Genomic DNA, 55,648 nt, shown 5'->3' on the forward strand with positions numbered 1-55,648 from the left:
CCGAACCTCGCCAACGTGCAGAACCTCTCCGCCGGCATCGGCAACTTCGCCGGCCAGGGCGCCCTGGTCCGCCAGCGCTGAGCACCGGGTCACGTCTCTCCCTCCCTTGACCTTGGCCCCGACCGGTTCGTCCGGCCGGGGCCTTCCTTCTTTGCGGGAGCCGTCCGTGCCGATGACGAGCATGAGGCCGTTGCCGTCGCTGTATCGTCCCGGCTCCTTGGCGTTCCGCACCTGGGCTGCAGTTAGGCGGACAGCCATCTTTCGTTCTCCGAACGGTCGGATGCAAACCGGTCAACCACTTGCCCGCCGCTTTGCTGTAGACTGTGGGACGCTGACCGGCGCTTCCGTCCCACAGTCTCGCTTTGAGCTGGGGAGGTGAGGTTCGGCGGGTTCCGTCCCACACTTCCTCACGGCTTACGGCGACCGTCGACGAACCGGCATGAACCAGAACGTCAGAATTTCCAATGGTTGCAGAAGGGAGGGGGAGCCGGAGCGAACCGCGGCGAACCGGATTTCGGCAGCCCCCCGCTTCGCCACCTCCTCCAGCCAAGCCGATGTCGTCGGACGTCCTGCCGACGGGCTGGGGAGACCCGCATGACCGACACCTCCAAGATCCTGCTGATCGTCGCCCACGCGCCGTCCGACAACACGCGGCGGCTGCGCGACGCGGTTCTGCGTGGCGCGCAGGCGAATCTCGGCGAGGGGATGGCCGTGCGCGTCCTGGCGCCGCTGGACGCCGGGCCGGCGGACGTGCTCGCCGCACGGGCGGTGATTCTCGGCACGCCGGAGAATCTCGGGTACATGAGCGGGGCGCTGAAGGACTTCTTCGACCGCATCTACTATCCATGCCTGGAGCGCACCCAGGGAATGCCCTACGCTCTGTACGTCCGCGCCGGGCATGACGGCACCGGTACCCGGCGCGCGGTCGAGAGCATCGCCACCGGCCTGCGCTGGCGGGCGGTGCAGGAGCCGCTGATCTGCCGCGGCCCGTTCCAGGATGACTTTACGATTCGCTGCGGGGAGCTGGGCGCGCTGATGGCCGCCGGGCTGGACATGGGGATTTTCTGATGCCCGATTCTCTGTTCGACGGCTCCAACGGCGGGCTGATGATGACCGCGGCCACGGTGATCGCCGTCACCGTCTACATGTGGTGGCGCGGAGCCCTGACCCTGGCGTCCATGCTGGCGACCGTCGCCTTCGCCGCCATGCTGGCCGGCGTCATGGTGACATATCTCTGACAAGAAGGCGCTCCGGCCACGGACGGCCGGAGCGTGAGGTCGGGGAGGACGGAGGGAAAGCGGATCAGCGCTGGCGGACCAGGGCACCCTGGCCGGCGAAGTTGCCGATGCCGGCGGAGAGGTTCGACACGTTGGCGAAGTTCGGGCCGCCGAAGGGCACGCGACCGCCGGAGCGCTGCAGGACGGTGGCGCCCTGCGCGGCGGTGTTGCCGATGCCCGCCGCGGTGTTCGCCACGTTGGCGACATTCGGGCCGGCGAACAGGCCGCCGCCACGCTGCATGGTGGTGACGCTCTGGGTGGCAGTGTTGCCGATGCCGGCGGCGGTGTTCGAGATGTTCGACACGTTCTGCGCCATGGCGGGAGCGGCGAACAGCGCGAGCGAGGCGAAGCCGGCGAGCAGGGAAGTGCGGATCATGGGGTCGTCTCCTTGGGTTGCTGGGGCTCTGTCCGCCCCGGTGTGTCTCGATGACCGGACCCTACCCGCACCTGCCCGGCGCCGGTGTGAGACGCACCACAGAAGCCGTCGTTTCATGACCGCACACACCGGGGTGTGACGGCCGTCACTGCGCCCTACCCCTTTTTCGCCGACAGTGCGTCTGCGAGGCGCAAAACGCGCATCGTATTGGTGTTGACGAGGAGGTCGCCGCTGCCTTCGGGTGGCGGCGGCTTTGTCGCGTTCGCGGCCGCCGTTTGACGGGGTCATTTGACGGAGGTCAAGGGCGCGGCCTCGCCGCCATGGCTGTTGCAAGCGAACGCGCGGACGGCGACCATGGCCGCCGCGCAGCCGCCGCGAGGAGATGCCATGGCTACCGACTGTTCCCGCCCCGCTTCCGGTTCCGGCCCGATGCCGCTCGACGAGGCGTTGGCCCGCGTGGTCCAGGGCTTCGGCCCGGTCACCGGCGTGGAGACGGTGCCGTTGCCCGACTCGCTGGGCCGCATCCTGGCCGAGCCGGTGACCGCCCCGGTCGACGTGCCGCCCGCCGCGGTGTCGGCGATGGACGGCTACGCCTACGCCACCCCCGCCAATCCCGACTCGCCGCTGCGCCTGCCGGTGGTCGGCCGCGTACCGGCCGGCGCACGATTCGAGGGAATGGTGCGGCCGGGCGAGGCGGTGCGCATCTTCACCGGCGCGCCGGTGCCGGCCGGCGTCGACACCGTCGCCATGCAGGAGGACTGCCGGGCCGAGGAGGGCGCGGTCGTCGTGCTCGACCCGCCCGCGCGCGGCGCCAACATCCGCCCGGCCGGTGAGGACATGACAGCCGGATCCGTGGTGCTGGAGGCCGGCCGGCGCCTGCGCGCGCAGGAGGTCGGGCTGGCCGCGGCGGTCGGGCGCAATTCGCTGTCGGTGCGCCGGCGGCTGCGGGTCGTGCTGTTCTCCACCGGCGACGAACTGCGCGAACCGGGCGGCGCCAAGCCGGACCACGCCATCTACGACGCCAACCGCTACACCATCGGCGCGCAGCTGGCGGCGCTGGGGGCGGAGGTGCGCGACCTCGGCATCCTCGCCGACAAGGCGGCGGCGGTGCGCGCCGCGCTGGAGGACGCAGCCGGCACGGCGGACCTGATCGTCACCTCCGGCGGCGTCTCGGTGGGCGAGGAGGACCACGTCAAGGCGGCGGTCAGCGCGCTCGGCTCGGTGGACCTGTGGAAGCTGTCGATCAAGCCGGGCAAGCCGCTGGCGCTGGGGCAGGTGCGCGGCACGGCGTTCCTCGGCCTGCCGGGCAACCCGGTGTCGGCGATGGTGACCTTCATGCTGGTCGGCCGTCCGCTGGTGCTGCGGCTGATGGGCGCGGAATCGGTGCAGGCGCCGCGCTGCCTGGTGGTCGCCGGGTTCGCGTTCGCCAAGAAGCCCGGCCGGCGCGAGTTCCTGCGCGCCCGGCTGGAGATCGGCGCCGACGGCCGTCCGGTGGCGCGGAAGTTTCCGATCGACAGCTCCGGCGTGCTGACGTCGATGGTCGAGGCCGACGGGCTGGTGGACATGCCCGCAGGAGAGACCGCCATCCGCGAGGGCGACATGGTGGCGTTTTTGCCGTTCACCGGGCTGTTCGGGTAGGCATTGTTGCCCTCCCCACGCTCCGCGGGGGGAGGGAGGGGACCCGCGAAGCGGGGAGGGTGGGGGCAGCGGCTTTGCGGGACCAACTTGCCCCCACCCAACCCTCCCCCATCGGAGCTGGGGGCGGAGCTGGGGGAGGGCCTTGAAGACCTACTTCCTGTTATGCCCGCTGATCTCAGCGTGCAGCGGCTTGGTGTCCTCGAAGGTCTGCATCTGCTCGGGCGAGGCTTCCTTCTGGTGCTGCGCCTTCCACTCCTTGAAGGGCATGCCGTAGATCACCTCGCGCGCCTCGTCCTCGCTCATCTCGACGCCGCGTTCGACGGCCGCGGCGCGGTACCATTTGGACAGGCAGTTGCGGCAGAAGCCGGCGAGGTTCATCAGGTCGATGTTCTGCACGTCGGTGCGCTTCCGCAGGTGCGCGACGAGGCCGCGGAAGGCGGCGGCCTCCAGTTCGGTGCGGGTGCGGTCGTCCATCTCTCTCCCTTTCTTGCTTCTATCCGCGGCTCAGCGTCACGAAGCGGCCGTGGCAATGGAACTGCTTGGACGAGGCGCCGCCGAGGATCGCCTCGACCAGGGCTGGCACGTTCTCGGCGACGAAGCCGGACAGCGTCTCGATGCCGTAGTCGAACAGCCGTGGCGTCAGCGGCGTCCCCGGCCCGACCAGCGTCACCCGGGCACCGCGGCTCGCCGACAGCAGGCGCGGCAGCGTCCGGTTGGCCAGCGCCGAGGCGGTGGTCACCACGGCCTCGGCACCGGGCAGCAGCCAGTCGCAGGCCGGTTCCGGGTACTCGCCGGGGCGCGGGTCGATCTCGATGACCTGGGCGCGCGGCAGGCGCTCCCTGATCTGCGGGAAGCCGCCGACCACCACGACGCGGCCCTCGGCCTCGGCGTGCTGGTCCAGGCCGTTGACGGCCGGCCCGGTCTGGCCGACGTGGTTGTAGTGGGCGTTGAGCGCGGCGACGCCGATGGCGATCCCCAGCGCGTCCCAGCCGCGCGCGGCCGGTTCGGCGAGCGCCTTCAGGCTCCACCCGGCCCACGACTCCGGAGCCGGCACCGCAGCGCCGGCGCTGCCCGACGGGCGCGCGGCGAGACCGATGGACCCCGCCGTGGTCTCGACCAGAATCCACTTGGCCCCGATGACGACGCGCCTGACCTCGGCGTCCTCGACGCCCAGCAACAGGTCCTCGTACAGCCGGTGCGGCCCCCACCAGCGCCACAGCGACTCCGCGTCCGGCGTCAGCAGGTCGGCGTAGCCGCCGGCGAAGCTCTGCCACTCGTTGATGTAGCGGCTGCCGACGCTGGTCAGCAGCGGGATGCCCTCGCTGATGGCGCTGAGCATCTCGTCGGACAGCCCCTCGCCATGCGCCTCCAGCCCAGCGAACTTGTTCACCACGATGAGGTCGGCGCGCTCCGCCACGGCGCGGCGCAGCGCCTGGCTGGCCTCGGCGACCCCGCGGGGATCAACGCGGCAGGCCTGCGACTCCCGCCCCAGGTGCTGTGAGATGCCGAAGGCGCGGCCGGTCGCCACGTCCACCAGATCCATCTGATCGGCGCAGTCGTCGCCGCTGCCGTAGTTGCGCTGCACCAGGCCGCCGACGCGGAAGCCGCGCCGCTTCAACTCGGCGGTGAAGCGGTCGAGCAGGGCGTCGATGTGCTCGGATCCGGGACCGTGCACCACGGCGCCGGGGCGCAGCGGCGGCGGGGAAGCGGGGGCGAGTGCAACCATGCTTGAAGCCTTCTCAGAGGTGCCGGCGGATGTGGTAGACGAACACCTCGTCCTCGCGCTGGTCGTACGACAGCAGCTCGTTGGCGGTGATGTTGCAGAAGTGCCGGAAGTCGATCACCGACGCCGGGTCGGTGACGTAGACGAGGACCTCCTCGCCCTCCGCCATGCTGTCGAGGAGCTTGCGAGTCCGCAGGATCGGCAACGGACAGAACAGCCCCCGCACATCCAGTTCCCTAGCCGCCACGCGTCTGCTCCCTGCTCTGCCGTCCGGGGGACTGTAGCGCCTTGGCGCCGCCGTTTCCAAGCCCTGCGCAACCGCCCGGCGCCTGCGGTGTTGTCAGGTTGAGAGGAAACGGCGGAGGCGGGGCGGGCCATGGCGCGCATATCGAACAAGGTGGTGGTGGTGACCGGGGCGTCGAGCGGGATCGGGCGGGCGACGGCGCTGGCCTTCGCGCGCCAGGGCGCCACGGTGGTTCTGGCGGCCCGGCGCGACGCGGCGCTGCACACCGCGGCGGAGGAGTGCCTGGACGTCGGCGGCCGCGCCATGGTGGTGCCCACCGACGTCACCGACCAGGAGCAGGTCAACCACCTCGTCCGCCGCGCCATCGAGGCGTTCGGCGGCATCGACGTGTGGGTCAACAACGCCGGCGTCATCGCCTTCGGCCGCTTCGAGGAGACCCCTGCCGAAATGTTCGAGCAGGTGGTGCGCACCAACCTGATGGGCACGGCGAACGGCTGTCGGGCGGTGTTGCCGCACTTCCTCGACCGGGCGGAGGGGGTGATCGTCAACAACGCCTCGGTGGTCTCCACGGTGGGGCAGCGCTACGCCAGCGCCTACGTGGCCAGCAAGTTCGCGGTGCGCGGCTTCTCCGAAACGCTGCGGCAGGAACTGGTGGAGGAGCCGGGCATCCAGGTCTGCACGGTCATGCCGGGCTCCATCGACACGCCCTTGTGGCAGCACGCCGCCAACTACACGGGGCGCGCCGTGCGCCCGCCGGGGCCGGTGACTCCGCCCGAGGCGGTCGCCGACGCCATCGTGCAACTGGCGGTCAAGCCACAGCGCGAGGTGTTCGTCGGCGGTGCCGGGCGCTTCGCCGAGTTGCAGCACGCCATGGCGCCCGGCATGGCCGAGGCCGCGGCGGCGCGCCTGATCGAGCGGGAGATGTTCGAGAACCGCCCGGCGCCGGAGACCGACGGCGCGCTGCTGCACCCCATCGACGACCGCCACGACGCGAGCGGTGGGTGGATGGAACCGGAGGCGCGGCGGCGCGGCGTGTCGTGGACCAACGTGGCGCTGTTCCTGCTGCCCATCGCGCTGATGAGCCGGCCGTTGCACGGGGTGCGATAACCCTCTCCCGCCCCGGGAGAGGGAGGGGGGCGCGCGGAGCGCGGGAGGGTGAGGGTAAGTTCAAGGATCCTTGTGCAACCCTCACCCGGCCGCTGCGCGGCCACCCTCTCCCGGGGCGGGAGAGGGATGCTTTCATCCCCCGCCGATCCCCTCGATGAACTTCTCCCCTGTCTTCGGGTCGATGTTCTCGCCGGTGCCGGGGGTGCCGGGGCGGGCTTCGTCGCGCTTGCCCATGGCGGGGTCTTCGGGCTTCATGCCCTTCCACTTGTCCTGCGCGTTTTCCGGGGATTTCTTCGTGTCGTCCATGGTCATCCTCTCCGGTTCGGAATCCCTTCTGGCAACAGGCGGCCGTCCCGATCCTCTCGGCCGTCCTTCCCGTGGCTGACCTCGACCCTGCGCTGATCCACGCCCTGGCCGCCGCGCACCCCGAGGTGACCACGGCCGCCGCCGCCGGCTACGCCCGCGTCGAGCAGGCGGAGGCCGCGGGGCTGGTGCCGCTCGGCCTGCCGCTGCCGAAGGGCAGGCGCGACCTGCTGGTGCCGGCCGAGCGGCGCGCGGCGATCCTGCTGGAGATCGAGGGCGCCGCCGACCGCGCCCGGCGCCGCGACGCGCTGCTGGCGCAGGGGCGCCGCGCCTTGGCCGGCGGACGCGCGGCGCTGCACCCGGCCGAGGACCGCACCCGCGTGCGCGCCACCTTGACCGACGAGCTGCGCTGGCCGGAGATGCCCGCCCCCGTGCGCCTCCAGGTGGCGCGGACGCTGGACGCGCTGGAACTCGCCGACCTGACCGACGAGGAACTGGCCGGACGGCTGGAGGGCGACCCGCCGCTGACCGCGGCGTTGGACGACGCGCTGTCGCGCACCGCCGCCCGCCTGCGCGCCTGCGCTGAGGACGCCGGGGAGGCCGCCGACGCCTGGACCTTCGCCGACCTCGCCGACCGGCTGTCGCGGGCCGCCCGCAATCGCGAGGGGGTGGACGAACTGCTGGCCCGCTGGGACCGCGAGTTCGACGCGTGGCGGCGCGAGCGCGCCGAGGCGCGGGGCCGGGCGTACGTCGACCGGCATTTCGACTTCGCCCGCTTCGAGAACCTGTTCCCGGTGGCGCGGGGGATGGGGCGGAGGCTGGTGCTGGTCACCGGCCCGACCAACTCCGGCAAGACGCACCGCGCCATCGCGGCGCTGAAGGACGCCCGCGACGGCGTCTATCTGGCACCGCTGCGGCTGCTGGCGCTGGAGGTGATGGAGCGGCTGAACGCTCTGGGGACGCCCACCGCGCTGCTGACCGGCGAGGAGGAGATGCGCGTGCCGGGCGCCCGCCACACCGCCTCCACCATCGAGATGCTGGACCCCGACCGGCCGGTCGAAGTGGCGGTGATCGACGAGATCCAGATGCTTGCCGATCCCGAGCGCGGCTGGGCCTGGACGGCGGCGCTGATCGGCGCGCCGGCCGACACCGTCTATATCCTCGGCGCGCCCGAGGCGCGTCCGCTGGTCGAGCGCGTCGCCGCGCACCTGGGCGAGCCGTTGGAGGTGGTCGAACTGGAGCGCAAGACGCCTTTGACCCTGCTGGAACGCCGGCTGGAATGGCCGGACGTCGAGCCGGGCGACGCGCTGATCGCCTTCTCCCGCCGCGAGGTGCTGAGCGTGCGCGACACGCTGCTGGCGCGCGGGCTGTCGGTGGCGACGGTCTACGGCGCGCTTGCCCCGGCGGTGCGGCGGCGGGAGGCGGCGCGCTTCGTCTCGGGCGAGGCCGACGTGGTGGTGGCGACCGACGCCATCGGCATGGGGCTCAACCTGCCGTGCCGGCGCGTGCTGTTCACCGCGCTGGAGAAGTTCGACGGCAGCGCCGTGCGCCCGCTCACCTCGACCGAGGTCAAGCAGATCGCCGGCCGTGCCGGCCGTTTCGGCCGGCACGAGGAGGGGGCGTTCGGCGTCGTCGCGCGCGGCACGCCCGGGGCCTTGAAGCGGCTGCTGGAGGCGGCGGACACAAGGCTGCGCCCGGACGCGCCGCTGGCGGTGCGGCCGACGCGCGGCATGCTGCGGCGCCTCGCCGGGTATCTGGGAACCGGGGAAACGGTGCTGCTGGTGGACTGCTTCGCGGCGGCGCGGACGGCGGGGTCGCCCTACCGGGTGGGCGCGCTGGCGGCGGTGCGGCGGGTGGCGGTGCTGCTCGACGCGCGGCGGCTGGATCTTGCGGCGCGGCTCGATCTGCTGCTGGTGCCGGCCGACCTGGACGAGGTGGCGGATGCACGGGTGCTGACGGCGATCCTCGACGCGGTGGAGGCGGGCGAACCGCTGCCGCTCGGCCGCGTGGTGCCGGCGCGGATCGACGGGCTGGACACGGACGCGCTGGAGGGGCTGTCGCGGGCCTGCGACCTGTACCACTGGGCGGCGCGCAAGTTCCCAACGCTGCTGCCCGACCGCGAGCGGGTGCGGGTGATGCGGGACGCGATCGGCAAGCGCCTGTCGGAGATGCTGGCCTCAAAGGCGCGGCGGCGGGAGGCGCCGCCGCCGGCGGGGTTCCGGGGCGCGCCAAGGAAGAGGTTCGGGCCGAGGAGGCGCTGATCTCCCTCCCCCAGCTCCGCTGGGGGAGGGAGGGGGCCCGCGAAGCGGGAAGGGTGGGGACAGCGGCTTCGCAGGGAGGGCGTTGCCCCCACCCAACCCTCCCCCAGCGGGGCTGGGGGGGCTCCGGAAAGCTACGCCCCTACCAGCCCCCGATGCTTCAGCAGCGGTTCGATCCGCGGCTGGCTGCCGCGGAACGCCGTGTACAGCTCCATCGGGTCGCGGGTGTCGCCGGCCGAATAGATCGCCTTGAGGCCCGCGGCGAGAGTCGGGTCGAACAGGTCGCCGGCCTCCTGGAACGCCTCGAAGCCGTCGGCGTCCAGCACCTCGGCCCACAGGTAGGCGTAATAGCCGGCGGCGTAGCCGCCCCCGGCGAACAGGTGCTGGAAGTGCGGCGGGCGGTGGCGCACCGCGATCTCGGCGGGCAGGCCGATGCGCTCCGTCACTTCGCGCTCGAAGGCCGGCACGTCGAGGCCGGTCGGGTCGGGCAGGGTGTGGAACGCCATGTCGAGCAGCGCCGCCGCGGTGTACTCCACCGTGGCGAAGCCCTGGTTGAAGGTGCGCGCGGCCAGCAGGCGGTTCAGCAGCGATTCCGGGATCGGCTCGCCGGTCTGGTGATGGAGCGCGTACGTCCGCAGCGTCTCCGGCGCCGACATCCAGTGCTCGTAGACCTGCGAGGGGAACTCGACGAAGTCGCGCCGCACCGAGGTGCCGGACTGCGACGGGTAGCGCACCTTGCTCAACAGACCGTGCAGGCCGTGGCCGAACTCGTGAAACAGCGTCTCCGCCTCGTCGAAGCTCAGCAGCGTCGGCTCGCCGCGGGCGAAGTTGTTGTTGTTGAGGATGATCGGCGACACCGTGCCGTCGAAGCTCTCCTGGTCGCGGAAGCTGCTCATCCAGGCGCCGGAGCGCTTGTCGGCGCGGGCGAAGTTGTCGTGCAGGAAGACGCCGACGTGCGCGCCGGCCGAATCCAGCACCTCGTAGACGCGGACGTCCGGGTGGTAGACCGGGGAGCCGGGGCGTTCCTCGAAGCGCAGGCCGAACAGCCGGCCGGCGGTGTCGAAGGCGGCGCGCACCATGTTGTCGAGCACGAAGTACGGCTTCACCTCCGCCTCGTCGAGGTCGTACTTGGCCTGCCGCACCTTCTCCGCGTAGTAGCGCCAGTCCCACGGCGCGATGGAGTCGTTCAGCCCCTCGGCGCGGGCCTGCGCCTGCAGTTCCTGGCACTCCTCCGCCGCCTTGCGCTTGGCCGGCTCCCAGACCTGCAGCAGCAGGCGCTCCACCGCCGGCGTGTCCTTGGCCATGGTGTCGTCGAGGCGGTAGTCGGCGTAAGTGGCGTAGCCGAGCAGCTTCGCCTGCTCGGCGCGCAGGGCCAGGATCTCGCCGATCAGCGGGGTGTTGTCGTGCTCGCCGGGCTGGCCGCCGCGCTCCGTCCAGGCGGTGTAGAGCCGCTGGCGCAGGTCGCGGCGGGTGGAGAAGGTGAGGAACGGCTCGACCGAGGAGCGGGCGAGGGTGACGACGTACTGGCCCTCCAGCCCGCGCTCCTTCGCCGCCTGCGCGGCGGCGGCGCGGGCGAAGGCGGGCAGGCCGGCGAGGTCGCCCTCCTCCAGCACCAGCTGCCAGTCCTTCTCGGCGTGCAGGACGTTCTGGTTGAACAGCGTGTGCAGGGTGGCCAGCCGCTCCGACAGCGCGGTCATGCGGGCCTTGGCTTCCGCGCCCAGCGCGGCGCCGCTGCGGATGAAGCCGAGGTGCAGCCGCTCCAGCAGCCGCAGCTGGTCGGTGGCGAGGCCCAGCGTGTCGCGCTTGCCGTACAGGTCCTCGACGCGGGCGAACAGCGTGGGGTCCAGCCAGACGCGCATGTGGTGCTGCGCCAGCTTCGGCGCCACGTCGCGGGCGATGGCCTCCAGCGCGTCGGAGGTGTTGCTGGAGGTCAGGTTGTAGAACACCGAGCTGACGCGGTTCAGCAGGCGGCTGGAGCGCTCCAGCGCCTCCACGGTGTTGGCGAAGGTCGCCGGTTCGGTCTGGCCGGCGATGGCCTCGATCTCCGCGACGTTCTCGGCCATGGCGCGCTCGAAGGCGGGCGGGAAATGCTCGGGCCGGATGCGGTCGAAGGGCGGCAGGCCGAACGGAGTCGTCCAGGCCTCGAAAAAGGGATTGTCGGTCATGCGGCCTCCAGTGGCGTCGCCCATGGATCTAGGCGGGCCATGGTGCGCTGCCAACCGGAATCACGGGCGCTGGGGCTTCGTGTTGTCCGTGCAGGTGTCGGCGTGGCGGCACCAGCCCTGGAAAACGCCGGCGACCTGGGCCGAACTGCAGGCGGAGAGCACCAGCAACGCGGCGAGAAGTGCGAATCGGAACGTCGTCATGGCAACCCCGCGTAGCAGTCGTGAGCAGGTCACCCCTCGTCGGTCACCAGGGGATCCGGGCCGTCCATGCCGTCGGGGTCTTCCTCCGCGTTGGCAAGGTAGGAGATCGGCGGCTGCTCGCGCTCGTACTCGCTTTTGCGCAGGGCCTCGGCGTGCGCCGTGATGGTCTCGACGATGATGTCGCGCATGGCCTGGGCGGCCTGCCGCGGCGTCATCTCCTCGACGAAGGCGACGGAGCAGACCGAGGCGATGGCCGCCGCGCGCCGCATCCCGCTGATTTCCTCGTTGCCCATCACCGCTCCCTTTCTGCTTCGGCCGGCCGGATCCGTGATAGCGGTGTGGGCGCCGGGGGGCAAGATGCGGCGCCCGGCGCGCGGCGCCTATTTTTGTGGAACCCCCGCCGGGACGCGCCTATACGAAGCCGGTGATCCCATCCCTCCGGACGACGCCCGCCGCCGCCATGTCATCCGTAGCCCAAGCCATCCTGCTGGCCCTCGGCCATCACCGCGCCGGACGATTCGACGACGCGCGCCGCGTGTGCCGTGTGTGCCTCGCCTTCGATCCGGCCAACCCCGACGCGCTTCAGGTCCTCGCCCTCACCGCCGGGGGCCTCGGCCGGTGGGAGGAGGCGGGCGCGATGCTGCGGCGGGCCATCGCCGTCAACGGCGCGCTGGCGCCGCTCCACAACTCGCTGGGCAACGCGTTGCAACGGCTTCGCCGCTTCCCCGACGCCGAGGCCTGCTACCGCCGCGCCGTCGCCCTGGACCCGGGCTTTGCCGAAGCGCTCTACAACCGCGGCATCACGCTGTGGGAGCAGGGGCGGCTCGCCGCGGCGGTGCGCGACTACCGCCGCGCCCTGACCGCCCGGCCGGACTACACGAAGGCGTACAACAACCTCGGCAACGCGCTCTCCAACCTGGAGCGGGGCGCGGAGGCACAGACCGCCTACCGGGCGGCGTTGGCGCTGGTGCCGGGGTCGGAGGAGGTCCTACTCAACCTCGGCGCGCTCGCGGCGCGTGGCGGGCGCGACGACGAGGCGGAAGCGCTCTTCCGCCGGGCCCTGGCCGCCAACCCGGGATTCGCGGAGGCGCACACCGAACTCGGCATGCTTCGCCTTGCCAAGGGGAGCTTCCGCGACGGCTTCGCGGAATTCGAGTGGCGCCGCCGCGAGGCGGTGTGGCGCAGCCAAGCGCCGCAATTGCCCGGCAAGCCGTGGGCCGGGGAGCCGCTGGACGGCCGCACCATCCTGCTCCACGCCGAGCAGGGCTTCGGCGACACCATCCAGTTCTGCCGCTTCGCCCCGCGGCTGCGGCAGCTTGGCGCGCGGGTGCTGCTGCTGTGCCCGAAGCCGTTGCGGCGCCTGCTCGACTCCCTGCCCGGCATCGACGGCGTGGTCGCGGCCGGGGAGCCGCTGCCGGCGTTCGACGTCCATCTGCCGCTGCTCAGTCTGCCGGCGGCGCTCGGCACGACGCTGGAGACGATCCCGGCGGGCATCCCGTACCTCCAGCCCGATCCCGCGGCGGCGGCGGCATGGCGGCAGCGTCTGGGCGCCCACGAGGGGCTCAAGGTCGGGCTGGTCTGGGCCGGCGCGGCGCGGCGGCACGACATCGCCGCCAGCCTCGTGGACCGCCGGCGCAGCCTGGACCTTGCGCAACTGCGCCCGCTGGCCGGCGTCAAGGGCGTCCGCTTCGTCAGCCTGCAGGTGGGCGAGGCGGCGGCCCAGGCCGGCGGGTGGCCGGCGGACTCGGCGCTGATCGATCCGACGGCGGGGGTCGGCGATTTCGCCGACACTGCGGCGGTCGTCGCCAACCTCGACCTGGTCATCAGCGTGGACACGGCGGTCGCGCATCTGGCGGGCGCGCTGGGCCGGCCGGTGTGGCTGCTGTCGCGCTTCGACGGCTGCTGGCGATGGCTGCGCGGCCGCGCCGACAGCCCGTGGTACCCGACGCTGCGCGTCTTCCGCCAGCCGAGCCCCGGCGACTGGCCGGCAGTCGTCCGGCGGGTCGCGGCCGAGTTGGAAAGCCGCACGGCGGGCGGAATCCGGCCATAGGGAAGGGGCACGCGTCCGCGGCTTGCTTTCAATTTGAGATGCATTGAGGCACACTTCCTCGCGTACGCCCACGCTGGAGGATTTACCGAAATGCGTGCCCTGACGATCGCCCTGGCCACGGCCGCCGCCGTCTCGCTCTCGACCGCCGCCTTCGCCGATGAATTTCTGGCGCTGTGCGACGCCGCCCAGAACCCGCAGAATGCCAAGGTGTGCAAGTGCGCGGCGGGCAAGCTCGCCGGCGCTGATCGCGCCGCCGCGTTCGAGGCGGCCAAGGCCATGAAGGCCGCCATGGCCAGCGGCAAGCCCGAGGACGCCAACGCCGTCACCACCAAGCACGCCAAGGGCCTGGAGATCCTGCGGACGGCGCAGGCCACCTGCCTGTGATCCGTCACAGATCCAGGCGCTGTTCCACAGCGTAGCGGATCAGTTCGCGGGTGTTGTTGAGGGCGAGCTTTTCCTTCATCTGCGTGCAGGTGTTCGCTACCGTCTTGTAGCTGATGCCGAGCTGGTCGGCGATGTCGCCCAGCGCCAGCCCCTGGCCGAGCCGGCGCAGCACCTCGCGCTCGCGCGGCGTCAGGTCCTGGCGCAGCCGCTTGCCCGGCGCGTGGTTCAGCACCGCCAGCTCGCGCGCCATGGCGTGGCTGAGATAGATCCGGCCGTCCAGCACCGCATCCACCGCGACGATCAGCTCCTCCGGCGCGTCGTTCTTGGTCAGGTAACCCTTGGCGCCGGCCTGGAGCGCGCGCGCCACGAAGATCGGGTCGTCATACATGCTGAAGACCAGCGCCCGGCACCCGGGATCCATGTCGATGAGCCGGCGCAGCACCTCCAGCCCGCCGGTGCCCGGCAGCCCGAGGTCGAGGACGACCATATCCGGCCGCCGCGCGGCGTAGGCGGCCAGCGCCTCCTCGGCGTTGGTCGCATCGCTCACCGCGTAGCCGGCACCGCTTTCCGTCAGCAGGCGCCGGCAACCGGCGATGACGATGCGGTGGTCGTCGACGATCAGAACGGACGCCATGCGCTCACGCCTCCACCCGCGCCGACACTGGAGCGCCGGCAGGGATGACCGCGTGCACCAGCGTGCCGCCGTCCGGCGACGGCCGGACCGTCAGCGTCCCGGCCAGCGCGTGCACCCGCTCGCTCATGCCCGAAATGCCGAATCCGCCGTTGGCCGGGGCGGCAGGTGCGCCGAGGCCGTCGTCGCGCACCGACACCACGACGTGGTCGCCGCCGTTTCCGGCACGCCGTTCCACGGAGACGGCCACCTCCGTCGCCCCGGCGTGGCGGGCGGCGTTCATCACCGACTCCTGGACGACGCGGTAGACCGTCAGGCGGATCGGGTCGCTGAGGTCGTCCAGCGACCCGTCGAGATCCAGGTGCCAGCGCGTGCCCGACGCCTGCCGGCGCCAGCGCGCGATCTCGTCGTGCAGCACCTCGCTCAGGGGCAGGTGGTCCAGCACCGCCGGGCGCAGGCGGCCGAGCACGCGCCGGCTCAGCTGGTGGATGGCTTCGATGGCGGTCATCGCCGCCTCGGCGCGCGCGTCGATCTGGCCGGGCTTCGCCACCGCCGGGTCGTGCGCCAGCCGGTGCAGCTCGCGCACGTCGATCTTCAGCGAGAACAGCGAGGGGCCGAGCTCGTCGTGGATGTCGCGCGCCAGCTCCCGCCGCTCGCGGTCCTCGACCTCGACCAACTGGGCCGCAAGGCGGCGGTTCTCCGACTGGGTGCGTGCCAGACTGTCGCCCAACGCCTGGATGCCCGCGGCGATCGGCACCAGCTCGGGCACGCCGGGGCGGTCGAGGCGGACGCCGAAGTCGCCGCGCTCCATCCGCGCCAGCTCGCGCTCGAACAGGCGCAGCGGCCGCAGCGCGCGGTCGGCCGCCAGCGCCAGCATCAGCAGCATGCCGGCCGACAGCGCGGCCATGCAGGCGGCCAACGCCTTCACCGTCTCCCACACCTCGGCCACCTCGTCCCACGGTTCGGCCATGATGGCGTAGGCCGCCGCGGCGCCGCCGGCCGCCGGCAGGATCTCGACCCGGCGGACGACCGGTTGCACGCCGACCAGCGCGGTGAACCAGCCCGGCACCTCGTCGCTGGCGCCGGAGGTCCGCGTCTCGCTGATCGCCAGGCCGTTGCGGTCGAGCAGGCGGATCTGCACGTGGCGCAGCTTGCGCGCCGCGACCAGCGGCTGGAGCGCCGCCACGTGCTCGGCCGGCGCGCGGGCGCGGGTGTCGACGGCGAGCGACTTCTCGATCAGCAGGCTGGCGAGTTCGAGGACCGAATCCATCTCGGCCCGCACGCTCTGCCGCGCGTCGATGATGATCACACCGCCGCCCGCCGCCGTGAACAGCAGCAGGAACAGCGCGAACAAGGCGATCAGCCGCCGCTTCAGAGACATGGTTCCAGCCATTCGCACACGCATTCCCCGGATAGTAGAGGGAAGATCAGGGGCGCGCCATTGGCGGAAGGACTGATGACTCCTTGCCGAATTTTCCCGGTTCAGGGCCGGGAATGTTTCCCGTTGCGGCCGGAAATGCTTCTTGCGTCCATGGTCGAATTGCCTGATTCGCCGGCTTCTTGATCAAATCACCGCATCTTTTGACGATTGGGTGAAGCCATGCGACGCAGCGTCCTGGGAGCGTGCGTGATCGGGTCGGGCACGGTTGGAATGGCGCTGGCGGCGGATCCGGCGCCGGTCACGCTGGCGCCGGTGGAGGTGACGGCGACCACGCCGTTGGCCGGGGCGGGCATCGAGGCCGACAAGGTGCCGGTCAACGTCCGCCGGCTGACCGAGACCGACCTGTCGGAGCGTGGCGCGCCTGACCTGCTGGGCACGCTGGAGACGCGGCTGCCCAGCGTCAACGCCAACGCGGCGCAGAACAACCCCTTCCAGCCCGACCTGCAGTTCCGCGGCTTCACCGCCTCGCCGCTGATCGGCAACGCGCAGGGGCTGGCGGTCTACCAGAACGGCGTGCGCGTCAACGAGGTGTTCGGCGACACCGTCAACTTCGACCTGATCCCGGACATCGCCATCCAGGACATGGACGTGGTGCCTGCCACGCCGGCCTTCGGCCTGAACGCGCTGGGGGGTGCGCTCAACATCCGCATGAAGGACGGCTTCACCAGCCCGGGCGGCCAGCTGATCCTGCAGGGGGGCTCCTTCGGGCGGGTGCAGGGCGCCCTGGAGTACGGCATGCAGGCCGGCGACTACGCCGGTTACATCGCCGGGCAGGCGCTGCATGAGCGCGGCTGGCGCGAGCACTCGCCCTCCACGCTGCGGCAGATGTACGGCGACGTCGGCGTGCGCGGCGCGCACGGGCAGGTCAACCTCTCCCTGACCGCCGCCAACAACAGCCTGACCGGCAACGGCCCGGCCCCGGTCGAGCTGGTCTCGGCCGCGCGCTCGCACGTCTTCACCTATCCGGACCGCACCGAGAACAAGCTGGTCATGCCGGCGGTCCGCGCCGACCTCAAGGCGTCGGACACGCTGTCGTTCCAGGCCACCGGTTATGTCCGGCACTACGAGCGGCAAACGGTGAACGGCGACACGGTGGACGCGGAGGCCTGCGAATCCACCGACCGCAACCGCGATGGCCGCGACGACCGGACGGGCCAGCTGGTGTCGCTGCGCGACGACCGGCTGTGCCTGAACGACAGCGGCCCCGTGCTGGTCGACAGCCAGGGCCGGCCGATCGACGATTTCCTGAACGGCACGCGCGGCGGCGTGCTGAACCGCACCAGCACCACCTCCACCTCGGTCGGCGGCACGCTGCAGGCGACCAGCCAGGCGCCGATGTTCGGCCAGCCCAACACGCTGGTCGGCGGCGTCAGCCTGGACCATGGCGTAACGCGCTTCTCGGCGAGTTCGGAGATCGGCACGCTGACCGCCGATCGCACGGTGGCCCCCGTCGGCCTGATCATCCAGCAGCCGGACGGCGAGATCGCGCCGGTCTCGGTCCGCTCCACCACCACCTACGCCGGCGTTTATCTGTCGGACACGCTGGACGTCACCGACGCGCTGGCGCTGACCGCCGGCGGGCGGCTCAACGTCGCGCGGATCATCCTTGACGACCGGCTGGGGACCGCGCTGAACGGCAGCCACCGCTTCACCCGCTTCAATCCCGCGGCCGGCGCCACCTACAAGGTCACGCCGGGATTGACCGCGTACGCCGGCTACGCGGAGAGCAACCGGGTGCCGACGGCGGCGGAGCTGTCCTGCGCCGATCCGGCGCGGCCCTGCACGCTGACCAACTTCTTCCTGTCCGACCCGCCGCTCAAGCAGGTGGTCGGCCGCACCTGGGAGGGGGGCTTGCGCGGATCCAACGTCCGGCCGTTCGAGGGCGCGCGCCTGGACTGGAGCCTCGGGCTGTTCCGCAGCGGCCTCCAGGACGACATCCTGAACGTCGCCTCGGGCGTGCGCGGGCGCGGCTACTTCATCAACGCCGGGCGGACCCGCCGTCAGGGCGTCGAGACGGGCGTGCGTCTGTCTGGCGCAGGGTGGAGCGTCCACGCCGACTACGCCTACGTCGAGGGGACGTACGAGAGCACGCTGGTGCTCAACAGCCCGGACAATCCGAACCGCGACCGCACCACGGGCACGGTGGTGGCCCGCCCCGGCGACCGGCTGCCGGGCATCCCCGCCCATCGCATCAAGCTGGGCGGCTCGCTGAAGGTGACGGACGCCTGGACCGTCGGCGGCACGCTGAACGCCTTCTCCGGCCAGACCTACGTGGGCGATCCCTCCGGGTCGGTCGGCAAGGTCAAGGGCTACGTCACGCTCGATGCGACGACGAGCTACCAGATCACCGAGATGGTGCAGGTCTTCGGGCTGGTGAAGAACGTCACCAACGCGCACTACTCCACCTTCGGGACCTTTGGCGGCGTGCGCGAGGTCCCCCTCGCCGAGGCGCCCGGCGCGCGGGATCCGCGCTTCGTCAGCCCGGCGCCGCCGCGGGCGTTCTACGGCGGCGTGCGCGTCGTCTTCTGAACGGGGAGGGCGCGGCGGTGGCCTTCGCGCACGACGGCTCCACTGGCAGTCCTCTCGGTGGCCTGGAGCGGGCCGTCCCGTTCCGGGCCGACGGGCGGCAGGGCCGGTGCGACGCGATCGCCGGGATGCTGTCGGCCCTTCTGCACGTCGCCGTCGTGACCGGCGTGCTCCTGGTCCCTCCCGGTGAAAGGGGCCTACCGGAGGTGCCGTCCGCTGTGGCCGTCGATCTCATTCTGGAGCTGGCCGCACCCGAAGAGGCGCCGGCGTCCGAGGAGCCCCCGGTTTCGGCGGATCCGCCGGCGCCGGCCCCGGCCGAGGCCACCCCAGCCCCGCTTGCCGAGTCCGCCGCAGAGCCAGCATCGGCCGTCGAACAGCCATCCGCCGCGTCAGCGGAAGTTCCGATGGAGCCTGTCTCGGTCGAGGCGATCGTGTCGCCATCGGATGCAGCCCCACCTCCAGCAGTGCTGCCTGCCGAGGCCTTGCCGGCCGCCGCCCTTCTTCGTCCGCCGCGAAAGCCGCGGGTGGCGCCGCCGACGGCACCGCAGGCGAGCCCACGTCCGTCTCCGACGGTGTCGGCCATGCCCGCGGAGCCGTCCCGTCCCTCGCCGGAGCACCCCGCCGCTTCCGTGATCGTTTCCGTCGATTACGCGGCATCCGTCAGCAGCCGCCTGGAACGGCTCAAGACCTATCCGCGGCAGGCGCGCCTGCAACGTCAGGAGGGAACCGTCCTGGTCCGCTTCAGAGTGGACGCCGAGGGCCAAGTCGTGTCGTGCGCGATTGCCGGCGGTTCCGGCTATGCCCTGCTGGACGAAGAGGCGTGCGCCCTGGTCCGCCGCGCGTCGCCGCTGCCTTCGCCGCCCGGCACGAGTGGGCAAGGCTCGCTGGAACTGACCGTTCCGGTGCGCTTCTTCCTGAACTAGGGCGGTTCGGGATTCGCAAATGGCGGATGGGGTGGGATTCGAACCCACGGTGGAGTTACCCCCACGCCAGTTTTCAAGACTGGAGCCTTAAACCGCTCGGCCACCCATCCACGGCGCCCAGATGGGATATGGGAAGGCGGCGCGCGGGTCAACCCCCAGGTGCTGGCTCCGGTGCGTGGGTATCAGGTGCGGATGGGCCGGCCCAGCGTGCGCAGGCGCCGCACCGGCTTCGGCGCCGCGGGCGCGTCGGAGAAGTCGGGCAGGCTGGGCGCGCGGGCGATGATCTTGCCGATCATTCCCACCGTCTCCTCCAGTTCGGCCAGGACCGTGTCCGGCACCTGGCCCTGGAAGCGCGGCTGCGCCAGCTTGGCGCGGGTCTCCTCAAGGTTGCGCAGTTCGGGCTCGAACAGCTCGCGCGCGCCGATCGGCAGCACCTGGTCGTCCTTCATGGTGGCGAAGTAGTTGCGCGTCGCCTTCACCAGCATGACGGTCAGCAGCAGATCCATCCGCTCGAACTCGGTGCGCAGGTCGTCCAGCTTCTCGCCGACGTAAGCGCGCAGCCGGTCTTCGGTCAGGGCCACCAACGCCCGGACCTCCTCCACCTTGCGGCGGAAGTCGCCGTAGGAGGCGAAGCGGTCGTCGTCCATGTCGCGTTGGGCACGCTCGGCCAGCCCCACCGCCTCGCGCGCCTGCCGTTCGAGCGCGAGCAGCAGGCCCTCGACCTCCTGACGGACGTTCTTGGCGCGCCACACCATTCCACGATCCCCAACACCCGGCGGCCCGGATGAGCGCCGTACACCCTCCCTTGTAGGGTGTCGCGATTAACAAAGCTTTATTTAAATTGCGTCGAAATCCCGCAATTCGAGGACGACCGGCGTGTGGTCGGAGGCCTTCTCGGCGCCGCGCGGGCGGCGGTCGATGGCGCAGCCGACCAGCCGGTCGGCCGCCTGCGGCGACAGCAGGAAATGATCGATGCGCAGGCCCAGGTCGCGCGGCCACGCACCCGCCTGATAGTCCCAGAAGGTGTAGGCCTTGGCGTCGTCGTGCAGCGCCCGGTAGGCGTCGGTGAGGCCGAGGTTCAGCAACTCGCGGAACTTCTGCCGCGACTCCAGGCGGAACAGCGCGTCCTCCTGCCAGCCGACGGGGTCGTAGACGTCGCGCGGCTCGGGGATGATGTTGTAGTCACCGCCCAGCACGAACGGCAGCTCGGAATCCAGCAGTGTCCGCGCGTGCGCGATCAGCCGGTCCATCCAGCGCAGCTTGTAGGGGTACTTCTCGGTGCCGACCGGGTTGCCGTTGGGCAGGTAGAGCGAGGCGACGCGGTAGCCGCCGACGGTGGCCTCGACGTAGCGGGCCTGCTCGTCCTCCGGTTCGCCGGGCAGGCGGGTCAGCGTCACCTCGGCGGGCTGCCTGGAGAGCAGGGCGACGCCGTTGTAGGCCTTCTGCCCGACGGCGGTCACGTGGTAGCCGAGATCCTCGAACACGGCGCGCGGGAAGGCGTCCGTCTCGCACTTGATCTCTTGGAAGAGGGCGACGTCCGGCGAGACGGCGCGCAGCCAGTCGGTGACGACGGGCAGGCGCGCCTTCGCCGAATTGACGTTCCAGGTGGCGATCTTCACGGGCTTGCTCAGACCGCGAAGGACGAGCCGCAGCCGCAGGACGACTTGGCGTTCGGGTTCTTGATCTGGAAGGCGGCGCCCATCAGGTCCTCGACGTAGTCCAACACCGCGCCGTCCAAAAGGTCGAGCGAGCAGTCGTCGGTGACCACCTTGGTGCCGTTGTGCTCGAACAGGTGGTCGTCGGCGTTCACCGCGTCGTCGAAGTTGAAGCCGTACTGGAAGCCGGAGCAGCCGCCGCCGGAGACGGTCAGGCGCAGCATCATGCCCGGCTTGCCTTCCATCTGCACCAGGGTGGCGATGCGCTCGGCCGCGCTGTCGGAGATGCGGAGCATGCGCTCGGTCGTCACGTCGGACATGGGATACCCTATTGGAAGCGGATGGCCGGAACCCTACGCCGAAATGTAGGGGGAGCGGGGCCGTTCGTCAAAGGTGCCCCTTTCGGAGGGCGGGGTTTTAGACCGCCTTCCCGGTTGCACCCCAACCCGCCCAGGGCTAGTGTCCGCGCCATGACGGCGGACATGTACCAGGCACAGCTCGCCCCCTACGCCTGCCACCCGGCGCACAGCCGCGGGCGGCTGGTGCGGGAGGACGAGAGCCCGACGCGCTCGTGCTTCCAGCGCGACCGCGACCGCATCGTGCATTCCGGCGCCTTCCGCAAGCTGAAATACAAGACCCAGGTCTTCATCTACCACGAGGGCGACTATTACCGCACCCGGCTGACCCACAGCCTGGAGGTGGCGCAGATCGCCCGCTCGATCAGCCGCACGCTCGGCCTCAACGAGGATCTGGCGGAGGCGGTGGCGCTCGCCCATGACCTCGGCCACACGCCGTTCGGGCACGCCGGCGAGATCGCGCTGAACGCCTGCATGGAGCCCTACGGCGGCTTCAGCCACAACGACCAGGCGCTGCGCATCCTGACCCGGCTGGAGCACCGCTACGCCGGCTTCGACGGGCTGAACCTGACGTGGGAGGCGCTGGAGGGCGTGGTCAAGCACAACGGCCCGCTGCTGCCGCTGCCGGACGGGCAGGGGCTGCCGACCACCATCCGCGCCTTCCAGGACGCCTGGGACCTGGAACTGCACACCAACCCCGGCGCCGAGGCGCAGGTGGCGGCGCTGGCCGACGACATCGCCTACAACAACCACGACATCGACGACGGCCTGCGCGCCGGCCTGTTCGACATGGACGAGGTGGCGGAACTGCCGCTGTTCGGCCCCATCGTCCGCGAGGTCTGCGACCGCTACCCGGGCCTGGAGCGCGGCCGGCTGATCCACGAGACGGTGCGCCGGCTGATCGACCGCATGGCCACCGACCTGCTGACCGAGACGCGGGCCCGGCTGGCCGGGATGAAGCCCGGCTCCGCCGCCGAGGTGCGCGCCGCCGGCCGGCCGGTGGTCGCCTTCTCCGACCGGATGCTGGAGGAGCAGCGGCCGCTGCGCGCCTTCCTGCGGCAGCGGATGTACCGCCACTACCGGGTCAACCGGGAGATGAGCAAGTGCAAGCGCGTGGTCCGCGCGCTGTTCCAGCTGTTCATGGACGAACCGAACTGCCTGCCCACCCAGTGGCAGGCCGACCTCGCGGCCACCGGCGGCGAGACGGACCTGACCGTCCGCGCCCGTCTGGTGGCCGACTACATCGCGGGCATGACCGACCGCTTCGCGCTGGCCGAGTACAGCCGCCTCTTCGACATGGATGCGAAGACCTAAGAGATGAATATTTTCAAGGCGTTCGAGAACGATATTCGCAAGATCCTGGAGGAACTGGCGGCGGAAGGCGCCCTTCCGGCCGGGCTGGACACCTCCCGCGTGACCGTGGAGCCGCCGCGCGAGGCGGCGCACGGTGACCTGTCCACCAACGCCGCCATGGTGCTGGCCAAGCCGGCCGGGCAGCCGCCGCGCAAGCTGGCCGAAGCGCTGGCCGCCAAGCTGAAGGCGCGCGCCGACGTCACCAGCGTCGAGATCGCCGGCCCGGGCTTCGTGAACCTGCGCCTGTCGCCCGCCGTCTGGCGCGACCGCCTGAAGGACATCCTGGCCGCCGGCACCGCCTACGGCCAGAGCGACATCGGCAAGGACGCGCCGGTGAACGTCGAGTACGTCTCGGCCAACCCGACCGGCCCGCTGCACGCGGCGCACGGCCGCGGCGCGGTGTTCGGTGACGCGCTGGCGGCGCTGCTGGAGAAGGCCGGCCATAAGGTCACGCGCGAGTACTACATCAACGACGCCGGCGCCCAGGTCGAGGTGCTGGCGCGCTCCACGTATCTCCGCTACCGCGAGGCGCTGGGCGAGGACATCGGCGAGATCCCGGCCGGCCTCTATCCCGGCGAGTACCTCAAGGACGTCGGCCAGGAGCTGGCGCAGCGCGATGGCAATAAGTGGCTGCAAGCGCCTGAAAACGAATGGCTTCCGGCCTGCCGCGACTTCGCCATCGCGCGCATCATGGAGTGGATCAGGGACGACCTCGGCGCCCTGAACATCCGCATGGACGCGTACACGTCGGAGCGTGCGCTGGTGCAGTCCGGCGCCGTGGACACGGCGCTGAAGGCGCTGGAGGACCGCGGGCTGATCTACGTCGGCGTGCTGGAACCGCCCAAGGGCAAGAAGCCCGACGACTGGGAGCCGCGCCCGCAAACCCTGTTCAAATCCACGGACTTCGGCGACGACGTTGACCGTCCGCTGAAGAAGTCGGACGGCTCGTTTACCTACTTCTCGAACGACATCGCCTACCACCACGACAAGTACGTGCGCGGCTTCGCCAACCTGATCGACGTCTGGGGCGCCGACCATGGCGGCTACGTCAAGCGCATGCAGGCGGCGACCTCGGCCATCACCGGCGGCGAGGCGGCGCTGGACGTGAAGCTGTGCCAGCTCGTCCACCTCATGCAGAACGGCCAGCCGGTCAAGATGTCGAAACGCGCCGGCACCTTCGTGACGCTGCGCGACGTGATCGAGACGGTGGGCAGGGACGTCGTCCGCTTCATCATGCTGACCCGGCGCAACGACCAGACGCTGGAGTTCGACTACGCCAAGGTGACCGAGCAGTCGAAGGACAACCCGGTCTTCTACGTGCAGTACGCGCACGCCCGCTGCCGCTCGGTGCTGCGCCACGCCGCAGAGGCCTTGCCCGGCAAGGACCTGACGGCGGACGGCCTCACCGCCGCCAACCTCTCCCGCCTCGACGATGAGGCGGAACTGGCGCTGGTCAAGCGCATGGCGACCTGGCCGCGCCTGGTCGAATCCGCCGCCGAGGCGCACGAGCCGCACCGCGTCGCCTTCTACCTGTACGACCTCGCGTCCGACTTCCACGCGCTGTGGAACAAGGGCCGCGATGACGCCAGCCTGCGCTTCCTCATCGAGGGTGACGAGGAACTGACGCTGGCCCGCCTCGCCATGGTGCAGGCGACGGCGACGGTGATCGCCTCCGGCCTGCAGGTCATGGGGGTGGAGCCGGTCGAGGAGATGCGCTGATGAAGTACGAGGGCGACGTCAACTACGCGTCCAACCCCTACGGCTACCCGCCCGCGGAACCGCGCCGGCGGCGCGGCCTGCTGGGGCTGGGCGCCTCGGTGGTCGGTATCGCGGCGTTTGCGGGCGTCGTCCTCTACGCCTACAAGGGGCATGACCGGACCGGACCGGACGGCGGCCCGCCGCTGCTGGAGGCCGACGCCACGCCGACCAAGCTGCGCCCCGAGCAGCCCGGCGGCATGGAGGTGCCGCACCAGGACAAGCTGGTCTTCGACCGCCTGAACCATGGCGCCAAGGACGGCAAGCCGCCGGTCGAGCACCTGCTGCCGGCGCCCGAGGCGCCGCTGCCGCGCCCGGTGGTGACGCCGCAGGTGCCGGACCTGCCGGCCACCCTGCCGCCGCCCGCCGTGGCGTCGCCGCCGCCGCCGGCCACCACGACCGTTCCGAAGGCGCCCGCCGACGTGCTGCCGCCGGTGGTGCCGCCGCCGCCGGTGCAGGTGCAGGCCGCGCTGCCGCCGCCACTGCCGGCCGGCGGCCAGTCGAGCCAGGTCGCCGCGTTGCCGATCGCCCCTCCCAGGGCGACGCCACCGGCCGCCAAGACTCCCGCTCCCGCGCCGCAGCCGGCCGTTGCCGCGCCGTCGAAGCCGGCGCCCGCCCCGGCGCCGCAGGCCGTTCCGCAGTCGCCGCAGCCGGCGGCCGCGCCCAAGGCACCACCCGCGCCCGCACCATCGGCCGGGGGCAGCGGCTACCGCGTCCAGCTCGCCTCGGTGCGCAGCGAGGCCGAGGCGGCGGCGGAGTGGAAGCGGCTGTCCGGCAGGCATTCCGAACTGGGCGGCCTGAGCATGCAGGTCGCCAAGGCCGACCTGGGCGAGAAGGGCGTCTACTACCGCGTGCAGGGCGGCAGCGTCGACGAGGCGCGGGCCAAGTCCATCTGCGAGAAGCTGAAGGCACAGAACGTGGGGTGCGTGGTTGTCCGTCCCTAAGCCGCCGCGCCCCCGCGCCATCGTCCTCGGCTGCGCCGGGGCCGTGCTGAGCGCCGAGGAGAGCGACCTCTACCGCCGCGCCGACCCGTTCGGCTTCATCCTGTTCCGCCGCAACTGCGAGACGCCGCAGCAGGTGCGCGACCTCGTCGCGGCCATGCGGGAGTCCGTCGGGCGGCCGGACGCGCCGGTGCTGATCGACCAGGAGGGCGGCCGCGTTGCCCGCCTGCGCCCGCCGCACTGGCCGAAGCACCCGCCGGCCCGCACCTTCGGCGAACTGGCCGAGCGCGACCGCGCCGTCGGGCGCGAGGCGGCGTGGCTGAACGGCCGGTTGCTGGCGCACATGCTGGCCGACGTCGGCATCACCGTGGATTGCGCGCCGGTCTGCGACGTTCCCATCGAGGGCGCGCACGACGTGATCGGCGACCGCGCCTTCTCCCGCGATCCGGCCCTGGTGGCGGAGCTGGCGCGGGCGACCTGCGAGGGGCTGGTCGCCGGCGGTGTGCTGCCGGTGGTCAAGCACCTGCCCGGCCACGGCCGCGCCTTCGCCGACAGCCACGCCGAGCTGCCGGTGGTCGACGCCGCGCGCACCGATCTTGAGGCGACCGATTTCGCCCCCTTCCGCGACCTCGCCGACATGCCGCTCGGCATGGTGGCGCACGTGGTGCTGAAGACGGTGGACCCGTTCCGCCCGGCCAGCACCTCGCCGGCCGTCATCGCCGACGTCATCCGCGGGCCGTCCATCGGTTTCGACGGGCTGCTGTTCAGCGACGACCTGTCGATGGGCGCCCTGTCCGGCGACGCCGGGGAGCGCACGCACGCGGTGCTGGCCGCCGGCTGCGACGTGGCGCTGCACTGCAACGGCGTCCTGGCGGAGATGGTGCAGGTCGCCGAGGCCGCCCCCATATTGAGCTATGCCGCCGCCCAGCGCTGGGCGCGCGCGCAGGCCATGCGCGGGGTGCCGGAAGCGGTGGACGCGGAGGCGCTGCGCGCCCGCCTCGACGCGCTGCTGACTCCGGCGGCCTGACGGGAGGTAGCGGGTGGAAGACTGGATTCTCAAGGTCACGGCGGTGGCGATCCCCGCCATCCTGGCGATCACGCTGCACGAGGCGGCGCACGGCTGGATGGCGCAGAAGCTGGGCGACGACACCGCCGCCCGCCTCGGCCGCGTCACCTTCAACCCGTTGCGCCACATCGACCCGTTCGGCACGGTGATCCTGCCGGCGGTGATGTACTTCACCACCGGCTTCGTCTTCGGCTGGGCCAAACCGGTGCCGGTGGACTTCACCCGCCTCAACCACCCCAGGCGCGACATGGTGTGGGTGGCGCTGGCCGGGCCGGGGACCAACTTCCTGCTGGCCCTGGCCTCGGCGTGGGGGCTGGCGCGCTTCGGCGACGTGCAGGGCATGTTCGGGGCGTGGCTGGCGGCGACGCTGACGGTGTCGGTGCTCGCCAACGTCATCCTGATGATCTTCAACATGATCCCGCTGCCGCCGCTGGACGGCGGCCGGGTGGCGGTGGGCGTGCTGCCCGACGCGCTGGCGTTCCCGCTGGCGCGGCTGGAGCGCTACGGCATCCTGATCCTGGTCTTCGCGCTGTTCCTGCTGCCCTTCGTCGGGCGCGAGCTGGGCGTGAACCTGGACGTCTTCTCGTGGATCATGCAGCCGGCCATCGGCTGGGCGATCAACGTCCTCGAATTCCTCACCGGCCCATTATGAGCGACGACGGCTTCGCCGAAGACCAGCCGACCCCGGCCGAACAGCTGGTGGTGGCGCTCGATGGTTTCGAGGGGCCAATCGACATGCTGCTGGCGCTGGCGCGCGACCAGAAGGTCGACCTGACGAAGATCTCGATCCTCGCGCTCGCCGACCAGTACCTCGCCTTCGTCGCCGAGGCGCGCAAGCTGCGGCTGGAGCTGGCGGCGGACTACCTCGTGATGGCGGCGTGGCTGGCCTACCTGAAGTCCCGCCTGCTGATCCCCGAGCAGCCGGAGGACGAGCCGTCCGGCGAGGACATGGCCGCCGCGCTGGCGTTCCAGCTGCAGCGGCTGGAGGCGATGAAGGGGGTGGCGGCGACGCTGATGGCGCGTCCGCGCCTGGGCATCGACGTGTTCGCCCGCGGCGCGCCGGAGGACCTGGACATCCAGCGCAAGTCGGTGTTCCAGGTGACGCTGTACGACCTGCTGAAGGCCTACGGCGACCACAAGCGGCGCAAGGACGCCTCGGTGCTGCACATGGAGCCGCTGCGGCTCTACTCCATCGAGGACGCGGTGAAGCGGCTGGCCGAGATGATGGGGCGGATCCCGGACTGGACGACGCTGCAGAGCTTCCTGCCGCGCGAGCCGGCGGGGTCGCTGATGGGCCGCTCGGCGCTGGCCGCGCATTTCGCGGCGACGCTGGAGCTGGCCAAGGCGGGGCAGGTGGAGCTGCGCCAGGACGGCGCCTTCGGCCCGATCTGGGTCCGCCGCGCGCGGCCGGTTGAGGAGTGAGGGTGTGGTGATCGAAATGGTCAAGGACCCCGAGCGGGTCGAGGCGAAGATCCAGAAGCTGCGGCTGCTCGAGGCGCTGCTGTTCGCCTCCGCCGAGCCGCTGGACGAGGAGGTGCTGGGCGGCCGCCTGGGGCCGGACGCGGACGTGCGCGCCCTGCTGGAGGAACTGCGCACGCACTATGCGCCGCGCGGCGTGAACCTCGTGCGCACCGGGGCGGGATGGGCCTTCCGCACCGCGCCGGACCTGGCGCCGCTGCTGCGGCTGGAGCAGGAGGTGTCCAAGAAGCTCTCCCGCGCCGCCATCGAGACGCTGGCCATCGTCGCCTACCACCAGCCGGTCACCCGCGGCGAGATCGAGCAGATCCGCGGCGTCGCCACCAGCAAGGGCACGCTGGACATCCTGATGGAGCACGGCTGGATCCGCCCGGGCCGCCGCCGCGAGACCGCCGGCCGGCCGCTGACCTGGATCACCACCGACCATTTCCTCGACCATTTCGGGCTGGAGACGCTGCGCGACCTGCCGGGCGTGGACGACCTGCGCGCCGCCGGCCTGCTCGACTCGCGGCCGGTGCTGTACGGCGTCTCGGCGGGGGTGGGCGACGCGCTGCCGTCGCCGGACGAGGCCGACGAAGAATAGGGGGAGACCCCCTCGTATCCTCGTCCGAAATGCCTACCTGAATCGGTGAATCGCCCGGTCCGCCCGTCGTTGCGGCCCGGGAACGTTTCTGCCATAGTGCCGCCCCTGACAGGGGGCAAACGCTCGGGAACTGGAGACCATGGGATTTACCAGCATCTGGCACTGGATCATCGTTCTGCTGATCGTGGTGCTTCTCTTCGGCGCCGGCAAACTGCCGAAGGTGATGGGCGACCTGGCCAAGGGCATCAAGAACTTCAAGGCCGGGCTGAAGGACGACAGCGACGATGAGGCGCCGGCGCAGCCCGCCGCCACTGTGACGCCGCTGCCGAATCAGGCCGCCGCGCCGGTCGTTCCGCCTGCTCCGGCGGCCGCTCCGGGCACCGACCCCGGCCTGAAGAAGGACGAGACGGCCCGCACCTGAGCGGCGCCGTCGTCGCCCGCACACGCCGGCTGAGAGGTTCGAGGACGCATGTTCGACATCGGCTGGTCCGAGCTTATGGTCATCGCGCTGGTGGCCCTGGTGGTCATCGGCCCGAAGGACCTGCCGCAGGCGATCTACGCCGTCGGCAAGTGGGTGCGGAAGGCGCGCTTGGTGGCGCGCGACTTCCAGGGCCACTTGGACGACATGATGCGCGAGGCGGAGCTGGACGACCTGCGCAAGCAGGCGCTGAAGGCCCGCGACCTCAACATCAAGGCGATGGTGGAGAATCAGATCGACCCCAAGGGCGATCTGAAGGCCGCCTTCGACCTGCCGCCGGAGATGACCGGCGCCGCCGGACACCCCGGCAGCCCGCCGGAGGACGCGCCGCCGCTGCCGCCCGCCGACCCGCTGGCTGAAGCCGCGGCCGCCGCGCCGACGCCGGCTGAGGCGGCGCCCGCCGAGGCGCCCAAGGCCGCCGCCGACTCCGCCGTGGTCCCGCAACCCACGACCGACACCAAGACGACATGACCGGGATGACCACCGAACCCGAGCAAGACGAGGTCGAAGACAGCAAGATGCCGCTGATCGATCATTTGATCGAGCTGCGCAACCGGCTGATGTATTCGATCGTGGCGCTGCTGGTGGCCTTCCTGCTGTGCTACCTCGTGTCGGACAAGATATACAATTTCCTGGTGCAGCCGCTCGCCGACATCCTGGCGGGGCAGGGGCGCCGGATGATCTACACCGGCCTGACCGAGGCGTTCTTCACCTACGTGAAGGTGGCGTTCTGGGCCGGTTGCTTCCTCGCCTTCCCGATCGTCGCCAGCCAGGTCTGGATGTTCGTGGCGCCCGGCCTCTACAAGCACGAGCGCAAGGCCTTCCTGCCCTTCCTAGCGGCGACGCCGGTGCTGTTCTTCCTCGGCGGGGCGCTGGTCTACTACTTCGTGTTCCCGATGGCCTGGAAGTTCTTCCTGGGCTTCGAGTTCCACCCCGGCGGCGACACCGGCCAGCTGCCCATCGAGTTCGAGGCCCGCGTCGGCGAGTACCTGCATCTGGTGATGGCGCTGATCTTCGCCTTCGGCGTGGCGTTCCAGCTGCCGGTGGTGCTGACGCTGCTGGTGCGCGCCGGCCTGCTGACGGTGGAGACGCTGACCTCCAAGCGCCGCTACGCGATCGTCTTCGTGTTCATCGTCGCCGCAGTGCTGACGCCGCCGGACGTGATCAGCCAGGTGAGCCTCGCCATCCCGATGCTGTTCCTCTACGAGGTCTCCATCTGGATCGGCCGTGCCATCGAGAAGAAGCGCGCCGAACGCGAAGCCACCGACGAGGCGGAGACGGCGGCGGAGTAAAGGGCTGATCCCCTCCCGCCGGAGGCCGGGGGAGGGAGCAGGGCAGCCCCTGAAACCGCCCCCGAAACCGTCCTACGCCGCCGTTGCCTTGTGGTCGTGCTGCTGCCGCACGCGGGCGTAGGCCTCGGCCAGGGCCGTCGCTTCCGACGACACCGCCTGCGCGTCCTGCCGCCGCGCCGCCTCGACGATGCGGGTGGCGGCGTCCGCGACCTCGGCGAAGCCGACGCTGCCGGCCGCGCCCTTCAGGGTGTGCGCCTCGCGCTCGGCCGCTTCCAGGTCGGAGGCGCGGCAGGCGTCGCGCAGGCGGCTGAGATTCTCCGGCGAGTCGCGGAAGAAGGTCTCCAGCAGCGCGTGGAAGCCGGAATCGCCCATGGCCTCGCGCAGTTCCGCCAGCTTGACCGCGTCGGCCTCACGCGCGACGGGCTGCGGTGGCGCGGCCACCGGCGTGGGCGCCGCCACGGCGTAGGGCACGCCGCCGGAACGCCCGGCCCAGCGCGATACGGTGGCGAGCAGGCGTTGCGCGTCCACCGGCTTGGCGAGGTAGTCGTCCATGCCCGCGGCGTAGCACAGCGCGTCGTCGCCCCGCATGGCGTTGGCGGTCATGGCGACGATGGGGATGCGCGCGGCCGGGCCGGGCAGGTTGCGGATCGTGCGCGTCGCCTCCAGCCCGTCCATCTCCGGCATCTGCACGTCCATCAGCACCATGTCGTAGGGGATGGCGCGCACCGCCGCCACCGCCTCGGTGCCGCTGGCCACCGCCTCGGCCACATGGCCGGCGCGGCGCAGCAGGGCGAGGGCGAGCTGCTGGTTCACCGGGTTGTCCTCGGCCACCAGGATGCGGCAACGCCTGCCCTCGGCCGGCGCCGCGGCCGCCGCGGCCGGGGCGGGGGGCGCTTCGGCTTGGCCGGGCTCGGCGTCGAGCAGCTGGGCGAGGCAGGCCCTCAGCGCGTCCAGGCGCACCGGCTTGGGGAGCAGCGCGTCGATGGCGCCGGGCGCCGGCGGCTGGCCGGGCTGCGAGGAGGCGAGCGCCAGCCGCATCCGGATCAGCGCCGGGGTGGCGCGGATCCGCTCGGCCAGTTCGGGGCCGGTGACGCGCGGCATGCGGTGGTCGAGGATGGCGGCGTCGAAGGCACGGCCATCCGCCTCGGCTGCGGTCAGCGCGGCCATGGCGGTGTCGGCGTCCTCGGCGGACTCGGCGACGATGCCGAAGGCGGCGAGCTGGCGCGCCAGCACGTCGCGGTTCACCGCCATGTCGTCCACCACCATCATCCGCCGGCCGGACCAGCGCAGCGCGGGGTCGGCCGGCACCGCGGTGCGCTCCAGCGGCACGGTGAACCGGAAGACGCTGCCGCGGCCGGGCGCGGTGTCGACGCCGATGGAGCCGCCCATCAGCTCGGTCAGGCGCTTGCAGATCGCCAGCCCCAGGCCGGTGCCGCCGTGACGGCGGGCCGGGCTGGCGTCCACCTGGGAGAACATGGAGAACAGCCGCTCGCGGTTCGCCTCGGCGATGCCGATGCCGGTGTCGCGCACCTCGAAGCGGATCTGCACCCGGTTGTCCAGGGTGGACTCCTCGAACAGCAGGATGGAGATGCTGCCGCGGTCGGTGAACTTGACCGCGTTGCCGGCGAGGTTGAGCAGGATCTGCCGCAGCCGCCCAGCGTCGCCGCGCAGCGTGCCGCGCAGAGACGGCGGCACGAAGCTGACCAGCTCCACCCCCTTGGCCACGGTGCGCGGGGCGAGGATGTCGACCACGCTCTCGACCAGCGGCACAAGTTCGAACTCTCCCATCTCCAGCGCCAGCTTGCCGGCGTCGATCTTCGAGAAGTCGAGGATGTCGTTGAGGATGGACAACAGCGATTCGGCGGAATCGCGGATCGTCCCCGCGTAGGAACGCTGCTCCTCGCTCATCGGGGTGTCGAGCAGCAGGCCGGCCATGCCGATCACGCCGTTCATCGGCGTGCGGATCTCATGGCTCATGGTGGCCAGGAATTCCATCTTGATGCGCTGGCCGGCCTCGGCGCGCTCCTTGGCCTCGCGCAGGTCGCTCTCGGCGTGCTTGCGCTCGGTCAGGTCGCGGAGGATGGCGGCGAACAGCGGGCCGTCGTGCGTGCGCACCTCGGCAATCGAGATGTCCAACGGGAACGCCTCGCCGGTGCGGCGCATCGCGGTCACCTCCCGGTTGAAGCCGGTGGGCGGGCGCGGGCCGGGGCCGGTCACCCCGGCCATGCCGCGGCGGTGCGCCTCGCGGTCCTCGGGCGCCATCAGCTCGGTGACGTTGCGGCCGACCAGCTCACCCGGCGGGAAGTTGAAGATGCGGTGGGCGGCGTTGTTGGCGCTCTCGATCCGGCCGTCGGCGCGCGCGGTCAGAATGCCCTCGACCGCCGTCTCCAGGATCGCCTTCAGGCGCGCGTTGCCCTCCTCCAGCGCCACGCCCTGCCGGCGCAGCAGGCCGAGGCTGCGCATCAGCAGCACGGTGAACAGCGCGATCAGCACGATGAACGCACCGGCGATCAGCGCGCTGTCGCGCACGCTGGCGCGCCACGCGGCCAGTTCGTCCTGTTCGTCGTGGGTGACCACCAGCACCAGCGGCCAGACCGGCACGGTGCGGTAGGACACCATGCGGCGCCGGCCATCCACCGTCTCGGTGAACACGCCGTTCTCGGCTTGGCGCAGATGGGTGTGGAAGGGCGAGGATGCGGCGTCCGAGCGGCCGACGCCCACCGGGTCCAGGGGCAACCCGGCCAGCCGCACGCCGTCGAAGCGGTACAGCGTCACCGAACCGCTCTGGCCGATCTCCACGGTCTGGAAGATGCCGTGCAGGTAGTCCGGGTTGACCGCGGCGACCACGACGCCGAGCAGCTTGCCATGCGTCCCGCGCACCGGCAGGCTCATCGGCAGCAGCCAGTCGGCGGAGTTCGCGTCGTGCGGCGGGATCAGCGTCCGGCCGCGCACCGGCATGCCGATGAACAGGTCCTTCTCGGTGCCGCTCAGGGGGGCCGCGATGAAGTCGCGGTCGCGCAGCGAGGCGACGACGTTGTGGTTCTCCTCGGTGCTGGCGACCACGTGGCCGCTGGTGTCGACCAGCGTCAGCGAGCGCAGGTGCGGCGAGCGGCGCACGCGCTCCTGCAGCAGCGCCGTCACGTCGGTGCGCGCGTCCAGACTGTCGGGCATGCCATTGTAGCCGACCGCGTCGGCGACCGAGACCAGGGTGACGTCCACCGCCTGCACGGTCCGCGTGGTGCCCGCCTCCAGCGCGCTGGTGAGGTTGGCGAGCGTCTTCGCGCCCTTCTCGAGCGTCAGCGAGCGGCCCGCGTAGAACTGGTAGCCGAGATCGAACAGGATCGCGGCCACGGCGATCAGAGCGAAGGCGACCAGACCGCCCCGGTTCAGGAAGAAGCCCTGCTTGGGCATGCGCGACAGACTCCCGGCGCGGGACGGCGGCTGCGGCTTATCCGGGAGCCTCCTCACGGCCTCAAGCCGGATACTAGGCATATATCGGATTACCTGCAAGCGAGGGCTGTACAGCCGCCCCGCGGCACAAAATACTAAGACACCTCAGTAATCTAGCTCCGGAGGCTCAGATCTCCACCTGGGTGCCCAGCTCCACCACGCGGCCGGGCGGGATGCAGAAGAACTCGGTCGCCGACAGGGCGGTCTTCGACATCAGGATGAACAGCGGCTCGCGCCAGGTCGGCAGGCCGGTGCGCCGCGACGGGATCAGCGTCTCGCGGCCGAGGAAGAACGAGGTGTCCATCATGTCGGTGTGCAGGCCGTAGCGGCGGCAACGCTCCAGCGCCTGCGGCACGTGCGGCTGCTCCATGTAGCCGTAGTGCAGGATCACCCGGAAGAAGCCCTTGCCCAGCTTCTCGACGTGGATGGCGCGGTCCTCGTACACCCAGGGCACGTCGTCGACGATGACCGTCAGGATGATGACGCGCTCGTGCAGCACCTTGTTGTGCTTGATGTTGTGCAGCAGGACGTGCGGCACGACGTCGGGGTTGCCGGTCATGAACACCGCGGTGCCGGCGACGCGCATCGGCGATTCCGGCCGGATGCGCTCCAGGAACATCTCCATGGGCAGGGAGTCCTGGTACAGCCGCTCGGCCAGGATGGTGCGACCCTTACGCCAGGTGGTCATGATGAGGAACACCACGACGGCGACGACCAGCGGGAACCAGCCGCCCTGCGGCACCTTCAGCAGTGTCGAGCCGAACAGCGCCAGGTCGATGACCAGGAACGCGGAGAGCGCCGGTATCAGCAGCCACGGGTTCCAGTGCCACAGCCGGCGGGCCACGAAGGCGATGAGGATGGCGTCGATCACCATGGCGCCGGTCACCGACACGCCGTAGGCGGCGGCAAGGTTGCTGGACGACTGGAAGGCCAGCACCAGGAACATCACGCCGACCAGCAGCAGCCAGTTGTTGCGCGGGATGTAGACCTGCCCGATCTCGTGCACCGAGGTGTGGCGGATCTCCCGCCGCGGCAGGTAGCCGAGCTGCACCGCCTGCCGGGTCAGCGAGAAGGCGCCGGAGATCACCGCCTGGCTGGCGATCACCGTCGCCATGGTGGCCAGGATCACCAGCGGGTAGAGCAGCCAGTCCGGCGCCAGATGGTAGAAGGGGCTCTCGCGCGCCTCGGGCTCGTGCAGCAGCAGGGCGCCCTGGCCGTAGTAGTTCAGCACCAGCGCCGGCAGCACGAAGTACAGCCACACCAGCCGGATCGGCCGGCGGCCGAAATGGCCCATGTCGGCGTACAGCGCCTCGGCGCCGGTGACTGCCAGCACCACGGCGCCCAGGCCGACGAAGGTCGCCAGGGGGTGGGCGATCCACAGCAGGATGGCGTATTCGGGATCGAGCGCGCGCAGCACGTCCGGCCAGCGCACGATCTGCACGATTCCCAATCCCGCCAGCGTGGCGAACCACAGCAGCATGATCGGCCCGAACAGGATGCCGACCTTGCCGGTGCCCTGGCGCTGGAAGACGAACAGCACCGCCAGCACCAGCAGCGTGATCGGCACCACGTAGGGCTCGAACACCGGGGTGGCGACCTTCAGGCCTTCCACGGCGCTCAGCACCGAGATGGCCGGGGTGATCAGGCTGTCGCCGAAGAACAGCGCCATGCCCAGGATCGCCAGGCCGATCACCGCGCGCTGCCCGCGCGGGCTGGCCAGCCCGCGCTGCGCCAGGGTGCCCAGCGCCAGCACGCCACCCTCGCCCTTGTTGTCGGCGCGCATGACGACCATGACGTACTTCACGGTGACGACGATCATCAGCGTCCAGGTCACCAGCGACAGCACGCCCAGCACCGTCGTCTCGTTGAGCGGCAGGTGCGCCTCGGCGAACACCTCGCGCATGGTGTAGAGCGGGCTGGTGCCGATGTCGCCGTACACCACGCCCAGCGCGCCGAGCATCAGCGCGGGCAGGCGGTTGCTGACCGTGTGGCTGGCCTCGCCCTGCGATGCCGGGTTGGCGGGCGTCTTGCCGGAGGTCTGCGCGGTTTCCATGCGGCCGTCTCGTTCCCCTTTGGCGCGCCGTTGGACCGGCGGTGGCGCCGAAGGGGCGCCTTGTCTTCGCAGTTACAACGCGTCGACAGTTACAACATTCGACGGACCGCCACCACAGACAAGCGGGCGAACCGCCGGCGCGCACCGGACGGTGCGGCGAGCGGCCCGTTCAAAATGAGAACGGAATGCGAACTTAACGCTTGATGTTCGCATTCCGTTCTGGCAGTCTCCCTTCAACGGACACGGTTCACCGAAGGCAGAGGGAGAGTCCCATGACGATGCTGCGGTTCCTGCGCGAGATGTTCACCCTGGTCGCGTTCCTGGGCACGTTGTACGCCTGGACCATCCTCGGCCACGCCGTTCTGCTCTGACCCTTCGCCGGAAGGGGTAGCGGCCTTCGCGTCCGCACCCGGTCGGGGTGCGCCTTGGAAACCGACCGGTCCCGCATCGGTATAGTATCCGAAATCCCAAGCCGTTCAGCGGCTTACCAATCCCCAAATGCTGTTTGCAGTCATACCCCGCGCTCGCCCCTCGGCACGCGGCGGGGGGATTGTCGGCAGAGACGGTCAGGATTCGGGAGCGATGCGGAACTTCTTTCGAAAGCGGCGCGCCGCCGGGGCGGACGAAGACTTCACCAGCAGCGGCCCCATGGCGGGTGGTTCGGGCGGTTCGGGCGGCGGGATCACCGGTCAGCCGCTCACCGGCCAACCCTTTGCCGGCCCGGCCGAGCGGCCCCCGGTCGCCATGGGCGGCCCGCCGCGGCTGCGCACCGTCCCAGGCACGGCGGATGCTCTGCGGCCCGGCACGGCCCCGGCGTCACGCGACCCGGCGGGCGACGAGGTGGAACTGCCGCGCTTCACCATGCCGGTGAACGCCGGCCTGCGCGGGCCGCGCGGCACGGCGCCGGCCCTGCTCACCGGCATGACGCCGGAGATGAACGGCCGCCTGCGCGAGGCGTTCACCCCGACGCGGCCGAAGCAGGCGTTGAACGGGCTGTTCATCGGCCGCACCGCGGCGCTGAAGCGCATCATCTCCGCAGTGGAGGAGGAGCGGGCGCACGTCATCCTGTTCGGCGACCGCGGCCGCGGCAAGACCTCGGTGGCCAACGCCATCGAGCAGATCGCCACGCAGGCCGGCTATCTGGCGCTGAAGCTGACCTGCAGCGCCGAACTGAGCTTCGAGGACAGCTTCCGCCACCTGCTGCGGCGGATCCCGTCCACCTACTACCGCTCCGGGATGGACAACCCGTTCGCGGCGCGGCGCACCTTCACCAGCTTCAACGAGCTGCTGCCCGAGGGCACCTTCAGCGTCACCGAGCTGAACGAGGTGCTGGCCGGCATCTACGGCACCCACGCGCTGCTGATCCTCGACGAGTACGACCGCATCACCGACGAGGATTTCCGCAACAAGCTGGCGGAGATGCTGAAGAACCTCACCGACAGCTCGATCGCGGTGACGCTGCTGATCGTCGGCGTGGCGGAGAATCTCGACCAGCTGCTCGGCAAGCATCCGTCGATCCAGCGCTCGCTGGTGCCGGTGCACCTGCCGCTGATGACCGACAAGGAGATCGAGCGGCTGATCAGTGCCGGCGCCGAGAACGCCGGCATCGCCTTCGCGCCGGACGTGGTGCGGCGGATCGGCGATTTCGTGCGCGGCCTGCCGTACTACGCCCAGCTGCTCGGTCTGCACGCGGCGCGCAGCGCGGTCAGCCGCGGCTCGACCACGGTGGAGCGCAGCGACCTCGGCTACGCGATCAGCCGCTGTCTGCAGGAGGCCGAGCGCGGCATCGTCGACTCGTACAACCGGATGCTGGCCGGCGCCCGCCGGGCCGAACTGGAGGACGTGCTGCACGCCGCCGCGCTGTGCCCGGCCGACGAGTACGGCGTCTTCGACCCGTCGGAGCTGACGGCGGCCGACGGTCAGCCGGCGTTCAGCGACCTCGACGACCTGCTGACCCGCCTGACGGCGGTCGACCACGGCGCGGTGCTGGCGCCAGTGCCCGAGCCGGGACGTTTCCGCTACCGCTTCCGCAACCAGATGATGCGGCAGTACGTGCTGATGCGCCTCGCCCACGAGCGCGGCACGATCTGACCCGACAGTCTCGAAAGGCAATTCGAAAGCCCTCCCCGGTCCGGCCGGGGAGGGCTTTCGTACGTGAACTTCTCGTGCGTCAACGGCCCATCCACACCGCCGCCGCAACCACCGCGGCGATGATGGCGACGACGCCAGCCAGGATCGCGAGGCTCCACAGGAACTGGCGCAGCTCGCCTTGCTTCCAGGCGCTGCGCGCCAGCAGCAGCAGGTAGGCCAGCGCCATCACGCCGGCGACGTTCCAGACTGACACGCGGGGCTCCAGAGGGCAGGGGGGCGATCTATAGCATCCCGCCGCCAACGTCCGCATACGACTATTGTGATAGGCGGGCGTGTGCGGCCGGGGGCGCCCGTTGCTAGCCTCCTGGCGTGTCATGCTACCCGGCTGAGCATCATCGTTCAGGGCGAAGCACCCCTATTGCAACCGCAATGCGCAAGGGCGGTGCCGGATTTCTGACCGATCTCTTTAAACAAGACGAATTGGTGTTAGACTAACCCGATATCGAACACTCAAAAGAAGCCGCCTAATTCTTTAAAAGGCCGCAGATCACACCAAATTCGAAAGATGCTTTGCGCATATACCCAATGCGTTCTTCTGTTAATACCTCAGAGTGGTATCGTCGTTCACGACACAGGGGTATCTTCATCCAAAATATCGGCACGAAGATGCCATCGGTATGGCGCGGTTGGGAGACCTGCGCGGAGCGGACTCCGAGAAGATTACCAACGGAACCTTGCGCATCCATCCGAATATCGCGGGAGCTGACAATGGAACCAGTGCGAGCCTTTTTGATCGACTCCAACAAGTTGTTCCGGGAGGGGCTCAAGCGCCTGCTGGATGATTCACCCTTCCAGATCGTCGCCGAAGCCGGCAACCTGCGCGAGGCGGTTTCCACCGTCGAGTCCGGCCTGCGCCCGCAACTCGTCCTGCTCGACCTGGTGAACGGTGGCGACGAGGAGGCCGAGGGCATGCGCCGCCTGCGCGCCAACCTGCCGGACGCCCGCATGGTCATCCTCACCAGCGATCTGTGCACCCGCCGCCTCGCCAACGCGCTGGAGGCCGGCGCCGACGGCTACCTGATGAAGGACCTGTCATCGGACGCACTGGCGCAGTCGCTGCGTTTGGTGATGATGGGCGAGAAGGTGTTCCCGACCCACCTCGCCGCGCTGCTGATCAGCGGCCGGGTGAACGGCAACGGCACCGAGATGCCGGTGTCGCGCAAGGGCCTGTCGCAGCGCGAGGTGCAGATCCTGCGCTGCCTGCTGAACGGCGATTCGAACAAGATGATCGCCAACCACCTGAACATCACCGAAGCGACGGTGAAGGTCCACCTCAAGAGCCTGCTGCGCAAGATCAACGCCTCCAACCGCACGCAGGCGGCGATCTGGGCGCTCAACAACGGCATCGGCGGCGAACTGGCCGGTGCGGTTCCTGCCGGCGTCACGGCCGCGCACCAATAGGAACAGGTCCATACGGCGCGGTCGCCGCAGCGCTGCTGCGGCGACGGCCGGACCGGAGGAAGATCCCGGAAGACAGATCAGAAGACAGATCAGCCGCGTTGTTACGCCGAGCGGCTGAGCGGCTGATGCTGCTGCGCCATGCGCCCGTCGCGGGCCTGCTGCAGGGCGCTCTGCTGGCGGGCGGCGAAGACGCCGGCCTCCGTGCGGTTGCGGAAATGCAGCTTGGACAGCACGCTGCGCACCATCGACTTGATCACCGCCTCGGACAGGTCGAGCTGGTTGGCGATGGTGCGGTTGTTGAGCCCCTGGCCGAGCAGGCGCAACGTCTCGAACTCCGGCTCGGACAGGCGGGGCAGCAGGGTCAGGCGGATCTCATCGACGCCGAGGCGCGACAGGAACTGCTTGGGCATCAGGCAGTGGCCTTCCAGCCCCAGGTCCAGCAGTTCGTTGATGCGGTCGACGTTGATGTCCTCGAACACCCAGGCGTCGGCGAAGGCGAGGATGTGCGCGGCGTCGAGCAGTTCGCGCGACGACAGCACCACGACGATGCGCGAGCGCCGCGACAGGCGCAGGTACACCATTGGCTCGTTCTCGCGCAGCGCGGTGAACTGCTGCAGCCCGATCAGGATCGCGTCGGGCGTCAGCGTGCTCTGCGTCAGTTCGCTGAGGTCGTGAAAGACGGTCAGGCGGTGGCGTCCGGCCTTCTCCAGCGCCTGAACCACCGTGTCGGTCAGGCTGGTGTTGTCGAGGATCAGGCAGACGTGCATAGGGCTCACCGCGTTCCGGGTCGTTGTCGGCGATGCTCTCTCGGGCGCGTACTCGTGGGGCGTGTGCATGGGTCAGCTCTGGCTCTTTTTCTGAGGGCGTACACGGCCGGCCCGTTTCCGGGTTCCGTTGCTTGGCGGGTCACCTTCCGCGTCGGGGGTAGCAAAATCGCCTGAGGGGTCCATAATTTTTCGGAAAAGCCTGCATAAATTCTGGAAAGAAACTTGACACTGTCTTATTGATCTTATAAATTATGCTCACCCCCGTAAATCAAACGATAGTCCATCATTCAAGTTCGTCAAGCCAAGCTGTTTGGCGACGGGGCACCTCCTCGTGATAACACTTCCGTGTCGCGCGGGCGCAAAAGTGTCCGGCACGCGACGCGTCGGGAGAAGCGTTGCTCCCTACGGCGGTACAGGCCGATGCTGGGCGACCGGGCACCCTGATCTTCAAAAGCCGGGCTTGTCTTTCGAACAGAAAGGCCTCGTGTGCGGCTCCGGAAGAACAGCAAGCAGAAGATTTGCTCTTGTTCACGTCCTCAAGGCGTGCCATGGATCCGGCGCGCAAGGTGTATGACGTTTCTCAGGTCATAGACTGTACGGATGGGTTAGGCCGTGTACGCGTGCTTGACGCGATGCCGAAGGTCAACTTTATGTCCGCAAACGTTCTATGGCACTTGTGGATATGTTTACACACCATCGATTGTGGTACCTGTCTTCGTGTGCCGCCGATGCCGTCGGGTGACGCACCTCCCCATAGGAGGGACGGCGACGGGAACGAAGACATCCGGCCGGGTGGCTGGGACCAGAGAAGGGTGGACGGGAAATGAAGATTCTGATCGGTGACGACCATCTGCTGTTCCGCGAAGGGTTGCGCCGCCTGTTGGAGCAGCTGCACGCCGACGCCACCTTCATCGAGGCGGGCACCTTCGGCGAGCTGATCGAGCACTGCCGCGGCGACGAGCAGTTCGACGTCGTGCTGATGGATCTGCATATGCCGGGCTGGCCCGGCTTCGAGGGCCTGCGCGAGGTGCACGACCTGCAGCCCGGCACGCCGGTGGTGGTCATCTCCGCCTCTGAGTCGCTGAGCGACATCCGCGGCGCGCTCGACGCCGGAGCCACCGGCTACATCCCGAAGTCGAGCAGCGTCAAGGTCATGATGGGCGCGCTCAACCTCGTGTTCTCCGGCGGCATCTACGTCCCGCCGGGCGCCATCACCTTCGGCGCCGATATCTCCCCGCGCCGCCGCCCCGCCGACACCGCGGCCGACCGCGGTGGCACCTACGGCCTGACGCAGCGTCAGCGCGAGGTGCTCGACTGCCTGCGCGCCGGCAAGTCGAACAAGCAGATCGCCTACGAGCTCGGCCTGTCCGAGGGCACGGTGAAGATCCATGTCACCGCGATCTTCAAGTCGCTGGGCGTCAAGAACCGCACCCAGGCGGTCATCGCCGCCGCGGCCATGGCGTCCTGATCGGTGCGGCACGGCACGCGAAGGGCACCGGGGCTCCATCACCCCGGTGCCCTTCGCGTGTCCTGTTCCGGTGCGGTAAGTAACGTGTCCCGTCTGTAATCAATCTCCGCTTCATCCTCGCAAGAAATCCCCCTACTCTCGCGGGTACAAAAAGGTCATGCGACATGCCGTCGTATGCGCTGGCGGAATGGGGGAAACATGAAAGCGAGAAATCTGGTTCTGGCTGCCACCGCTGCGGTGGCGATGGTCGCGGTCTCCGGCGTCGCTGCGGCGCAGAAGGTGCCGCAGGCCACCACCGTGTCGCTGGGCGGCGAGGCGCGCGTGAAGGCGCTGTACTCCTGGCCGAACACCTGCTCCGACGTCTCGGTGTGCGGCGCGGCCTCGGTCGAGGACACCGTCAGGCACTACCTGGAGCAGAGCCTGAAGCGCGACGGCTACACCGATTCGAAGGTCACGGTGCGGCGCGCCGGCGCCGGCTATCAGGCGACCTTCACCGGCTCGGCCCAGAAGACCTACCCGAAGGCGGTCACCGCGTTCCTGAACGCCGGCGACAAGGCGCTGGCCACCGCGCGCTCCATCGCCGCGTCGAAGACGCCGGAGGGTGCGAGCCAGTGGCCGTACACCTGGCGCTTCTTCCTGCCGGTCGGGCTGGCCATGGTGAACAACCCGACGGTCGAGCTGCTGCACTTCCCGCCGGACTACTCGCTGACCGACAAGCAGGACTACCTGAACTCGGCCACCACCGACCGCTGGGCGATGCTGCTGGCGCAGAACGGCATCCCGGCGGACAAGAGCCCGGCCTACCAGGCGATCATCGACATCAACCCGATCGCCGCCCCGGCCAGCGACGGCAGCAAGCTGGAAGGCGTCGAGGGCAAGTTCACCAGCTACATCACCGACATGCTGGGGCAGTGGACCCGCAACCCGGCGAACCCCCACTACGGCAAGCCGATGGTCGCCTTCGGCAGCCCGGTGCGGGCCTGGCTGAAGGCGCAGTACGGCCTGGAGCTGCAGGTCGATCAGGTCGGGCTGCTGTCGCTGCCGTCCGGCGCCGTTCCGGTGATCGCCGCCAACCACCCCAGCCAGATCTTCTACACCGCCTGGAACGACACCACGCCCAAGACCGAGAACTTCGAGAAGGGCATGCAGGTGATGACCCAGGACCTGATCGCCGCCTGCTGGCAGGCCCGCATGGGGCAGGCGCCGGCCTCCGACCCGCAGGCGACCGCCACCGCCTGCACGCAGCAGTGGGTGACCAACAACAAGCAGGTCTGCATGTTGCTGGAGACCACCATCTACAAGAAGACCGAGGAGCAGGCGCAGGCCATCTGCTCCGCCCTGCCGCCGGTCGCGCAGGGCCGTGACGGCGCCGCCCAGGCGGCGTCGCTGGCCGACTGACCGTCAAAAGCCCCTTCCGCACCCGCCGGAAGGGGCTTTTCGCCCGACCGACCTTGACCGGGTGTGGGCGCCTCTGCTATCCGGCCCTTTCAGACTCCGTTCCGGGCGCTCCGCCCGGAGCGTGGACCGGGATGCCCCAGCAGGACGCCGCCGAAGCCCCATGAGCGACATTTTCCAGGAAGTCGACGAGGATCTGCGCCGCGATCGCACGACGCAGTTCATGAAGCGCTACGGCGGAGTCCTCGGCACCGCGGCGGTGCTGCTGGTCGCCGCGACCGCCGGCTGGCAGGCGTGGCAAGGCTGGAAGAAGTCGCAGGCCGAGGCCGAGACCGGCCGTCTGGTCAGCGCGCTGTCGCAAGCCGCCGCCGGCCCGCAGAAGGGCATCGAGGCGCTGACCGCGTTCTCCGGCTCCGCCCCCGCCAACCTTGCCGTGCTGGCCCGCCTGAACGAGGCGGCGCTGCGCGTGGAGGAGGGCAAGACCGCCGACGCGGTGGCCCTGTACGATTCCATCGCCGGCAACGGCTCGTCCGACGCGATCTACCGCGATCTCGCGACGCTGCTGTCGGTGATGCACCAGATGGACGGCGGCGACGCGGCGAAGCTCCAGACCCGCCTGCAGCCGCTGACGGTGGACGCCAGCCCCTGGCGCTTCTCGGCGCGCGAACTGACGGCGCTGCTTGCCGCCCGCTCCGGCGACCGCGAGCGCGCCCGCACCCTGTTCCAGCAACTCGCGGACGATTCGCTGGCACCGTCGGGCGTGCGCTCGCGGGCAGCCGACCTCGCCGCCCTTTACGGCAAGAGCTGATGACCCGCATGATCCCCCGCGTGACCCCTCGCGTTCAGGGCCGCCGCGCCGCCCTGCTGTCCGCTTCCCTGTTCGCGCTCGCGCTCGCGGGCTGCGACACCGTCGGCGACTGGTTCTCCAAGACCCCGCCGCCGCCGCTGCCCGGCACGCGCGTCGCCGTCCTGGTCGGCGAAAGCAAGGTCGAGCCGGATCAGGCGCTCGCCGGCACTCCGGTGGCGCTGCCCGCGCCGCAGGCCAACGAGGCGTGGCCGCAGGCCGGCGGCAACCCCGACCACGTCATGGGCCACCCGGCGCTGTCGTCGTCGCCGGTCCAGGCGTGGACCGCCAGCGTCGGCAGCGGTTCGGGCGACTCCGAGCTGCTGCAGAGCCCGCCGGTGGTGGCGCAGGGCCGCGTCTACGCGATGGACGCCGAGGCGCACGTGACGGCGTTGGAGGCCTCCAGCGGCCGGCAGTTCTGGCGCACCGACCTGCGGCCGGAGAAGCGCCGCGGCGATTCGAGCGGCGGCGGCGTCGCCTTCGCCGACGGCCGGCTGTACGCGTCCACCGGCTACGCCGAGGTGATGGCGCTCGACCCCGCCAACGGCGCCATCCTCTGGCGCAAGAAGGTCGCCGGCCCGGTGCGCGGCGCCCCGACGGTGGCCGGCGGCACGGTGGTCGTGCTGACGCTCGACAACCAGGCCATCGCGCTCAGCGCCGCCGACGGCGCGACGAAGTGGAGCCACGCCGGCATCCTGGAGAACGCCGGCCTGCTCGGCTCCGCCAGCCCGGCGGCGAGCGGCACGCTGATGGTGGTGCCCTATTCCTCGGGCGAGCTGTTCGGCCTGCGCATCGAGAACGGCCGCGTCGCGTGGCAGGAGAGCCTGGCGGCGATCCGCCGCGGCGGCGCGCTGAGCGGGCTGGCCGACATCCGCGGCCTGCCGGTGATGGATCGCGGGCAGGTCTTCGCCATCGGCCATTCCGGCCGCATGGTGGCCCTGGACGAGCGCGTCGGCGCGCGCATGTGGGAAGCCACGGTCGGCGGCGTGCAGACGCCGTGGCTGGCCGGCGACTACCTGTTCGTGATCGACAACGACGCCGCCGTGGTGGCGCTGACCCGCAAGGCCGGCAAGGTCCGTTGGGTCAGCCAGTTGGAGAAGCGCAAGGACCCGAAGGACAACAAGTCGGCGCTGGTCGCCTGGGCCGGCCCGGTGCTGGCCGGCGGCAAGCTGTGGCTGACCGGCTCGCACGGCGTGCTGGTGGCGCTCGACCCCGCCGACGGGCGCGAGCTGAGCCGCAGCAAACTGCCGGGGGCGACCTACTTGCCGCCGGTGGTGGCCAACAACACCCTCTATGTGTTGAGCGACAACGGGACGCTCTCCGCGTACCGCTGATTCGCCGTTTAGGGATTGCCGGCCTCATGTCGTTCACCGTCGCCATCGTCGGCCGCCCGAACGTGGGCAAGTCGACGCTCTTCAACCGTCTGGCCGGCAAGAAGCTGGCGCTGGTCGACGACACGCCCGGCGTGACCCGCGACTGGCGCTCGGCCGACGGTCACGTCGGCGGGCTGTCCTTCACCATCGTCGACACCGCCGGCCTGGAGGACGTCACCGACGACAGCCTGGAGGCGCGCATGCGCCGCCAGACCGAGCAGGCGCTGGAGCGCGCCGACGTGGCGCTGTTCCTGATCGACGCGCGCTCGGGCGTGACGCCGCTCGACCGCCATTTCGCACGGCTGCTGCGCCGGTCGAAGACGCCGGTGATCCTGGTCGCCAACAAGGCCGAGGGCAAGGTCGGCATGCCCGGCCTGTTCGAGGCGTTCGAGCTGGGCCTGGGCGACCCCGTCCCGCTGTCGGCGGAGCACGGCGAGGGCATGGCCGATCTGGTCGAGGCGCTGCTGCCCTACGCTCCCAAGGACGAGGCGCCGGCGCCCCGCGGCCGCCGCGGCAAGGCGGTCAAGGAGCCCGAACCCGCCACGCTGGACGAGGTCGAGGGCATCGGCGATCAGCCGGAGCCCGAGGAGGAGAAGGCCAAGCCGATCCACGTCGCCATCGTCGGCCGCCCGAACGTCGGCAAGTCGACGCTGCTCAACGGCCTGATCGGCGAGGAGCGCGTGCTGACCGGCCCCGAGGCCGGCATGACCCGCGACGCCATCGCCGTGGACTGGACGTGGCGCGACCGCCCCTTCCGCCTTGTCGACACCGCCGGCATCCGCCGCCGCGCGCGGGTCGATGAGAAGGTCGAGAAGCTGGCGGTCGCCGACGCGCTGCGCGTCATCCGGCTGGCCCAGGTGGTGGTGCTGGTGGTCGATGCCGACCAGATCCTCGACAAGCAGGACCTGACCATCGCCCGCATGGTGATCGACGAGGGTCGCGCGCTGGTCCTGGCGGTCAACAAGTGGGACGCGGTGGAGAACCGCGCGCTGGCGCTCAAGGAGGTCGAGGACAAGCTGCAGGCCTCGCTGGCCCAGGCCAGGGGCATGCAGGTGGTCACCATTTCGGCGCTGAGGAAGCAGAAGCTCGACACGCTGCTCGACGCCGTGCTGGAGACCTACGAGGTCTGGAACCGCCGCGTGCCGACGGCGCAGCTCAACCGCTGGCTCTTCGGCGTGCTGGAGCACCACCCGCCGCCCCTGGTCGAGGGCCGCCGGCTGAAGATCCGCTACATGACGCAGGTGAAGGCGCGGCCGCCGACCTTCGCGCTGTTCGTCAACAAGCCGATGGACCTGCCGGAGAGCTACCAGCGCTATCTGGTCGCCGGTTTGCGCGACACCTTCGAGATGCCCGGCGTGCCGGTCCGCCTGGTGCTGCGCAAGCGGAAGAACCCGTTCGCCGAGAGCTGAAGGGTATTGCCCCCTGACCCTCCCCCGCCTCCGGCGGGGGAGGGAGGGACCCGCACAGCGGGAGGGTGGGGGCAGCGGCTCGCGCAAGAAGCAACGCCTGCCACCTCTGCCGTTGCCCCCACCTTCCCACGCCTTCGGCGCGGGACCCTTCCTCCCCCAGCGGGGCTGGGGGAGGACTTGCGAAGCCGCAACCCATCCGAATTGCTTCGAATTTCGAACCAATCCTTAAACAAACCAAAGTCAACACAGGTGCTTCCGCTGTGTTTTATTTTGGCGTAGCCATCGATCCATTGCGAATTCTCTAGCTGCGGCGTATCCTCGCAAGAGTTCGCGAAACACGCCCGCCCATTTTTTCGACGCCGGTGCCGGTTCCTGCGCCGGTGGGCGCGGCGGATGGAGGATGGCATGGTGCGACGGATCGCCCGAAACCTTGCAGGCGCGCGGCTCCGGCACGACGAGTCCGGGGCGGTGGTCGTTGTTGTCGCGCTGATGCTGACGGTGCTGATGGGGTTGCTCGGCGTCGGCGTCGAGGTCGGCTCCTGGTACATGACGCGCCGCTCCCTGCAGACCGCGGCCGACGCCGCGGCCATCGCCGGTGCGCTGGAGGAGGCGCGCGGCGCGGCGGCGCGCGTCACCGCCGCCGCCCGGCAGGAGGCCGCGCGCAACGGCGCGGAGGTGGCCAAGGACGTCATCACCATCCGCACCCCGCCGGCCAGCGGCGCCTTCGCCGGCGACCCGCAGGCGGTGGAGGCGATCATTACCCGGCCGGAAGCGCGGATGTTCTCCGCCGTGCTGGGCAGCGGCAACGTGGACATCTCGGCGCGCGCCGTCGCCCGCGTGCGCACCGTCGGGCAGGCCTGCGTGCTGGCGCTCGATCCCTCGGCGTCCGGCGCCATCACCGGGCAGGGCAGCTCGACGCTGAACATGCGGGGCTGCACGCTGGCCGCCAACTCCACCAGCGGCTCGGCCATCACCATGAGCGGCAGTTCCAGCGTCACCGCGCAGGGGCTGTGGACGGCCGGCGGCACCAGCCTCGGCGGCTCCTCCAACCTGAACTTCGCGGTGCCGCCGGCGACCTACACCTGGCCGCTGCCCGACCCGTACGCCGGCCTGACCATCCCGCCGCTCGGCTCCTGCCAGTCGACCAAGAACGTGACGGTGTTCACCCCCGGCACCTACTGCAGCAACATCGACCTGCAGAGCGGCAGCTTCGTCTTCAAGCCGGGGACCTACTACCTCGACGGCGCCAGCCTGAAGATCAACGCCTCGGCCGTCGTGACGTGCGACTGCGCGGCACCCGGCTCCGGCGTGACGTTCGTGCTTACCGCGCGCAACAACGCCAACCAGATCGGCACGGTCACCATCAACGGCGGCGCCACCATCACCCTGCGGGCGCCGAGCGACGCCGGCTCCCCCTATCCCGGCATCCTGTTCTACCAGGACCGCCGGGCGCCGGCGAGCGCGGTGAACACCATCAACGGCGGCTCCAGCATCGTGATGAACGGCGCCTTCTACTTCCCCTCCGCGCCAGTGAAGTGGACCGGCAACAACACCAGCTCCGGCGCCAACACCTGCGTCGAGATCATCGCGCGCACGGTGGACTTCACCGGCAACTCGGCGCTCGACAACAGCGGCTGCGCGGCGCTCGGCGTCAAGCCCCTGCTGACCACCGCCGCCACGCTGGGGGAATGACGGGGGTCCCGATGCGCCGCCTGCGCTCCATCCTCACACACCTGCGCCGGAACGAGGACGGCGCGCTGATCGTCGCCATCGCACTGATGCTGACGGTGCTGATGGGGCTGCTCGGCGTCGGCGTCGAGGTCGGCTCCTGGTACATGGCGCGGCGCAGCCTGCAGACCGCGGCCGACGCCGCGGCCATCGCCGGTGCGCTGGAGAACGCCCGCGGCAACGCGGCCGCCATCGCCTTGGCGGGGGCGAAGGAGGCGGCCCGCAACGGCACGGAGAACGGCGACACCGTGCAGGTCTTCACCCCGCCGACCGGCGGCGCCTTCGCCGGCCGCGCCGACGCCGTCGAGGCCATCGTGACGCGCCGGCAGCCGGCGCTGTTCTCCGCCGTGCTGAACGCCGGGCCGGCGACGATCTCCGCCCGCGCCGTCGCGCTGCTCAGCGACAACGGGCGCGCCTGCGTGCTGGCGCTGGACGGCAGCAAGGCCTCGGCGGTGCTGGCGCGCGGCAATCCCGACGTGCAGATGGCCGGCTGCATGATCGCCTCCAACTCCAACGCGGCGTCGGCCATCGACCTCAGCGGCAACGTCTCGGTGAACGCGCTGTCCCTATGGACGGCCGGCGGCATCGCGGTGTCGGGCAACGCCAGCCTGCGGCTGGCGCAGCCGGCGACCACGCACAGCTGGCCGCTGCCCGATCCCTACACCAACATCAACGTTCCGCCGCTGCCGACCTGCTCCAGCCCCAAGGTGACGAAGGTCAACAAGACGCAGCTGCTGCCGAAGGGGATCTATTGCGGCGGCATCGATGTCTCCGGAAACACGCACCTGAAGCTGGAGCCGGGGGAGTATTATCTCGACCAGGGCGACCTGACGGTGCACGGCAACGTCACCATCGACTGCCCGACCTGCGTCAACGACGGCGTCACCATCGTGTTCACCAGCACCCGTTCGTCCTCGCTGATCGGCGGCCTGCGGCTCAGCGGCAACCTCGACCTTACGCTGCAGGCGCGTGGCGGGGCGGGCGTGCCGTTTCCCGGCATCCTCGTCTACCAGGACCGGCGTGCCCCGGCCGGGACCAACCTCGTCAACGGCAACACCACCATGAAGGTCACCGGCGCCCTGTACTTCCCGGCGCAGGAGCTCCAGTGGGCCGGCAACAACAGCACGGCGACGGCCGGCTGCGTGCAGATCGTGGCGCGCACGGTGACCTTCATCGGCAACGCCGCGCTCGGCAACGACACCTGCGCCGCGATCGGCGCCGCGCCGATCGTCACCACCCTGGCCCGGCTGGGCGAGTGAGGGCGCCCATGATCGGCACATCCCGCCTGCTCAAGCGCCTGCTCAGCGACCGCAGCGGCAACGTGGCGGTGGAGTTCGCCCTGCTGGCGCCGCTGCTGGTCGTCATCCTGACCGGCCTCGTCGACTTCGGCCGCGCCACCTACGACAGGATGGCGCTGGAGACGGCGGCGCGCGGCGCCGTGCAGTACGCCCGTCAGAACCCCAACGACACCGCCGGCATCACCGCGGCGGCGCTGAACGCCGGCGGCCTGGCGGCGACGGCGACGGTGGAGATCCCGGCGCCGTTCTGCGAATGCCCGGACGGGACCTCCATCGGCTGCTCCACCGTGTGCCCGAGCGGCGACCCGATCCTGCGCTTCCTGTCGGTCACGGTGCGGCACGATTTCGAATTGTTCTTCTCCTATCCCGGACTGCCGTCCCCGCTGGCGCTCGCCGGCACGGCGGTGATCCGGGTGCAGTGAGGGAGGGCGGCGATGCGGCGGCGCCTGATGCGCGACGAACGGGGAGCGGCGGCGGTCGAGTTCGCGCTGGTGTTCCCGGTGTTCATCGCCATGCTGATCGCCATCATCGAGCTGGCGACCTTCTTCTGGACGCGCAACACCCTGCAGTTCGCGGCGGAGGAAGCGGCGCGGCTCGCCATGGTCAACACCGCGGCGACTCCCGCGGCGGTGCAGGCCGCGGCGTCGGCGAAGCTGGGCACGCTCACGCTGGACCCGGCGCGCCTGACGGTGACGGCGGTGCTCGACCCGGCCGGCGTGGTGACCTTCATGAAGGTCACCACGCGCTACGCGTGGCCGAACGGCGGCATCACCGGCATCCTGCCGGTGGACCTCGGCGAGGCGGTCGGCGAGGCGCGCATGCCGATGGTGCAGTAGCTATCAGATCGCCACGACCTCGCCGTGCCGGGTGCAGGCCGGCTCGGCCAGGTCGACGAAACGGTCGGTGACGTCCTCGGGCGCGCGCAGCTTCGCCTGGTCCTCGCCGGGGAAGGCCTGCAGGCGCAGCTTGGTGGCGACGATGCCGGGGTCCAGCAGGTTGACCCGCAGGTTCGACTTGGCGATCTCCATCGCGTAGGTCTTCACCATCATCTCCAGCGCCGCCTTGCTCGCCGCGTAGGGGCCCCAGTACGGGTAGGGCTCCTTCGCCGCGCCGGAGGTGACGAAGATGGCGCGGCCGGCGTCGGAGGCGCGCAGCAGCCGGTCCATGCTGCGGATCAGCCGGTAGTTGGCGGTGACGTTGGTGTCGAGGATGCGCGTCCACAGCTTCGGGTCGAACTGGGCGACCGGGCCCAGCGTCTCCAGCACGCCGGCGTTGCCGACGACGATGTCCAGCCGGCCGAAGCGCTCGTAGATGGCGGCGCCCAGCGCGTCGATCTGGTCGAACTTGCGCAGGTCGAGCGGCACCAGCGTGGCGTTGGTGCCGGTGGCCTGCTTGATGGCGTCGTCCACCTCCTCCAGGCCGCCGACGGTGCGGGCGGTGAGGATGACGTGCGCGCCCTCCTGCGCGAAGCGCTTGGCGACGGCGGCGCCGATGCCGCGGGAGGCACCGGTGATCAGGGCGTAGCGGCCGGCGAGACGGGACATGGGGTCGCTCTACAGGTCAGTGGACAAACGAAGCCCGCGCCGGCACCCGCTCGGGATGCCGCGCGCGGGCCGGGTGGGACGGATCAGGAGGCGCGCAGGACGGGGCGCGGCGCCGGCTCCACGCTGTCGTGCTGGTCGGTCAGCGCGACCGGGTAGTCGCCGGTGAAGCAGGCGTCGCAGAACTTCAGGTTCTTCGGGTCGCGGTGCGTGTCGCCCATGGCGCGGTACAGGCCGTCCAGCGAGATGAAAGCGAGGCTGTCGGCCTGGATGAACTGCCGCATCTCCTCCACCGACAGGCGGTGCGCCAGCAGCTTCGACTGCTCCGGCGTGTCGATGCCGTAGAAGCAGGGATGGCTGGTCGGCGGGCTGGAGATGCGCATGTGCACCTCCTTGGCGCCGGCGGCGCGCATCATGTCGACGATCTTCTTCGAGGTCGTGCCGCGGACGATGGAATCGTCCACCAGGATGACCCGCTTGCCCTCGATCATGTGGCGGTTGGCGTTGTGCTTCAGCTTGACGCCGAGGTGGCGGATCTGGTCGGTCGGCTCGATGAAGGTGCGGCCGACGTAGTGGTTGCGGATGATGCCCAGCTCGAACGGGATGCCGCTCTGCGCCGCGTAGCCCAGCGCTGCCGGCACGCCGCTGTCCGGCACCGGCACCACATAGTCCGCCTCGACGCCGGCTTCGCGGGCCAGCTCCCGGCCGATGCGCTGGCGCGCCTCGTAGACCGAGGTGCCCTCCATGATGCTGTCGGGACGGGCGAAGTAGATGTACTCGAAGATGCAGAAGCGGCGGCCCTGCGGCTGGAACGGGCGCAGGCTGTGCACGCCGGTGTCGTCCAGCACCACCATCTCGCCCGGCTCGACGTCGCGGACGTAGTCGGCGCCGACGATGTCGAGCGCGCAGGTCTCGCTGGTCAGGATGTAGCTGTCGCCCAGCTTGCCCAGCACCAGCGGCCGCACGCCCAGCGCGTCGCGCACGCCGATCACCGTGCCGTGCGCGGCGGCGACCAGCGAGAAGGCGCCCTCGACCTGCCGCACCGCCTCGATCATGCGGTCGACCGGGCTGCCGCCGCGGGCCAGCGCCATGAGGTGGACGATGACTTCGGTGTCGGTGGTGGACTGGAACAGGCAGCCGCGGCGCACCAGCTGGCGGCGCAGCAACTGCGCGTTGGTCAGGTTGCCGTTGTGGGCGAGCGCGAAGCTGCCGAACTCCAGGTCGGCGCACAGCGGCTGCACGTTGCGCAGCGTGGTGTCGCCGGTGGTGGCGTAGCGGACGTGGCCGATGGCCATGTCGCCCTTCAGGCGGCCGATGACGCTTTCCTTGGAGAAATGGTCGCCGACCAGCCCCATGGTGTGCTCGACGCGGAAGTCCGCGGTGCCGAAGCTGGCGATGCCCGCCGCCTCCTGGCCGCGGTGCTGCAGCGCGTGCAGGCCCAGCGCCGTGATGGCGGCGGCCTGCGGGTGCGCGTAGATGCCGAAAACGCCGCACTCCTCGCGCAGCTTGTCATCGTCGAAGGGATGCGTCGTCAGCATCGAAGAATCCTCGTAGTGCACGGGCCCGACTCAGCGCGTGTTCTGGATCAGGCGGTCGATCTCGCCGCGATCGCGCTCCTTATAGCCGGTATTGGCGGGTGGTGCACCCGTCTTCCCGCCGGCCGGGACGGGCGAGGTGAGACGGTCCAGCGCCTCCTTCGCCTCGATCGCCTGGCGCGCGCGATCCCGCGCCAGATCGGCCTGGTTCAGCCCCTCCGCCCGCAGGTTGGCGGGCACGAACTCATAGATCATGCCCGCACCCGCCGCCATCAAGGGGCGGGTCTTCGCCTGCTGCAGCCATTGCGGCTGCTCCTGGGCCGGGATCAGCCATGCAAAGAACAGATAGGCGACCGACACCAGCACGGCGCCCTTGAACAGGCCGAACAGGAAGCCCAACGAGCGGTCCACCGCCGACAGCGAGGAGTTCTGCACGCCGCGCGAGATCCGCCCGAACAGGATGGTCAGCACCACCAGCGCCACGATGAACAGCGCGGCCGAGGTGGCGACGTACGCCACCATCTCGACCTTCAGGTACTTCTGCGTGTGCGGCAGGACGAAGGGCAGGGTGTACAGCGCGGTCAGCGCGGCACCGCCCCAGGCGGCCAGCGACAGCACCTCGGCCACCATGCCGCGGGTGAAGGCCAGCAACGCCGACAGCAGCAGCACGGCGAACACCACGCCGTCGGCCGGGTTGATCGGGAAATTCTCCATGCTCCGCTACCCTCGAAACCTATCGTGCCAGCGTTATCGACCTCTGCCGCGCTGGCCGCCGTCCGTCTGGAACAGCGGCATCAGTTCGCCGAGGTGGTGAAGCTCCACGGTCCTGAGCGACGTGTCGCCCTTTCCGCCGCTCCGTCTAGCCGGAATGACCGCCGTTGAAAACCCCAGCTTTGCGGCTTCCTTGAGGCGCGTGTCGGTCTGGCTCACCGCGCGCACCTCGCCGCTGAGGCCGATCTCGCCGAACACCACGGCGTCGGGCGGCACCGGCTCGCCGGTCAGCGAGGAGACCAGCGCCGCCGCGACCGCGAGGTCGGCCGCCGGCTCCGTCACCTTCAGGCCGCCGGCGACGTTCAGGTACACGTCGTTGGCGCCGATCTGTACGCCGCAGCGCGCCTCCAGCACCGCCAGCACCATGGCGAGGCGGCCTGAATCCCAGCCCACCACCGCGCGCCGCGGCGTGCCGAGCGGCGAGGGGGCGACGAGAGCCTGCACCTCCACCAGCACCGGGCGCGTGCCCTCCATGCCGGCGAAGACCGCCGCGCCCGACACGTCGCCGCGCCGTTCGGCGAGGAACAGGGCGGAGGGGTTGGCGACCTCCGACAGGCCGGCGTCGCCCATCTCGAACACGCCGATCTCGTCGGTCGGGCCGAAGCGGTTCTTCACCGCGCGCAGGATGCGGAACTGGTGGCCGCGCTCGCCCTCGAAGTAGAGGACGGTGTCGACCATGTGCTCCAGCACGCGGGGGCCGGCGATCATGCCCTCCTTGGTGACGTGGCCGACGAGCAGCAGCACGACGCCGCGCCGTTTGGCGACGCGGATCAACTCCTGCGCCGAGGCGCGCACCTGCGCCACGGTGCCGGGCGCGCTGTCCAGCGTGTCCACGTACATGGTCTGGATGGAATCGATGACGATGATTCCGGGGCAGTCGCCGCCGTCCAGCGTCGCCACGATGTCCCGCACGTTGGTGGCGGAGGCGAGGTCCACCGGCGCCGCGGCGCAGCCCAGCCGCTGGGCGCGCAGCCGCACCTGGTCCACCGCCTCCTCGCCCGAGACGTAGGCGCAGCGCCAGTCCTGCGCCAACCGGCCGACCGCCTGGAGCAGCAGGGTGGACTTGCCGATGCCCGGGTCGCCGCCGATCAGCACCGCCGAGCCGGGCACGAGGCCGCCGCCGCAGACGCGGTCGAACTCGGCGATGCCGGTCATGCGGCGCGGTGCTGGCTCCGACGCGCCGGACAGCCCGACGAACTCCAGCCGCCGGCCCTTGCCGACCCCGAGGCCCTTCGGGGCGGAGTCCGGAGCCGCCTCCTCGATCAGCGTGTTCCATTCACCGCAGCCGTCGCAGCGTCCGGCCCATTTCGGGAACACGGAGCCGCACGACTGGCAAACGTAGCGTGTTGTCGGCTTTGCCAATGTCGTGGAGTCTGGATGTGTTGCGAAGCACAATATATAGCATGCCGTGACCCCGTCTCCTATGGGGCAAGGAAGGGATTGGCATGTCGTACGAGCCGCGCGGGTACGCGACCGACACCGAGGGGCACAAGGTGCCGCTGCATGGGCCGGAGGCCTTCGAGGGACTGCGCCGCGCCGGGCGTCTGGCCTCTGGGACGCTGGACTTCATCACCGCGCACGTGACGCCGGGCGTGACCACCGGGGCGCTCGACAAGCTCATCGAGACGTTCATGCGCGACCACGGCGCCATCCCGGCGACCATCGGCTACAAGGGCTACCGGCACGCCAGCTGCATCTCGCCGAACCACGTCGTCAACCACGGCATCCCCAGCGACGACAAGCGGCTGGCGGACGGCGACATCGTCAACATCGACGTGACGGTGATCCTCGACGGCTGGTACGGCGACAACAGCCGCATGTACTTCGTCGGCGAGAAGATCGGCGTGAAGGCGCGCAAGCTGGTGGACCTCACCTACGAGGCCATGATGGCGGGCATCGCGGCGGCCAGGCCCGGCAACACGCTGGGCGACGTCGGTCACGCCATCCAGACGCTGGCCGAGGCGAACCGCTTCTCGGTGGTGCGCGAGTTCGGCGGGCACGGCATCGGCCGTATCTTCCACGACGCGCCGCACGTCGACCATTTCGGCCGGCCGGGGCAGGGGATGACGCTGGTCCCCGGCATGGTCTTCACCATCGAGCCGATGCTGAACGCCGGCAAGCCGGACGTGAAGATCCTGTCCGACGGCTGGACCACGGTGACCCGCGACCGCTCGCTGTCGGCGCAGTTCGAACATCAGGTCGGCATCACCGAGGACGGGTGCGAGATCTTCACCCTCTCGCCCGCCGGCCACACCAAGCCGC

At 70.5% G+C, this 55,648-nt stretch carries 53 protein-coding genes and 1 tRNA gene (1 of these 54 cut by a window edge); 31 read left to right on the forward strand and 23 right to left on the reverse strand.

From position 1 onward, the window contains the following. Positions 1-258 (reverse strand): DUF4102 domain-containing protein (locus tag TSO221_RS36210; protein ID WP_211099127.1); only part of this gene is annotated, 258 nt, incomplete at its 3' end. 336 nt (positions 259-594) lie between these two features. Between TSO221_RS36210 and TSO221_RS12895 the strand changes: the two genes are divergently transcribed. Together TSO221_RS12895 and TSO221_RS35380 are read left to right on the forward strand one after the other, a co-directional pair. Then, entirely contained in the window at positions 595-1,068 is a 474-nt protein-coding gene (locus TSO221_RS12895; RefSeq protein WP_109118906.1) for an NAD(P)H-dependent oxidoreductase, read from the forward strand. Next, entirely contained in the window at positions 1,068-1,238 is a 171-nt protein-coding gene (locus TSO221_RS35380; protein ID WP_158284074.1) for a hypothetical protein, read from the forward strand. The genes TSO221_RS12895 and TSO221_RS35380 overlap by 1 nt, the downstream gene beginning before the upstream one ends. A 64-nt stretch (positions 1,239-1,302) precedes the next feature. Here TSO221_RS35380 and TSO221_RS12900 read toward each other — a convergent pair whose 3' ends face one another. Next, positions 1,303-1,653 (reverse strand): hypothetical protein, encoded by a 351-nt coding sequence (locus TSO221_RS12900; protein WP_109118907.1) that lies wholly within the window; start codon positions 1,651-1,653, stop codon positions 1,303-1,305. A 387-nt stretch (positions 1,654-2,040) separates the two neighbouring features. Between TSO221_RS12900 and glp the strand changes: the two genes are divergently transcribed. Then, positions 2,041-3,291 (forward strand): gephyrin-like molybdotransferase Glp, encoded by a 1,251-nt coding sequence (gene glp, locus TSO221_RS12905; protein WP_109118908.1) that lies wholly within the window; start codon positions 2,041-2,043, stop codon positions 3,289-3,291. 150 nt (positions 3,292-3,441) lie between these two features. Here the strand turns inward: glp and TSO221_RS12910 are convergent, their stop codons facing one another. Genes TSO221_RS12910 through TSO221_RS12920 form a run of 3 tightly spaced genes read right to left on the reverse strand, consistent with a single transcriptional unit; the run spans position 3,442 to position 5,261 of the window. Further along, complete coding sequence (locus tag TSO221_RS12910) at positions 3,442-3,765, reverse strand: DUF1244 domain-containing protein (RefSeq protein ID WP_109118909.1); 324 nt, start codon at positions 3,763-3,765, stop codon at positions 3,442-3,444. Between the two features lie 19 nt (positions 3,766-3,784). Beyond that, positions 3,785-5,017, reverse strand: a complete 1,233-nt coding sequence (locus TSO221_RS12915; protein ID WP_109118910.1) for a DUF2478 domain-containing protein — start codon at positions 5,015-5,017, stop codon at positions 3,785-3,787. A gap of 13 nt (positions 5,018-5,030) precedes the next feature. Beyond that, entirely contained in the window at positions 5,031-5,261 is a 231-nt protein-coding gene (locus TSO221_RS12920; RefSeq protein ID WP_109118911.1) for a sulfurtransferase TusA family protein, read from the reverse strand. A gap of 129 nt (positions 5,262-5,390) precedes the next feature. Here TSO221_RS12920 and TSO221_RS12925 point away from each other — a divergent pair, with 129 nt between their 5' ends. Next, positions 5,391-6,365 carry an SDR family oxidoreductase gene (locus tag TSO221_RS12925; RefSeq protein ID WP_109118912.1) on the forward strand — a complete coding sequence of 325 codons (975 nt, stop codon included), beginning with the start codon at positions 5,391-5,393 and terminating at the stop codon, positions 6,363-6,365. Positions 6,366-6,497: 132 nt separating this feature from the next. Here the strand turns inward: TSO221_RS12925 and TSO221_RS35385 are convergent, their stop codons facing one another. After that, positions 6,498-6,671 (reverse strand): hypothetical protein, encoded by a 174-nt coding sequence (locus TSO221_RS35385; RefSeq protein WP_158284075.1) that lies wholly within the window; start codon positions 6,669-6,671, stop codon positions 6,498-6,500. A 71-nt stretch (positions 6,672-6,742) separates the two neighbouring features. Between TSO221_RS35385 and TSO221_RS12935 the strand changes: the two genes are divergently transcribed. Then, a complete protein-coding gene (locus tag TSO221_RS12935; RefSeq protein WP_109118914.1) occupies positions 6,743-8,929 on the forward strand; it encodes a helicase-related protein in 2,187 nt (728 codons plus the stop codon). Between the two features lie 131 nt (positions 8,930-9,060). On the opposite strand, the gene TSO221_RS12940 is transcribed toward TSO221_RS12935, so the two are convergent. From TSO221_RS12940 to TSO221_RS12945, 3 genes are read right to left on the reverse strand one after another with little or no spacing between them, the layout of a single operon-like run. After that, positions 9,061-11,091, reverse strand: coding sequence for a M3 family metallopeptidase (locus TSO221_RS12940; RefSeq protein ID WP_109118915.1), 2,031 nt, complete (start codon positions 11,089-11,091; stop codon positions 9,061-9,063). A gap of 60 nt (positions 11,092-11,151) precedes the next feature. Further along, positions 11,152-11,292 carry a hypothetical protein gene (locus TSO221_RS35390; RefSeq protein WP_158284076.1) on the reverse strand — a complete coding sequence of 47 codons (141 nt, stop codon included), beginning with the start codon at positions 11,290-11,292 and terminating at the stop codon, positions 11,152-11,154. Positions 11,293-11,321: 29 nt separating this feature from the next. Beyond that, the gene (locus tag TSO221_RS12945) at positions 11,322-11,585 is read right to left on the reverse strand and encodes a hypothetical protein (RefSeq protein ID WP_109118916.1); all 264 of its coding nucleotides are present in this window, start codon (positions 11,583-11,585) and stop codon (positions 11,322-11,324) included. A gap of 167 nt (positions 11,586-11,752) precedes the next feature. On the opposite strand from TSO221_RS12945, the gene TSO221_RS12950 reads away from it, so the two are divergent. Beyond that, a complete protein-coding gene (locus tag TSO221_RS12950; RefSeq protein WP_109118917.1) occupies positions 11,753-13,342 on the forward strand; it encodes a tetratricopeptide repeat-containing glycosyltransferase family protein in 1,590 nt (529 codons plus the stop codon). Positions 13,343-13,432: 90 nt separating this feature from the next. Continuing rightward, on the forward strand, positions 13,433-13,726 hold the full coding sequence (locus TSO221_RS12955; RefSeq protein ID WP_109118918.1) for a hypothetical protein: 294 nt from the start codon (positions 13,433-13,435) through the stop codon (positions 13,724-13,726). Positions 13,727-13,730: 4 nt separating this feature from the next. Here TSO221_RS12955 and TSO221_RS12960 read toward each other — a convergent pair whose 3' ends face one another. Together TSO221_RS12960 and TSO221_RS12965 are read right to left on the reverse strand one after the other, a co-directional pair. Next, entirely contained in the window at positions 13,731-14,360 is a 630-nt protein-coding gene (locus TSO221_RS12960) for a response regulator transcription factor (protein WP_109118919.1), read from the reverse strand. 4 nt (positions 14,361-14,364) lie between these two features. Beyond that, positions 14,365-15,738, reverse strand: a complete 1,374-nt coding sequence (locus TSO221_RS12965; protein ID WP_158284077.1) for an ATP-binding protein — start codon at positions 15,736-15,738, stop codon at positions 14,365-14,367. A gap of 219 nt (positions 15,739-15,957) precedes the next feature. Between TSO221_RS12965 and TSO221_RS12970 the strand changes: the two genes are divergently transcribed. Together TSO221_RS12970 and TSO221_RS12975 are read left to right on the forward strand one after the other, a co-directional pair. Then, positions 15,958-18,327, forward strand: coding sequence for a TonB-dependent receptor (locus TSO221_RS12970; RefSeq protein ID WP_109118921.1), 2,370 nt, complete (start codon positions 15,958-15,960; stop codon positions 18,325-18,327). A gap of 17 nt (positions 18,328-18,344) precedes the next feature. Next, positions 18,345-19,247, forward strand: coding sequence for an energy transducer TonB (locus TSO221_RS12975; protein WP_109118922.1), 903 nt, complete (start codon positions 18,345-18,347; stop codon positions 19,245-19,247). A gap of 20 nt (positions 19,248-19,267) precedes the next feature. Here the strand turns inward: TSO221_RS12975 and TSO221_RS12980 are convergent. From TSO221_RS12980 to erpA, 4 genes are all read right to left on the reverse strand, one after another. Further along, positions 19,268-19,357, reverse strand: a tRNA-Ser gene (locus TSO221_RS12980). Positions 19,358-19,429: 72 nt separating this feature from the next. Continuing rightward, a complete protein-coding gene (locus TSO221_RS12985; protein ID WP_109118923.1) occupies positions 19,430-20,002 on the reverse strand; it encodes a hypothetical protein in 573 nt (190 codons plus the stop codon). An 81-nt stretch (positions 20,003-20,083) separates the two neighbouring features. Then, a complete protein-coding gene (gene xth, locus TSO221_RS12990) occupies positions 20,084-20,866 on the reverse strand; it encodes an exodeoxyribonuclease III (RefSeq protein WP_109118924.1) in 783 nt (260 codons plus the stop codon). A gap of 8 nt (positions 20,867-20,874) precedes the next feature. Then, positions 20,875-21,222 (reverse strand): iron-sulfur cluster insertion protein ErpA, encoded by a 348-nt coding sequence (gene erpA / locus TSO221_RS12995; RefSeq protein WP_109118925.1) that lies wholly within the window; start codon positions 21,220-21,222, stop codon positions 20,875-20,877. A 150-nt stretch (positions 21,223-21,372) separates the two neighbouring features. Here erpA and TSO221_RS13000 point away from each other — a divergent pair, with 150 nt between their 5' ends. The 10 genes from TSO221_RS13000 to tatC all read left to right on the forward strand — a co-directional run bounded on the left by TSO221_RS13000 (position 21,373) and on the right by tatC (position 30,202). After that, positions 21,373-22,572, forward strand: coding sequence for a deoxyguanosinetriphosphate triphosphohydrolase (locus TSO221_RS13000; protein ID WP_109118926.1), 1,200 nt, complete (start codon positions 21,373-21,375; stop codon positions 22,570-22,572). Between the two features lie 3 nt (positions 22,573-22,575). Next, positions 22,576-24,330: an arginine--tRNA ligase gene (gene argS, locus TSO221_RS13005; RefSeq protein ID WP_109118927.1), complete on the forward strand. Its 1,755-nt coding sequence runs from the start codon at positions 22,576-22,578 to the stop codon at positions 24,328-24,330. After that, positions 24,330-25,310 (forward strand): SPOR domain-containing protein, encoded by a 981-nt coding sequence (locus tag TSO221_RS13010; protein WP_109118928.1) that lies wholly within the window; start codon positions 24,330-24,332, stop codon positions 25,308-25,310. Before argS ends, TSO221_RS13010 begins: the two co-directional genes overlap by 1 nt. Beyond that, positions 25,297-26,334 carry a beta-N-acetylhexosaminidase gene (nagZ, locus tag TSO221_RS13015; RefSeq protein ID WP_109118929.1) on the forward strand — a complete coding sequence of 346 codons (1,038 nt, stop codon included), beginning with the start codon at positions 25,297-25,299 and terminating at the stop codon, positions 26,332-26,334. The genes TSO221_RS13010 and nagZ overlap by 14 nt, the downstream gene beginning before the upstream one ends. Positions 26,335-26,347: 13 nt before the next feature. Then, positions 26,348-27,025 carry a site-2 protease family protein gene (locus TSO221_RS13020; RefSeq protein ID WP_109118930.1) on the forward strand — a complete coding sequence of 226 codons (678 nt, stop codon included), beginning with the start codon at positions 26,348-26,350 and terminating at the stop codon, positions 27,023-27,025. After that, the gene (locus tag TSO221_RS13025) at positions 27,022-27,795 is read left to right on the forward strand and encodes a ScpA family protein (protein ID WP_109118931.1); all 774 of its coding nucleotides are present in this window, start codon (positions 27,022-27,024) and stop codon (positions 27,793-27,795) included. The genes TSO221_RS13020 and TSO221_RS13025 overlap by 4 nt, the downstream gene beginning before the upstream one ends. A 16-nt stretch (positions 27,796-27,811) precedes the next feature. Beyond that, positions 27,812-28,432, forward strand: coding sequence for an SMC-Scp complex subunit ScpB (gene scpB, locus TSO221_RS13030; RefSeq protein WP_109118988.1), 621 nt, complete (start codon positions 27,812-27,814; stop codon positions 28,430-28,432). A gap of 139 nt (positions 28,433-28,571) precedes the next feature. Further along, on the forward strand, positions 28,572-28,853 hold the full coding sequence (locus tag TSO221_RS13035) for a twin-arginine translocase TatA/TatE family subunit (protein ID WP_109118932.1): 282 nt from the start codon (positions 28,572-28,574) through the stop codon (positions 28,851-28,853). Positions 28,854-28,901: 48 nt separating this feature from the next. Then, positions 28,902-29,381 carry a Sec-independent protein translocase protein TatB gene (tatB, locus tag TSO221_RS13040; RefSeq protein ID WP_109118933.1) on the forward strand — a complete coding sequence of 160 codons (480 nt, stop codon included), beginning with the start codon at positions 28,902-28,904 and terminating at the stop codon, positions 29,379-29,381. Between the two features lie 5 nt (positions 29,382-29,386). Beyond that, positions 29,387-30,202, forward strand: coding sequence for a twin-arginine translocase subunit TatC (tatC, locus tag TSO221_RS13045; protein ID WP_109118989.1), 816 nt, complete (start codon positions 29,387-29,389; stop codon positions 30,200-30,202). Between the two features lie 72 nt (positions 30,203-30,274). Here the strand turns inward: tatC and TSO221_RS13050 are convergent, their stop codons facing one another. Continuing rightward, entirely contained in the window at positions 30,275-33,613 is a 3,339-nt protein-coding gene (locus TSO221_RS13050) for a response regulator (protein ID WP_158284078.1), read from the reverse strand. Between the two features lie 166 nt (positions 33,614-33,779). Then, on the reverse strand, positions 33,780-35,705 hold the full coding sequence (locus tag TSO221_RS13055; RefSeq protein ID WP_109118935.1) for a potassium transporter Kup: 1,926 nt from the start codon (positions 35,703-35,705) through the stop codon (positions 33,780-33,782). 582 nt (positions 35,706-36,287) lie between these two features. Here TSO221_RS13055 and TSO221_RS13060 point away from each other — a divergent pair. Continuing rightward, entirely contained in the window at positions 36,288-37,796 is a 1,509-nt protein-coding gene (locus TSO221_RS13060; RefSeq protein ID WP_247878030.1) for an ATP-binding protein, read from the forward strand. 79 nt (positions 37,797-37,875) lie between these two features. Here the strand turns inward: TSO221_RS13060 and TSO221_RS35395 are convergent, their stop codons facing one another. Beyond that, the gene (locus TSO221_RS35395; RefSeq protein WP_158284079.1) at positions 37,876-38,049 is read right to left on the reverse strand and encodes a hypothetical protein; all 174 of its coding nucleotides are present in this window, start codon (positions 38,047-38,049) and stop codon (positions 37,876-37,878) included. 515 nt (positions 38,050-38,564) lie between these two features. Between TSO221_RS35395 and TSO221_RS13065 the strand changes: the two genes are divergently transcribed. After that, the gene (locus TSO221_RS13065; RefSeq protein ID WP_109118936.1) at positions 38,565-39,257 is read left to right on the forward strand and encodes a response regulator transcription factor; all 693 of its coding nucleotides are present in this window, start codon (positions 38,565-38,567) and stop codon (positions 39,255-39,257) included. Positions 39,258-39,358: 101 nt separating this feature from the next. Here the strand turns inward: TSO221_RS13065 and TSO221_RS13070 are convergent, their stop codons facing one another. Beyond that, positions 39,359-40,024: a LuxR C-terminal-related transcriptional regulator gene (locus TSO221_RS13070; RefSeq protein ID WP_109118937.1), complete on the reverse strand. Its 666-nt coding sequence runs from the start codon at positions 40,022-40,024 to the stop codon at positions 39,359-39,361. Between the two features lie 823 nt (positions 40,025-40,847). On the opposite strand from TSO221_RS13070, the gene TSO221_RS13075 reads away from it, so the two are divergent. From TSO221_RS13075 to TSO221_RS13115, 9 genes are all read left to right on the forward strand, one after another. Next, positions 40,848-41,492: a response regulator transcription factor gene (locus tag TSO221_RS13075; RefSeq protein ID WP_109118938.1), complete on the forward strand. Its 645-nt coding sequence runs from the start codon at positions 40,848-40,850 to the stop codon at positions 41,490-41,492. 198 nt (positions 41,493-41,690) lie between these two features. Beyond that, on the forward strand, positions 41,691-42,890 hold the full coding sequence (locus TSO221_RS13080) for a hypothetical protein (RefSeq protein WP_109118939.1): 1,200 nt from the start codon (positions 41,691-41,693) through the stop codon (positions 42,888-42,890). A gap of 160 nt (positions 42,891-43,050) precedes the next feature. Then, positions 43,051-43,695, forward strand: coding sequence for a tetratricopeptide repeat protein (locus TSO221_RS13085; protein ID WP_109118940.1), 645 nt, complete (start codon positions 43,051-43,053; stop codon positions 43,693-43,695). 20 nt (positions 43,696-43,715) lie between these two features. Continuing rightward, a complete protein-coding gene (locus tag TSO221_RS13090) occupies positions 43,716-45,065 on the forward strand; it encodes a PQQ-binding-like beta-propeller repeat protein (protein WP_247878031.1) in 1,350 nt (449 codons plus the stop codon). A 26-nt stretch (positions 45,066-45,091) separates the two neighbouring features. Beyond that, complete coding sequence (gene der, locus TSO221_RS13095; protein ID WP_109118942.1) at positions 45,092-46,513, forward strand: ribosome biogenesis GTPase Der; 1,422 nt, start codon at positions 45,092-45,094, stop codon at positions 46,511-46,513. Positions 46,514-46,918: 405 nt separating this feature from the next. Next, the gene (locus TSO221_RS13100) at positions 46,919-48,205 is read left to right on the forward strand and encodes a pilus assembly protein TadG-related protein (RefSeq protein ID WP_158284080.1); all 1,287 of its coding nucleotides are present in this window, start codon (positions 46,919-46,921) and stop codon (positions 48,203-48,205) included. An 11-nt stretch (positions 48,206-48,216) separates the two neighbouring features. After that, positions 48,217-49,500 (forward strand): pilus assembly protein TadG-related protein, encoded by a 1,284-nt coding sequence (locus TSO221_RS13105; protein WP_158284081.1) that lies wholly within the window; start codon positions 48,217-48,219, stop codon positions 49,498-49,500. Positions 49,501-49,508: 8 nt separating this feature from the next. Then, positions 49,509-49,961 carry a TadE/TadG family type IV pilus assembly protein gene (locus tag TSO221_RS35400; RefSeq protein ID WP_158284082.1) on the forward strand — a complete coding sequence of 151 codons (453 nt, stop codon included), beginning with the start codon at positions 49,509-49,511 and terminating at the stop codon, positions 49,959-49,961. 12 nt (positions 49,962-49,973) lie between these two features. Then, positions 49,974-50,375 carry a TadE/TadG family type IV pilus assembly protein gene (locus TSO221_RS13115; protein ID WP_109118945.1) on the forward strand — a complete coding sequence of 134 codons (402 nt, stop codon included), beginning with the start codon at positions 49,974-49,976 and terminating at the stop codon, positions 50,373-50,375. A 3-nt stretch (positions 50,376-50,378) separates the two neighbouring features. On the opposite strand, the gene TSO221_RS13120 is transcribed toward TSO221_RS13115, so the two are convergent. The 4 genes from TSO221_RS13120 to radA form a co-directional block, all read right to left on the reverse strand. Then, the gene (locus TSO221_RS13120) at positions 50,379-51,083 is read right to left on the reverse strand and encodes an SDR family NAD(P)-dependent oxidoreductase (protein WP_109118946.1); all 705 of its coding nucleotides are present in this window, start codon (positions 51,081-51,083) and stop codon (positions 50,379-50,381) included. A gap of 83 nt (positions 51,084-51,166) precedes the next feature. Then, on the reverse strand, positions 51,167-52,618 hold the full coding sequence (gene purF, locus TSO221_RS13125; RefSeq protein WP_109118947.1) for an amidophosphoribosyltransferase: 1,452 nt from the start codon (positions 52,616-52,618) through the stop codon (positions 51,167-51,169). A 30-nt stretch (positions 52,619-52,648) separates the two neighbouring features. After that, the gene (locus TSO221_RS13130) at positions 52,649-53,329 is read right to left on the reverse strand and encodes a CvpA family protein (RefSeq protein WP_109118948.1); all 681 of its coding nucleotides are present in this window, start codon (positions 53,327-53,329) and stop codon (positions 52,649-52,651) included. A 33-nt stretch (positions 53,330-53,362) separates the two neighbouring features. Continuing rightward, positions 53,363-54,748, reverse strand: coding sequence for a DNA repair protein RadA (gene radA, locus TSO221_RS13135; RefSeq protein WP_109118949.1), 1,386 nt, complete (start codon positions 54,746-54,748; stop codon positions 53,363-53,365). An 83-nt stretch (positions 54,749-54,831) separates the two neighbouring features. On the opposite strand from radA, the gene map reads away from it, so the two are divergent. After that, a protein-coding gene (gene map, locus TSO221_RS13140; protein WP_109118950.1) for a type I methionyl aminopeptidase crosses the window boundary here: on the forward strand, positions 54,832-55,648 show its 5' portion. Its footprint extends 8 nt past the window's final position; the window shows 817 of its 825 coding nt (coding positions 1-817); it begins with the start codon at positions 54,832-54,834; its stop codon lies beyond the right edge, outside the window.

It is taken from the genome of Azospirillum sp. TSO22-1, assembly GCF_003116015.1.
Classification (GTDB): domain Bacteria; phylum Pseudomonadota; class Alphaproteobacteria; order Azospirillales; family Azospirillaceae; genus Azospirillum.

Bases quoted from the DNA above. Each gene is read 5' to 3' on its own strand.
- TSO221_RS12900 (WP_109118907.1), bottom strand. From the start codon at position 1,653: ATGATCCGCACTTCCCTGCTCGCCGGCTTCGCCTCGCTCGCGCTGTTC.
- TSO221_RS12915 (WP_109118910.1), bottom strand. From the start codon at position 5,017: ATGGTTGCACTCGCCCCCGCTTCCCCGCCGCCGCTGCGCCCCGGCGCC.
- TSO221_RS12960 (WP_109118919.1), bottom strand. From the start codon at position 14,360: ATGGCGTCCGTTCTGATCGTCGACGACCACCGCATCGTCATCGCCGGT.
- TSO221_RS13035 (WP_109118932.1), top strand. From the start codon at position 28,572: ATGGGATTTACCAGCATCTGGCACTGGATCATCGTTCTGCTGATCGTG.
- TSO221_RS12970 (WP_109118921.1), top strand. From the start codon at position 15,958: ATGCGACGCAGCGTCCTGGGAGCGTGCGTGATCGGGTCGGGCACGGTT.
- TSO221_RS12910 (WP_109118909.1), bottom strand. From the start codon at position 3,765: ATGGACGACCGCACCCGCACCGAACTGGAGGCCGCCGCCTTCCGCGGC.
- TSO221_RS13050 (WP_158284078.1), bottom strand. From the start codon at position 33,613: ATGCCCAAGCAGGGCTTCTTCCTGAACCGGGGCGGTCTGGTCGCCTTC.
- tatC (WP_109118989.1), top strand. From the start codon at position 29,387: ATGACCACCGAACCCGAGCAAGACGAGGTCGAAGACAGCAAGATGCCG.
- TSO221_RS13100 (WP_158284080.1), top strand. From the start codon at position 46,919: ATGGTGCGACGGATCGCCCGAAACCTTGCAGGCGCGCGGCTCCGGCAC.
- argS (WP_109118927.1), top strand. From the start codon at position 22,576: ATGAATATTTTCAAGGCGTTCGAGAACGATATTCGCAAGATCCTGGAG.
- TSO221_RS12940 (WP_109118915.1), bottom strand. From the start codon at position 11,091: ATGACCGACAATCCCTTTTTCGAGGCCTGGACGACTCCGTTCGGCCTG.
- TSO221_RS12965 (WP_158284077.1), bottom strand. From the start codon at position 15,738: ATGTCTCTGAAGCGGCGGCTGATCGCCTTGTTCGCGCTGTTCCTGCTG.
- TSO221_RS35400 (WP_158284082.1), top strand. From the start codon at position 49,509: ATGATCGGCACATCCCGCCTGCTCAAGCGCCTGCTCAGCGACCGCAGC.
- TSO221_RS35380 (WP_158284074.1), top strand. From the start codon at position 1,068: ATGCCCGATTCTCTGTTCGACGGCTCCAACGGCGGGCTGATGATGACC.
- erpA (WP_109118925.1), bottom strand. From the start codon at position 21,222: ATGTCCGACGTGACGACCGAGCGCATGCTCCGCATCTCCGACAGCGCG.
- TSO221_RS12945 (WP_109118916.1), bottom strand. From the start codon at position 11,585: ATGGGCAACGAGGAAATCAGCGGGATGCGGCGCGCGGCGGCCATCGCC.
- TSO221_RS12985 (WP_109118923.1), bottom strand. From the start codon at position 20,002: ATGGTGTGGCGCGCCAAGAACGTCCGTCAGGAGGTCGAGGGCCTGCTG.
- TSO221_RS35390 (WP_158284076.1), bottom strand. From the start codon at position 11,292: ATGACGACGTTCCGATTCGCACTTCTCGCCGCGTTGCTGGTGCTCTCC.
- TSO221_RS13080 (WP_109118939.1), top strand. From the start codon at position 41,691: ATGAAAGCGAGAAATCTGGTTCTGGCTGCCACCGCTGCGGTGGCGATG.
- tatB (WP_109118933.1), top strand. From the start codon at position 28,902: ATGTTCGACATCGGCTGGTCCGAGCTTATGGTCATCGCGCTGGTGGCC.
- der (WP_109118942.1), top strand. From the start codon at position 45,092: ATGTCGTTCACCGTCGCCATCGTCGGCCGCCCGAACGTGGGCAAGTCG.
- TSO221_RS13115 (WP_109118945.1), top strand. From the start codon at position 49,974: ATGCGGCGGCGCCTGATGCGCGACGAACGGGGAGCGGCGGCGGTCGAG.
- TSO221_RS12895 (WP_109118906.1), top strand. From the start codon at position 595: ATGACCGACACCTCCAAGATCCTGCTGATCGTCGCCCACGCGCCGTCC.
- TSO221_RS13065 (WP_109118936.1), top strand. From the start codon at position 38,565: ATGGAACCAGTGCGAGCCTTTTTGATCGACTCCAACAAGTTGTTCCGG.
- TSO221_RS12955 (WP_109118918.1), top strand. From the start codon at position 13,433: ATGCGTGCCCTGACGATCGCCCTGGCCACGGCCGCCGCCGTCTCGCTC.
- TSO221_RS35385 (WP_158284075.1), bottom strand. From the start codon at position 6,671: ATGGACGACACGAAGAAATCCCCGGAAAACGCGCAGGACAAGTGGAAG.
- scpB (WP_109118988.1), top strand. From the start codon at position 27,812: ATGGTCAAGGACCCCGAGCGGGTCGAGGCGAAGATCCAGAAGCTGCGG.
- TSO221_RS13075 (WP_109118938.1), top strand. From the start codon at position 40,848: ATGAAGATTCTGATCGGTGACGACCATCTGCTGTTCCGCGAAGGGTTG.
- TSO221_RS13070 (WP_109118937.1), bottom strand. From the start codon at position 40,024: ATGCACGTCTGCCTGATCCTCGACAACACCAGCCTGACCGACACGGTG.
- purF (WP_109118947.1), bottom strand. From the start codon at position 52,618: ATGCTGACGACGCATCCCTTCGACGATGACAAGCTGCGCGAGGAGTGC.
- TSO221_RS13105 (WP_158284081.1), top strand. From the start codon at position 48,217: ATGCGCCGCCTGCGCTCCATCCTCACACACCTGCGCCGGAACGAGGAC.
- TSO221_RS13060 (WP_247878030.1), top strand. From the start codon at position 36,288: ATGCGGAACTTCTTTCGAAAGCGGCGCGCCGCCGGGGCGGACGAAGAC.
- TSO221_RS13130 (WP_109118948.1), bottom strand. From the start codon at position 53,329: ATGGAGAATTTCCCGATCAACCCGGCCGACGGCGTGGTGTTCGCCGTG.
- TSO221_RS12950 (WP_109118917.1), top strand. From the start codon at position 11,753: ATGTCATCCGTAGCCCAAGCCATCCTGCTGGCCCTCGGCCATCACCGC.
- TSO221_RS13120 (WP_109118946.1), bottom strand. From the start codon at position 51,083: ATGTCCCGTCTCGCCGGCCGCTACGCCCTGATCACCGGTGCCTCCCGC.
- glp (WP_109118908.1), top strand. From the start codon at position 2,041: ATGGCTACCGACTGTTCCCGCCCCGCTTCCGGTTCCGGCCCGATGCCG.
- TSO221_RS13000 (WP_109118926.1), top strand. From the start codon at position 21,373: ATGACGGCGGACATGTACCAGGCACAGCTCGCCCCCTACGCCTGCCAC.
- TSO221_RS13025 (WP_109118931.1), top strand. From the start codon at position 27,022: ATGAGCGACGACGGCTTCGCCGAAGACCAGCCGACCCCGGCCGAACAG.
- TSO221_RS12925 (WP_109118912.1), top strand. From the start codon at position 5,391: ATGGCGCGCATATCGAACAAGGTGGTGGTGGTGACCGGGGCGTCGAGC.
- TSO221_RS13085 (WP_109118940.1), top strand. From the start codon at position 43,051: ATGAGCGACATTTTCCAGGAAGTCGACGAGGATCTGCGCCGCGATCGC.
- TSO221_RS13010 (WP_109118928.1), top strand. From the start codon at position 24,330: ATGAAGTACGAGGGCGACGTCAACTACGCGTCCAACCCCTACGGCTAC.
- TSO221_RS13055 (WP_109118935.1), bottom strand. From the start codon at position 35,705: ATGGAAACCGCGCAGACCTCCGGCAAGACGCCCGCCAACCCGGCATCG.